The 57,671-nt window shown below is 64.5% G+C and carries 47 protein-coding genes (1 of these 47 running past the window's edge); 21 read left to right on the top strand and 26 right to left on the bottom strand.

The annotated features are described in order from the left end of the window. Together hpnH and ispH are read right to left on the bottom strand one after the other, a co-directional pair. Positions 1 to 1,038, bottom strand: partial view of an adenosyl-hopene transferase HpnH gene (gene hpnH, locus MTR72_RS03415; RefSeq protein WP_280965022.1) — the 5' portion only. The gene continues 123 nt to the left of window position 1, outside the view; only the first 1,038 of its 1,161 coding nucleotides appear in the window; its start codon is at positions 1,036 to 1,038; its stop codon lies off the left edge, out of view. A 35-nt stretch (positions 1,039 to 1,073) separates the two neighbouring features. Then, positions 1,074 to 2,000 (bottom strand): 4-hydroxy-3-methylbut-2-enyl diphosphate reductase, encoded by a 927-nt coding sequence (ispH, locus tag MTR72_RS03410; protein ID WP_280971032.1) that lies wholly within the window; start codon positions 1,998 to 2,000, stop codon positions 1,074 to 1,076. 461 nt (positions 2,001 to 2,461) lie between these two features. Between ispH and MTR72_RS03405 the strand changes: the two genes are divergently transcribed. Further along, entirely contained in the window at positions 2,462 to 5,050 is a 2,589-nt protein-coding gene (locus MTR72_RS03405; protein WP_280965021.1) for a hopanoid transporter HpnN, read from the top strand. Here MTR72_RS03405 and MTR72_RS03400 read toward each other — a convergent pair. Continuing rightward, positions 5,018 to 5,638, bottom strand: a complete 621-nt coding sequence (locus MTR72_RS03400; RefSeq protein WP_280965020.1) for a DUF2147 domain-containing protein — start codon at positions 5,636 to 5,638, stop codon at positions 5,018 to 5,020. The genes MTR72_RS03405 and MTR72_RS03400 overlap by 33 nt on opposite strands. 141 nt (positions 5,639 to 5,779) lie before the next feature. On the opposite strand from MTR72_RS03400, the gene hpnO reads away from it, so the two are divergent. Continuing rightward, a complete protein-coding gene (hpnO, locus tag MTR72_RS03395; protein WP_280965019.1) occupies positions 5,780 to 7,171 on the top strand; it encodes an aminobacteriohopanetriol synthase HpnO in 1,392 nt (463 codons plus the stop codon). Between the two features lie 121 nt (positions 7,172 to 7,292). Next, positions 7,293 to 7,697, top strand: a complete 405-nt coding sequence (locus MTR72_RS03390; RefSeq protein ID WP_280965018.1) for a GFA family protein — start codon at positions 7,293 to 7,295, stop codon at positions 7,695 to 7,697. Between the two features lie 23 nt (positions 7,698 to 7,720). Here the strand turns inward: MTR72_RS03390 and MTR72_RS03385 are convergent, their stop codons facing one another. The 4 genes from MTR72_RS03385 to MTR72_RS03370 all read right to left on the bottom strand — a co-directional run bounded on the left by MTR72_RS03385 (position 7,721) and on the right by MTR72_RS03370 (position 10,457). After that, positions 7,721 to 8,485, bottom strand: a complete 765-nt coding sequence (locus MTR72_RS03385; protein WP_280965017.1) for an anti-sigma factor family protein — start codon at positions 8,483 to 8,485, stop codon at positions 7,721 to 7,723. Beyond that, positions 8,482 to 9,030, bottom strand: coding sequence for a sigma-70 family RNA polymerase sigma factor (locus tag MTR72_RS03380; RefSeq protein WP_280965016.1), 549 nt, complete (start codon positions 9,028 to 9,030; stop codon positions 8,482 to 8,484). The genes MTR72_RS03385 and MTR72_RS03380 overlap by 4 nt, the downstream gene beginning before the upstream one ends. A 151-nt stretch (positions 9,031 to 9,181) precedes the next feature. Continuing rightward, complete coding sequence (locus tag MTR72_RS03375) at positions 9,182 to 9,505, bottom strand: cupredoxin domain-containing protein (protein WP_341510104.1); 324 nt, start codon at positions 9,503 to 9,505, stop codon at positions 9,182 to 9,184. Positions 9,506 to 9,518: 13 nt separating this feature from the next. Then, positions 9,519 to 10,457, bottom strand: coding sequence for a metallophosphoesterase family protein (locus tag MTR72_RS03370; RefSeq protein ID WP_341510103.1), 939 nt, complete (start codon positions 10,455 to 10,457; stop codon positions 9,519 to 9,521). A 365-nt stretch (positions 10,458 to 10,822) separates the two neighbouring features. Between MTR72_RS03370 and MTR72_RS03365 the strand changes: the two genes are divergently transcribed. The 4 genes from MTR72_RS03365 (at position 10,823) to MTR72_RS03350 (ending at position 14,445) form a co-directional block, all read left to right on the top strand. Next, positions 10,823 to 11,137, top strand: a complete 315-nt coding sequence (locus MTR72_RS03365; RefSeq protein WP_280965013.1) for a hypothetical protein — start codon at positions 10,823 to 10,825, stop codon at positions 11,135 to 11,137. Between the two features lie 211 nt (positions 11,138 to 11,348). Further along, positions 11,349 to 12,497 carry an efflux RND transporter periplasmic adaptor subunit gene (locus tag MTR72_RS03360; RefSeq protein ID WP_341510102.1) on the top strand — a complete coding sequence of 383 codons (1,149 nt, stop codon included), beginning with the start codon at positions 11,349 to 11,351 and terminating at the stop codon, positions 12,495 to 12,497. Continuing rightward, entirely contained in the window at positions 12,494 to 13,213 is a 720-nt protein-coding gene (locus tag MTR72_RS03355) for an ABC transporter ATP-binding protein (protein ID WP_280965011.1), read from the top strand. The genes MTR72_RS03360 and MTR72_RS03355 overlap by 4 nt, the downstream gene beginning before the upstream one ends. Further along, complete coding sequence (locus MTR72_RS03350; RefSeq protein ID WP_280965010.1) at positions 13,213 to 14,445, top strand: ABC transporter permease; 1,233 nt, start codon at positions 13,213 to 13,215, stop codon at positions 14,443 to 14,445. Before MTR72_RS03355 ends, MTR72_RS03350 begins: the two co-directional genes overlap by 1 nt. Before the next feature lie 83 nt (positions 14,446 to 14,528). On the opposite strand, the gene MTR72_RS03345 is transcribed toward MTR72_RS03350, so the two are convergent. Then, complete coding sequence (locus MTR72_RS03345) at positions 14,529 to 16,148, bottom strand: GMC family oxidoreductase (RefSeq protein ID WP_341510101.1); 1,620 nt, start codon at positions 16,146 to 16,148, stop codon at positions 14,529 to 14,531. Positions 16,149 to 16,349: 201 nt separating this feature from the next. Between MTR72_RS03345 and MTR72_RS03340 the strand changes: the two genes are divergently transcribed. Beyond that, a complete protein-coding gene (locus MTR72_RS03340; RefSeq protein ID WP_280965008.1) occupies positions 16,350 to 17,522 on the top strand; it encodes a M20 aminoacylase family protein in 1,173 nt (390 codons plus the stop codon). 77 nt (positions 17,523 to 17,599) lie between these two features. On the opposite strand, the gene MTR72_RS03335 is transcribed toward MTR72_RS03340, so the two are convergent. Both MTR72_RS03335 and MTR72_RS03330 read right to left on the bottom strand, forming a co-directional pair. Next, positions 17,600 to 19,222: an inorganic phosphate transporter gene (locus MTR72_RS03335; protein WP_280965007.1), complete on the bottom strand. Its 1,623-nt coding sequence runs from the start codon at positions 19,220 to 19,222 to the stop codon at positions 17,600 to 17,602. A 107-nt stretch (positions 19,223 to 19,329) separates the two neighbouring features. Further along, positions 19,330 to 20,727, bottom strand: coding sequence for a UdgX family uracil-DNA binding protein (locus tag MTR72_RS03330; RefSeq protein ID WP_280965006.1), 1,398 nt, complete (start codon positions 20,725 to 20,727; stop codon positions 19,330 to 19,332). A 166-nt stretch (positions 20,728 to 20,893) separates the two neighbouring features. Between MTR72_RS03330 and MTR72_RS03325 the strand changes: the two genes are divergently transcribed. Genes MTR72_RS03325 through MTR72_RS03315 form a run of 3 tightly spaced genes read left to right on the top strand, consistent with a single transcriptional unit; the run spans position 20,894 to position 26,671 of the window. Then, complete coding sequence (locus MTR72_RS03325) at positions 20,894 to 21,700, top strand: ImuA family protein (protein ID WP_280965005.1); 807 nt, start codon at positions 20,894 to 20,896, stop codon at positions 21,698 to 21,700. Continuing rightward, positions 21,597 to 23,189 (top strand): Y-family DNA polymerase, encoded by a 1,593-nt coding sequence (locus tag MTR72_RS03320; RefSeq protein ID WP_280965004.1) that lies wholly within the window; start codon positions 21,597 to 21,599, stop codon positions 23,187 to 23,189. The genes MTR72_RS03325 and MTR72_RS03320 overlap by 104 nt, the downstream gene beginning before the upstream one ends. Continuing rightward, complete coding sequence (locus MTR72_RS03315) at positions 23,186 to 26,671, top strand: error-prone DNA polymerase (protein WP_341510100.1); 3,486 nt, start codon at positions 23,186 to 23,188, stop codon at positions 26,669 to 26,671. The genes MTR72_RS03320 and MTR72_RS03315 overlap by 4 nt, the downstream gene beginning before the upstream one ends. 254 nt (positions 26,672 to 26,925) lie before the next feature. Here the strand turns inward: MTR72_RS03315 and MTR72_RS03310 are convergent, their stop codons facing one another. Both MTR72_RS03310 and MTR72_RS03305 read right to left on the bottom strand, forming a co-directional pair. Next, positions 26,926 to 27,696: an SDR family NAD(P)-dependent oxidoreductase gene (locus tag MTR72_RS03310; protein WP_280965002.1), complete on the bottom strand. Its 771-nt coding sequence runs from the start codon at positions 27,694 to 27,696 to the stop codon at positions 26,926 to 26,928. Positions 27,697 to 27,926: 230 nt separating this feature from the next. Then, complete coding sequence (locus tag MTR72_RS03305) at positions 27,927 to 28,214, bottom strand: hypothetical protein (RefSeq protein ID WP_280965001.1); 288 nt, start codon at positions 28,212 to 28,214, stop codon at positions 27,927 to 27,929. Between the two features lie 57 nt (positions 28,215 to 28,271). On the opposite strand from MTR72_RS03305, the gene MTR72_RS03300 reads away from it, so the two are divergent. From MTR72_RS03300 to MTR72_RS03290, 3 genes are all read left to right on the top strand, one after another. Beyond that, positions 28,272 to 29,684, top strand: coding sequence for a CoA transferase (locus MTR72_RS03300; RefSeq protein ID WP_280965000.1), 1,413 nt, complete (start codon positions 28,272 to 28,274; stop codon positions 29,682 to 29,684). 154 nt (positions 29,685 to 29,838) lie between these two features. Then, complete coding sequence (locus MTR72_RS03295; RefSeq protein WP_280964999.1) at positions 29,839 to 31,083, top strand: efflux RND transporter periplasmic adaptor subunit; 1,245 nt, start codon at positions 29,839 to 29,841, stop codon at positions 31,081 to 31,083. A 29-nt stretch (positions 31,084 to 31,112) separates the two neighbouring features. Beyond that, complete coding sequence (locus MTR72_RS03290) at positions 31,113 to 34,229, top strand: efflux RND transporter permease subunit (protein WP_280964998.1); 3,117 nt, start codon at positions 31,113 to 31,115, stop codon at positions 34,227 to 34,229. Between the two features lie 5 nt (positions 34,230 to 34,234). Here the strand turns inward: MTR72_RS03290 and MTR72_RS03285 are convergent, their stop codons facing one another. Both MTR72_RS03285 and MTR72_RS03280 read right to left on the bottom strand, forming a co-directional pair. Next, positions 34,235 to 35,197, bottom strand: coding sequence for an amidohydrolase family protein (locus tag MTR72_RS03285; RefSeq protein ID WP_280964997.1), 963 nt, complete (start codon positions 35,195 to 35,197; stop codon positions 34,235 to 34,237). A gap of 163 nt (positions 35,198 to 35,360) precedes the next feature. Next, positions 35,361 to 36,704, bottom strand: coding sequence for a TolC family outer membrane protein (locus tag MTR72_RS03280; RefSeq protein WP_280964996.1), 1,344 nt, complete (start codon positions 36,702 to 36,704; stop codon positions 35,361 to 35,363). A gap of 315 nt (positions 36,705 to 37,019) precedes the next feature. Here MTR72_RS03280 and MTR72_RS03275 point away from each other — a divergent pair, with 315 nt between their 5' ends. Continuing rightward, on the top strand, positions 37,020 to 38,879 hold the full coding sequence (locus MTR72_RS03275) for an acetyl-CoA hydrolase/transferase C-terminal domain-containing protein (protein WP_280971031.1): 1,860 nt from the start codon (positions 37,020 to 37,022) through the stop codon (positions 38,877 to 38,879). Positions 38,880 to 39,121: 242 nt separating this feature from the next. On the opposite strand, the gene MTR72_RS03270 is transcribed toward MTR72_RS03275, so the two are convergent. After that, positions 39,122 to 39,901, bottom strand: coding sequence for an enoyl-CoA hydratase (locus tag MTR72_RS03270; protein WP_341510099.1), 780 nt, complete (start codon positions 39,899 to 39,901; stop codon positions 39,122 to 39,124). A 107-nt stretch (positions 39,902 to 40,008) separates the two neighbouring features. After that, a complete protein-coding gene (locus tag MTR72_RS03265; protein WP_341510098.1) occupies positions 40,009 to 40,671 on the bottom strand; it encodes a hypothetical protein in 663 nt (220 codons plus the stop codon). 298 nt (positions 40,672 to 40,969) lie between these two features. Here MTR72_RS03265 and MTR72_RS03260 point away from each other — a divergent pair, with 298 nt between their 5' ends. Continuing rightward, positions 40,970 to 41,515 carry a sigma-70 family RNA polymerase sigma factor gene (locus MTR72_RS03260; protein ID WP_280964993.1) on the top strand — a complete coding sequence of 182 codons (546 nt, stop codon included), beginning with the start codon at positions 40,970 to 40,972 and terminating at the stop codon, positions 41,513 to 41,515. A gap of 2 nt (positions 41,516 to 41,517) precedes the next feature. Then, positions 41,518 to 42,156, top strand: coding sequence for a DUF1109 domain-containing protein (locus MTR72_RS03255; RefSeq protein WP_280964992.1), 639 nt, complete (start codon positions 41,518 to 41,520; stop codon positions 42,154 to 42,156). A 9-nt stretch (positions 42,157 to 42,165) separates the two neighbouring features. Here MTR72_RS03255 and MTR72_RS03250 read toward each other — a convergent pair whose 3' ends face one another. Further along, the gene (locus tag MTR72_RS03250; RefSeq protein ID WP_280964991.1) at positions 42,166 to 43,269 is read right to left on the bottom strand and encodes a DUF2336 domain-containing protein; all 1,104 of its coding nucleotides are present in this window, start codon (positions 43,267 to 43,269) and stop codon (positions 42,166 to 42,168) included. A gap of 63 nt (positions 43,270 to 43,332) precedes the next feature. Next, entirely contained in the window at positions 43,333 to 44,490 is a 1,158-nt protein-coding gene (locus MTR72_RS03245; RefSeq protein ID WP_280964990.1) for a GGDEF domain-containing protein, read from the bottom strand. Between the two features lie 436 nt (positions 44,491 to 44,926). Between MTR72_RS03245 and MTR72_RS03240 the strand changes: the two genes are divergently transcribed. The 4 genes from MTR72_RS03240 to MTR72_RS03225 all read left to right on the top strand — a co-directional run bounded on the left by MTR72_RS03240 (position 44,927) and on the right by MTR72_RS03225 (position 48,914). Next, positions 44,927 to 45,496 carry a sigma-70 family RNA polymerase sigma factor gene (locus MTR72_RS03240; RefSeq protein WP_280964989.1) on the top strand — a complete coding sequence of 190 codons (570 nt, stop codon included), beginning with the start codon at positions 44,927 to 44,929 and terminating at the stop codon, positions 45,494 to 45,496. Further along, complete coding sequence (locus MTR72_RS03235) at positions 45,493 to 46,194, top strand: hypothetical protein (RefSeq protein ID WP_280964988.1); 702 nt, start codon at positions 45,493 to 45,495, stop codon at positions 46,192 to 46,194. Before MTR72_RS03240 ends, MTR72_RS03235 begins: the two co-directional genes overlap by 4 nt. A 15-nt stretch (positions 46,195 to 46,209) precedes the next feature. Next, complete coding sequence (locus MTR72_RS03230; RefSeq protein ID WP_280964987.1) at positions 46,210 to 47,886, top strand: S8 family serine peptidase; 1,677 nt, start codon at positions 46,210 to 46,212, stop codon at positions 47,884 to 47,886. A 497-nt stretch (positions 47,887 to 48,383) separates the two neighbouring features. Next, on the top strand, positions 48,384 to 48,914 hold the full coding sequence (locus tag MTR72_RS03225) for a TIGR03809 family protein (RefSeq protein ID WP_280971030.1): 531 nt from the start codon (positions 48,384 to 48,386) through the stop codon (positions 48,912 to 48,914). Positions 48,915 to 49,223: 309 nt separating this feature from the next. Here MTR72_RS03225 and MTR72_RS03220 read toward each other — a convergent pair whose 3' ends face one another. The 8 genes from MTR72_RS03220 to MTR72_RS03185 all read right to left on the bottom strand — a co-directional run. Then, on the bottom strand, positions 49,224 to 50,594 hold the full coding sequence (locus MTR72_RS03220) for a TIGR03808 family TAT-translocated repetitive protein (RefSeq protein ID WP_280964986.1): 1,371 nt from the start codon (positions 50,592 to 50,594) through the stop codon (positions 49,224 to 49,226). A 226-nt stretch (positions 50,595 to 50,820) separates the two neighbouring features. Then, positions 50,821 to 51,468 carry a pyroglutamyl-peptidase I gene (locus MTR72_RS03215; protein WP_341510097.1) on the bottom strand — a complete coding sequence of 216 codons (648 nt, stop codon included), beginning with the start codon at positions 51,466 to 51,468 and terminating at the stop codon, positions 50,821 to 50,823. Next, positions 51,465 to 52,454: a methylmalonyl Co-A mutase-associated GTPase MeaB gene (meaB, locus tag MTR72_RS03210; RefSeq protein WP_280964984.1), complete on the bottom strand. Its 990-nt coding sequence runs from the start codon at positions 52,452 to 52,454 to the stop codon at positions 51,465 to 51,467. The genes MTR72_RS03215 and meaB overlap by 4 nt, the downstream gene beginning before the upstream one ends. 51 nt (positions 52,455 to 52,505) lie before the next feature. Beyond that, positions 52,506 to 54,020 carry a tripartite tricarboxylate transporter permease gene (locus MTR72_RS03205; RefSeq protein ID WP_280964983.1) on the bottom strand — a complete coding sequence of 505 codons (1,515 nt, stop codon included), beginning with the start codon at positions 54,018 to 54,020 and terminating at the stop codon, positions 52,506 to 52,508. A 3-nt stretch (positions 54,021 to 54,023) separates the two neighbouring features. Next, positions 54,024 to 54,518, bottom strand: a complete 495-nt coding sequence (locus tag MTR72_RS03200; protein WP_280964982.1) for a tripartite tricarboxylate transporter TctB family protein — start codon at positions 54,516 to 54,518, stop codon at positions 54,024 to 54,026. Positions 54,519 to 54,731: 213 nt separating this feature from the next. Further along, complete coding sequence (locus tag MTR72_RS03195; RefSeq protein WP_280964981.1) at positions 54,732 to 55,724, bottom strand: tripartite tricarboxylate transporter substrate binding protein; 993 nt, start codon at positions 55,722 to 55,724, stop codon at positions 54,732 to 54,734. Between the two features lie 131 nt (positions 55,725 to 55,855). After that, the gene (locus MTR72_RS03190) at positions 55,856 to 56,590 is read right to left on the bottom strand and encodes an RsiV family protein (protein ID WP_341510229.1); all 735 of its coding nucleotides are present in this window, start codon (positions 56,588 to 56,590) and stop codon (positions 55,856 to 55,858) included. 255 nt (positions 56,591 to 56,845) lie between these two features. Next, positions 56,846 to 57,671, bottom strand: an 826-nt coding sequence (locus tag MTR72_RS03185) for a methylmalonyl-CoA mutase family protein (RefSeq protein ID WP_341510096.1), incomplete at its 5' end; no start/stop codon positions are given.

The following is a 57,671-nucleotide window of genomic DNA, read 5'->3' as shown; positions in this document are numbered from 1 at the left end:
GGACATGTCGATCTCCGGCGCCATCGGCCCCGAGGTCTTGATGCCGCGCAGCGACACCCACATCGCCTTCAGCGGGTTGTTGAGAGCCGCAGTGGCCGCGGTCGGCTCGTAGCCGCAATGCGCCATGCAGTCGGCGCACTTTTCGTAGCGGCCGGTGCCGTAGGAATCCCAGTCGGTGGTCTCCATCAGCTCCTTGAAGGTCTTGGCGTAGCCTTCACCCAGCAGGTAGCAGGGCTTCTGCCAGCCAAAGATGTTGCGCGCGGGCATGCCCCACGGGGTGCACTCATATTCCTGGTTGCCTGCGAGGAAATCCAGGAAGAGGCCGGAATGCATGAAGTTCCACTTCTTGCCCTTGCCTAGCGCGAAGACGTCGCGGAACAGCTTCTTGGTCTTGGTGCGGTTGAGGAAGTGCTCCTGGTCGGGCGCACGCTCATAGGCATAGCCCGGCGACATCGACACGCCGACGCCGAGCTCGGCGCAGAAGTCGAGGTACTTCGCGATCTCTTCGGCCGGATGGCCGTCGAAGATCGTGGCGTTGACGTTGACGGTGAAGCCGCGCGCCTTCGCCGCCTTGATCGCGGACACGGCGCGATCGAACACGCCCTTCTGCGAAACGGCCTTGTCGTGGTGGTCACGCAGGCCGTCGAGATGCACCGAGAAGAACAGGTAAGGGGAGGGTTCGAACAGATCGAGCTTCTTCTCGAGCAGCAGCGCGTTGGTGCAGAGCGAGACGAACTTCTTGCGCGCGACGAGGCCACGCACGATCTCGCCGATCTCCTTGTGGATCAGCGGCTCGCCGCCGGGAATGGCGACCATCGGCGCGCCGCACTCGTCAGCCGCGTCCCAGCACTCCTGTGCGGACATGCGGCGGTTGAGGATCGCATCCGGGTAATCGATCTTGCCGCAGCCGGCGCAGGCGAGGTTGCAGCGAAACAGCGGCTCCAGCATCAACACGAGCGGATAGCGCTTGCGGCCAAGCAGTTTCTGCTTGAGCAAATAGCCGCCGATACGCATTTCCTTGAAGAAGGGTATTGCCATCACACGTTTCTTTCTGGGCTTGGAATTCGGGTAGGTCAGCTTGCAGCCAGTTCGGCCGGAAGCCGGAATTCGATGTCTTCCTCGCGGCCGGGCAGCACGGAGACCGTCACCGGTCCGATCCGCCGCAGCGCTTCGATCACGTCATCCACGAGCACCTCAGGCGCCGAAGCGCCAGCCGTGATGCCGACGGTCCTTGCACCTTTCAACCATTGCGGATTGAGCTCGCGGCCATCGGCGATCAGATAACTCGCGACGCCGGCCTCAGTGCCGATTTCGCGGAGCCGGTTCGAGTTCGAGCTGTTGGCGGCGCCCACCACCAAAATCACGTCGACCAGCTTGCTCAAGTTCCTTACCGCAGATTGGCGGTTCTGTGTCGCATAGCAGATATCCCGGATATCCGGGCCTTGAATATCTGTAAATCGGGCCTGGAGGGCCGCAATGATGTCCTTGGTATCATCGACCGAGAGCGTGGTTTGGGTGATGTAGGCCACTGGCGCATCTGCCGGCAGCGTCAAGGCGTTAACCTCTTCAACGCTTTGCACGAGCAGCACAGGGCCCGGAACCTGGCCCATCGTACCCTCAACTTCGGGATGACCCGCATGTCCGATCAGGATCAGGGTGCGGCCCTTGGTGATGTAGCGCTTCCCCTGATTGTGAACTTTCGTGACCAGGGGACAGGTGGCGTTCAGCACCGGAAGGTCGCGCGCGGCGGCCTCTTCCTCGACGCTGCGGGCGACGCCATGGGCGCTGAACACGGTCACCGCCTTGGCTGGAACTTCGGACAGTTCCTCGACGAAGATCGCGCCCTTGCTCTTCAGGCTTTCGACGACGTGTTTGTTGTGCACGATCTCATGGCGCACGTAGACGGGCGGGCCGTACTTCTCCAGGGCCCGTTCCACGATCTCGATCGCACGCACCACGCCCGCGCAAAAGCCGCGTGGCTGCGCTAGAAAAACTTCCATTGGACGTCCATCACGCAAATCGCACCAATCCGCTCAATTGTGGCCGGCAGCGCCCCGTTCCCGACCAATGATGAGTTGCAATATCCGCACCATTGGTTTCGCGCATGCGCGGTAACGACACACCCGTCCGGGTTCCAGGCGCATGGAGGCGCAGCACTTTGTGTCAAAAAATCGGCCCCGAGGAAAGGCGGAATGCGCCTCGAGTTCCATCTCCGATAGCCTTGACGGTATTATGGTAGGAACGATCAAAGACGAAGGGAGCGGCATTTGTCCTCACTCCATCGTCACTTTCCCGCCTCAACTCGCCGGCTATACCGACCGTCCCGCATGATTTTGCCATTGGTCTCCCGTCGTTTGCTTCGAACCTTCCTCCGACGAGAACCACTCAAAACAGCAATAGGTTTCGCCAGGGAACTCCGATAAACAGCGGGCGTTTCCGGTTAACACCAGAAAGAATAGATGTGCTGCAGAGCGTAGTCGTCGCCGTCGTCAGGGCCTGTACCCGGTTTGCTTCCCTCGTTGTCGTCCTCGGGCTCCTTTTGGCGGTCGCGGGGGGCTATTACGCTGCGCGTCATTTCGCCATCAACACCGACATCAATTCCCTTATCTCGCAAAATCTCGATTGGCGGCAGCGCGACCAGCAGTTCGACCGCGCCTTCGACCGCGACGCGACGATTTTGGCGGTCGTGGAGGCGAAGACGCCGGAGATGGCGACTGCCGCGGCGGACGCGCTCTATACCAAGCTCAAGGACGACAAGACCAACTTCCAGTCGATGCAGCAGCTCGGCTCCGGCGAGTTCTTCGAGAGAAACGGCTTTCTGTTCCTTCCGACCGAAGAGGTCGCCAAGGCCACCGGCCAGTTCGAATCCGCGGCCCCGCTGATCGAGATCATGGCGGGCGATCCCTCGATTCGCGGCCTGACCGGCGCGCTCGAGACCGGGCTTGCCGGCGTCAAGCGGGGGCAGGTGAAGCTCGACAGCACTGAGCGGCCGTTCAATATGATCGCGCAGACCGTCGAGACCGTGCTCAACAAGGGCAATGCGACCTTCTCCTGGCGTGAGCTCGTCAGCGACGAGCCGCTGTCGGATTCGGATAAGCGCGCCTTCATCGAGTTCAAGCCGATCCTCGACTACAACGCGCTGGAGCCGGGCAAGGGCGCGACCGACGCGATCCGGAAAGCGGCGGCGGACCTCGATTTTCCGGCCAAGTACCAGGCGCAGGTTCGGCTGACAGGTCCGGTCCCGATCGCCAACGAGGAATACGCCACCGTCCAGGAAGGCGCCGTCGTGAACGGTATCGGCACCGTTGTGGTCGTGCTGTTCATTCTCTGGCTTGCGCTGCATTCGGCGAAGATCATCTTCGCGGTGTTCGTCAACCTGTTCATTGGCCTCGCGGTGACCACCGCCGCCGGCCTGATGATGGTCGGTTCGCTCAATCTGCTGTCGATCGCGTTCGCCGTGCTGTTCGTGGGTCTCGGCGTCGATTTCGGTATCCAGTACAGCGTCCGTTACCGCTCGGAGCGCTTCAAGCACGGCGATCTCTCGGGCGCGCTGGTGCTGGCCGCAAAGCGCTCCGCGGTGCCGCTGTCGCTCGCGGCGATGGCGACCGCCGCCGGCTTCCTCTGCTTCATGCCGACCGACTATAAGGGCATCTCCGAGCTCGGCCAGATCGCCGGCGTCGGCATGCTGGTGGCGTTCCTTTCCAGCATCACGGTGCTGCCCGCGCTTCTGAAGCTTCTGAACCCGCCCGGCGAGAAGGAGCCGGTCGGCTATGCCTTCCTGGCGCCGCTCGATCACTTCCTGGAGAAGCACCGCGTGGTGATCGTGGGCGGCACGCTGCTGCTCGCGCTCGGCGGTCTGCCGCTGCTCTACTTCATGAAGTTCGACTTCAACCCGATGAACCTGCGCAACCCGAACGCCGAATCGATCGCGACCTTCCTCGACCTGCGCAAGGATCCGAACACCGGCGCCAACGCCATCAACGTGATGACCACGTCCGAGGAGCAGGCGAGGCAGGTCGAGGCCAGGCTGGAGAAGGTGCCCGAAGTGCTGCGGGTGATGTCGCTCGACAGCTTCGTGCCGCAGGACCAGCAACCGAAGCTGAAGCTGATCGCGCAGGGCGCCAAGGTGCTGAACCCCGCGCTCAATCCGGACCAGATCGATGCGGCGCCGTCGGACCAGGAGAACGTCGAGTCGCTGAAATCCTCGGTCGACAATTTGCGCAGGACGGCAGGCGATGCGAAGGGCCCGGGTGCGGTCGCCTCACGCCGGCTCGCGGACGCGCTCGAGAAGCTCGCCAATGCGGATGAAGCCACGCGCAACAAGGCGCAGGACGTCTTCGTCACGCCGATGAAGATCGTGTTCAATCAGCTCAGGAACGCGCTGCAGGCCGAACCCGTCACCCTGAAGTCGCTGCCTGCCGATCTCGTCAACGCCTGGAAGAGCAAGGACGGGATCATCCGTGTCGAGGCGCTGCCCAAGGGCGACCCCAACGACAACGACACCCTGCGCAAATTCGCGGCCGCCGTGCTCGCGGCCGAGCCGACCGCGATCGGCGGACCGGTCTCCATCCTCAAATCCGGCGATACCGTGGTGAAGGCGTTCATCCACGCCGGCATTTACGCGCTGCTAGTGATCGGCCTGTTGCTGTGGATCACGCTGCGCCGGTTCGTCGACGTGTTGATGACGCTGGTGCCGCTGCTGGTCGCCGGTGCCGTGACGCTCGAGATCTGCGTGCTGATCGGCCTGCCGCTCAACTTCGCCAATATCGTCGCGTTCCCGCTGCTGCTCGGCGTCGGCGTCGCCTTCAAGATCTACTATGTCGTCGCCTGGCGCTCCGGCAGAACGAATCTGCTGCAGACCAGTCTGACACGCGCGATCTTCTTCAGCGCGCTGACGACAGCGACCGCGTTCGGCAGCCTGTGGCTGTCGAGCCATCCCGGCACATCCAGCATGGGAAAGCTGCTGGCGCTGTCGCTGGTGACGACGCTTGCCGCCGTGCTGCTGTTCCAGCCAGCCCTAATGGGTAAACCCCGCAATCTCAGGGAGTAGGCAGATGTCGCCGACAGGGTCGGCGGCACTCTTCTGACCGGGCTTGGACGCGCCAGCGCTCTTTGCAGTTCCGGGCGCAGGCGCGGTCGCACCTGTCGTGGCTCCGGCTTTTGGCGCAGCGCCGGTCGACTTCGGCGCACCCTTGATCATGGCGGGGCTGGCGGGAATCGGCGGGCTGACCCGGGTCCAGGTCTCGCCGCCGCACAGGAAGCCCAGCACGCAGCCTTTGATCTCGAGCTGGTCGGTGCCGACGGGGGTGATGGTCGCGCTGTAGAGCTGGCCGTCCTTGGCGTTATAGACCTGACCTTCCCACTGCTCGGCGCCGGACTTTTTCTTCATGTCGATCAGGGTCGGCATGCCCAGCGTCGGCCTGTTCTTTTTTGAGACATCCGGGTTGTTTTCGTCGCGGCCGCCGGGCTGCTTTTCCCAGGAAACTGCGCCCCACATGCTGCCATTGCATTGCGCGACGCGGATGTTGGCGACGCCGTCGGCGACCCGCCAGTCGCCAGTGGGATCGGCCGCGCGCGCCGTGGTCAAACAGGTGAAACCGCCAGCCAGTAATATTCCGGTGTAAATGGCCAAACGCATGATATTCCCTCGGCAGTGCAACATGGTCTAAAGCTGTGCTTGCGAAGATGGTCCGAAAAAGGGCAAAAGGCCGCACAGACCGTAATCTGCTGCGGTCCGTTTTCTGTTGACGAAGCGACCCTCAACCGAAGTATGTAGCGGATGCACAGTCCAAATCCAGACATGTCCAAGCTGTTCGCGGACCGTCAGGCCCAGCGCAGCGCCCTGCATAATCGGTATCTGAACGAGCAGTTCGTTCGGGTTCTCAAGACCATCGGTTACGATGTCGGCTTCCAGAAAGGGCAGGGACAGTACCTCTACGATCGCGATGGCGCTCGCTATCTCGACCTTCTGTCCGGATTTGGCGTGTTCGCGATCGGGCGCAATCATCCGGTGATGCGCGAGGCGCTCAAGAGCGTGCTCGATGCCGATCTGCCCAACCTCGTCCAATTCGACGTCTCCACGCTCGCCGGCGTGCTCGCCGAACGGCTTTTGAAATACGTTCCCTATCTCGACAAGGCGTTCTTTGCCAATTCCGGCGCGGAATGCGTCGAGGCGGCGATCAAGTTCGCGCGCGGCGCTACAGGGCGGCCAGGCATCGTCTATTGCGCCCACGGCTATCACGGCCTGACCTATGGCGCGCTGTCGCTGACTGGCGATCCGAACTTCCGCAGCGGTTTCGAGCCGCTGCTGCCGGGCTGCACCCCTGTTCCGTTCAATGATCTTGCCGCACTCGAGAAGGCACTGTCGTCCCGCGAGGTCGCGGCCTTCATCGTCGAACCGATTCAGGGCAAGGGCGTGAACATGCCCGCGGACGAGTTCCTGCCGGGCGCCGCCGCGCTCTGCAAGAAGTATGGCACGTTGTTCGTCGCCGACGAGATCCAGACCGGCATGGGCCGCACCGGCCGCTTCCTCGCGGTCGAGCACTGGGACGTCGAGCCCGATATGGTGCTCCTGTCGAAATCGCTGTCGGGCGGCCACGTGCCGGTCGGCGCCGTGCTGACGCGCAAGAACATCTTCGACAAGATCTTCAACCAGATGGACCGTGCGGTCGTGCACGGCTCGACCTTCTCCAAGAATGACCTCGCCATGGCCGCCGGCATCGCCACGCTTGACGTGATGGAATCGGAGAAGCTGATCGAGGCGGCCGCCAAGCGCGGCGCCGAGCTGCGGCTGGCGCTGACGCGCATGGTGCCCGGCTACGAGCTGATGAAAGAGGTGCGCGGCAAGGGGCTGATGATCGGCATCGAGTTCGGCCCGCCGAAGTCGCTGCGCCTGCGGGCGTCCTGGAACGTGCTGGAGACCGCCAACAAAGGCCTGTTCTGCCAGCTCATCACCGTGCCGCTGTTCAAGGATCACAAGATTCTGACCCAGGTCGCCGGCCACGGCAGCCACACCATCAAGCTGCTGCCGCCGCTTACCATCACCGAAGAAGACTGTAACTGGATCGAGCGCGCCTTCGACGACGTCATCGCCGGCAGCCACAAGGTCCCCGGCGCGATCTGGTCGCTCGGCAAGACGCTGGTGGACAACGCGGTACGGCGCTCGGCGTAGGATCTAGGCCCGGTCGCCGCCTAGTGTCGCAACGTGCGACCTGCTGAAGCACTCAGCCGACGGAACCTTCAAAGCAGCACTTACTTTCCCTGCGTTGACCTGACCGGGAGAGGAGTGGGCGATGCGAGTGACTGGCGGCTGTCATTGCGGTGCGATCCGCTATGAGGTGAACGGCGACATGATGGTGCACGCGCTCTGCCATTGCGCGGACTGCCGTCGCCATTCCGGGGCGCCGATGGTCGGTTGGGCGATGTATCCGCTCGAGGCGGTCAAAGTGGTGCGCGGCCAGCCGAAGATCTATCAATCATCCGAGCATGGACGACGGCACTTCTGCGCCGATTGCGGTACGGGACTCTTCTACATCAACGAAAACATGATGCCCGGCGTCATCGACATACAGAGCGGCACCTATGATGACCCCGATGCCGTTCCAGCCATGATGCACATCCAGGTCGCCGAGCGGATTCGCTGGATGGAGCGGGCTCACGAACTGCCGATCTTCGAACGGTTTCCTCCGCTCGAATAACGGCGTGCGCAGGCGCCGCACAATTATCCTTCCACATTCGCCTTCATTGCCGCCTCGAACTTGTCGACGAATTCGGCGAGCTCGTCGGCGCCGATGTCGCTGACGGCCCAGAAGTTCAGGCCGCGATTGCCCCAGCGGCGGCAGTTGAAGCCCTGCATGGTCTCGGTCTTCGGCGCGCGATACTCGGTGTTGGAGGTCTGCGACACGAACAGGTTGATGATGTGCTGCCGGCGCCGGTAGACCACCGCGCCGATCGCGCGGGCGTCGATATAGTCGAGCCGGCCGCCGACGAGCGTGAAACCTTGCGCGGTGAGATCGATCACCGGCGGGGCGACGTCGAGCTTGCCGTTGAACCACGGCTTGACCGTGTGCTGGTCGGTCGAAATCACGTCGGTGAGGTGGCCGGCCTGAAGCGAGCGAAGATGCGCGGAAACGACTTCCGAGAGGATGCGCTGCTGATCGTCCTGGCGCAGCACCACGGCAACGACCCCGCTGGCGGCGAGCGCGGAAACCGCCGAGCCCATCGCGAAGCCGCGCAGTACAGAGCGTCGGCTGGGTTGGCGTTGCGGTTTCGGCAGCGACGCCTCGATGCGCGCGCGCAAGCTCTCGGGCGCGGTGTAGCGCAGGTTGGCGTCGGCGAGCACGCGCTTCATTTCGCGTTGTGCCGCCAGTTCGGCGGCGCAAGCCGGGCAGCCTGCGATATGCGCCTCGATCTCGCGCACATGGCCGGCATCGAGCTCGTTGTCGAGCAGCGCGTGAAGCAGGACTTTTGCTTCGTCGCAGGTCATCTCGAATGCTCCTCTTCCGCCACCCAGGCTGCGCGCAGCATGGCGCGGGCTCGCGCGAGGCGGGACATGACGGTGCCGACGGGCGCACCGACGGCCTCGGCGATTTCGCGATAGGACAGGTTGTTGATCTCCCGCAGCACGAATGTTTCCTTGAACGGTTCGGCGAGCGCATCGATCAGCCTGCGGATGGCGCCGGCATCGCGGCTGCGCAGCACTTCGGTCTCCGGGCTCGTTTCGGTTTCTTGCCACATCGGCGTTTGCTCGGCGGCCCCGGGCGTATCCTCGATCGCGGCATGCGAATGCGCGCGCCGTGCATATTCGGCGTTGCAGACGTTGCGCAGGATGGCGAACAGCCAGGGCTTCATCGCCGGTCCGCGATAGCTGTCAAAGTGCTTCAGCGCACGCAGATAGCACTCCTGCACCGCATCCTCGGCGTCGGAGGCATCGCGCAGCAGATAGCGCGCGAGGGTGTAGACGTCGTCGAGATAGGGCAGCGCCGCCTCGCGGAAGCGCTGCGCCTTCTGAAAATCGTCGGTAACGGGCATCGCCTCTCGCTTTGCCTCTTGTCTTGCTTGTTGCTTCGGTTCGCGCTTCGTCTCTTGCTTCGTTTCTTCCCTGGGCCTGACGGTAGACGCGTGAGCCCGGCCGGCGTGGGACCACCGGCCGGGCAGGACGGAGATGCCGTGGTTCGAGATGTTACTCAACCTTGATCATCCCCGTCATGTGCGGGTGCAACGAACAAAAATATTTGTAGTCGCCCGCATTCGTGAAGGTGAACGAGAATTTGTCGTCGGTGTCCAAGGTCTTGGACCTGAACTTTCCGGCCGATACGACGGTGTGGGGGATGTCGTCGCGGTTGGTCCAGGTCACTGTCGTGCCGACTTTGATCTTCAGCTCGGCCGGTTGAAAGACGAAATTGTCGATATGCACCTCCATGTCGTCGGCACGGGCGGTTGTGGCAGGCAGCAGGATGGCCGCGGCCACGGCGACACCGAAGTCGCGGCGGTTAAGCGTCTTCATGACCTTGTTTCCGTCAGCTCTGCAGCGGAGTGTCGATGATGGCGAGGCGCTGATCGCCCTGCTTGAAGTTGATGCTGGCGACGCCGAGCATGGAACGCAGCCTGGCGTCCTCGACCTTCATCGGTCCGGGCGAGGAGGCGGCGCCCGGCGCCGGTTGCGGGAAGGCGGTCGACCGTGCGGTGTGGAAGGTGACGTTGCCCTCGACCTTCTGCATCACCTGGTGGATGTGGCCATTGAGCACGGTGACGGAGCCGAAGCCCTTGACGTATTCCAGCGCGCGGCCGCCATCCTCGGTGCCCCAGCCCCATTCCGGATAGACGGTCCAGAGCGGGATATGGGCGAACAGCACGATCGGCGTCGATTTCGATTTGCCGCGCAGATCGTCCTGGAGCCAGGCGAGCTGCTCGGCGCCGAGATTGCCGAGTCCGCCGGCCTTGAGGTCGACGACGTTGACGAGGCCGATGAAGTGCACGCCGCCGGCATCGAAGGAGTACCAGCCTTGGCCCTTGGTGCCGCGGCCGTAGCGTTCGCGATAGAACTTCACCTCCTCGTCGAGGAAGTCATGCTCGCCGGGTACGTAGTGCACATCGAGCTTGGTTTGCGAGATGATTCGCTCGGCATTGTCGAACTCGGCGGCCTTGGACAAGTGGGTGATGTCGCCGGTGTGGATCATGAAGGACGGCTTGTCCGGCATCGCGCTGATCTTGTTGACGGCTTCCTCCAGCGTACCAAGCGCGTTGGGATTGGCCGGCTTGTCGAAGCCGATATGGCTGTCGCTGATCTGCAAGAAGGTCATGCCGGGGTTGGTCGCGGCCTCTGCGGAATCGATGATGCCGAGCGAGCGCGGCACGCCGCCGGTGATGGTCCAGAGCACTCCGGTGCCGGCCCAGGTCATGCATTCCAGCACCTTGCGGCGGCTGACGCCGTCTTCCCCATGGTCGTGTCCGCTCATCGCGCATCTCCTCTCGCCCTGAATTGGGCTTCGGGGAGGTGATCGGGGGAGGAGCGGGTTTATTCCCCGGTGGGATGACGATTTCGTGAGGAATGTTTCGTGCCCGGACGCGGTGTGACACCGAGCGGGGGCCGGAAAGAATCATCACCGAGCAATGCTCCGCGATCCCTGTGGTTGATGCCGTCGTCCCTTCAACGATCCGCGATTCTGACCTGTGTGTCAGAAACCAACCCATTCGTCATGGAGACATTGAGCTTCATTGCGGGAAAATTAGGAACTGCCCGAGATCGACTGCATTCAAGCGTTGCCGAGGCGTAGCTAGCGATTGGTGGTCTTGGCATCCGCAAATCACAGAGGAGTCAACGATGAGGAAACTTGCGATCCTTGCGGCAGGCGCATCACTGCTTGCAGGAGCCTGCCCGAGCTATGCAGCAGACCATCTATTCACCGCCGTGGCTGCGGGCGGACTGTCAACCACCACGAGTCAACCATTCCTGAACGGCATGAATAATCCGGGGCGGCCGGGCGACGAAGTCCCAGGTCAAGGCAGCGTGTTTCAGGGCGAGGACCATACCGTCCCGGCAACGGACACGACGACCGGGGTGAAGATGCTCAAGACACCTCCGCCGGCGCTGGCCGGGACAAAGACCGTGCCCACGGGCAGCCCTTCGGTGCCCTAATCCAGCCGACTGCGATCACTTCGCATCGCGCCATAAGCGGCGCGTTCACTCTCAGTTCACCTGGTCTGATCGCGCCGCCTGCGGAATTCCCAGGGCGACAACGTTCAGCGCGGAGCGCCACAAAAGCCAATGCAGGGAGATTATCATTCGCACGGATAATCAACTGACGTCGCCCCGAAGCCTTCTGATGCGCGCAGCCTTGGGAGGCTGTGTGGTTGCAGTTGCCTATCCGTTGTGGGCTCCGGACAGCTCGCTCCCTGCTGCCGGCGGCGACCATGATGATCTGCGCTATGTCAGCATTGCCCGCGACAACATCATTCAGAACGTCACCGCTGCCGGAACGCTCGAAGCCGTTGATACCGTCGAGGTCAGCTCGCAGCTTTCGGGGCAGGTCGGCAAGCTGATGGCAGACCACAATTCCATCGTTCGGGCCGGCGAGCCCCTTGCTGCACTCGACAGCGCCACTTTCGAAGTCTCGGTCAAGGAAGCAGAAGCCGCGCTCACCGTCGCGCTCGCGCAACATGAGGAGGCCAAGGCGGCCGTCGATGGTGCGCAGGCGCACTACGATGACGCCTTGCGCGATCTTCAGGTCAAGAGCTCACTCAGCAAGAACGGCAGCGTTTCCCAACGCGACGCCGAGCGAGCGCAGACGACGGCTCGCTCTCTCGCCGCGGAATTATCCGCGGCGCAGGCGCGCGAGCAGGTGCGCGCGGCCGGTGTGATGGTTGCGCGTGCCTCGCTCGAACGGGCTCGACTTGATCTCGAACGAAGCACCGTCAAGTCGCCGATCGATGGAATAGTCATCCGGCGCAGCGTCGAGCTTGGCCAGACAGTGGCTGCAAGCCTCCAGGCCCCGACTCTCTTCACCATTGCACGGGATCTGTCGGACATGCGTGTCAATGCGTCCGTCAGCGAAGCCGACATTGGCGCGGTGCGAACTGGCCAGCGCGCACTGTTCAGCGTCGATTCCTATCCGGGCCGGACATTCGAGGGCCGCGTACTCGAGATCCGAAAGGCAGCGCGGATGGTGCAAAACGTGGTGACCTACACCGTGATGATTTCAGCCCCCAATCCAGAAGATTTGCTGCTTCCCGGGATGACGGCTGATGTTCGCATCGTGGTTCAGGAGCAACACGATGTGATGGTTGTTCCAAATGCCGCACTCAGCTTTCGGCCGGTGCGCGAGGGCACAACCGACCGCGCTCCCGGACAGGGGGTGATCTGGGTCCGTACCAAGTCCGGCCATCTGGACCACGCCACGGTTTCACTGGGCGCCACCAGCGACTCCCTGACCCAGATCGTCTCGCCGGACGTCCAAATAGGCCAGCGGGTCGCCATTGGTTACCGTAGCAAGCCATGACATCGCTCGTCGCCCTGGAGCATATCCGCAAGCAACACCGGCTCGGCAGCCAAAGCGTTCACGCGCTGTCGGACATAACCATGCAAATCGATCCGGGCGAGTTCGTTGCCGTCGTGGGCCCGTCGGGGTCAGGAAAATCCACCTTGCTTTCGATCATAGGCTGCCTCGATCGACCCTCGTCCGGAAGCTACTTTCTTCACGGTCACGATGTACTTGTGCAGTCAAGGAGCCGCTTGAGCGAGCTGCGAAACCGGCGCTTCGGCTTTGTGTTTCAGAACTTCAATCTGTTGCCGCGCCTGACCGCACTTGAGAATGTGGGGTTGCCGTTATTCTATCGGCGTGACGGGTTGCGCAATCCGATCGCAAGGGCGCGCGCTGCGCTCGATCGGGTCGGTCTCGGCAGCAGGATGCAGCACCTGCCTAGCCAGCTCTCGGGCGGTGAGCAGCAGCGTGTCGCCGTTGCGCGTGCGATTGTCAACGAACCCGACCTCCTCTTGGCCGACGAGCCGACCGGGGCACTCGATACGAGCACACGCGACACCATCCTCTCGATACTCGCCGAACTCCGGCGTGACGGCCTCACGGTCATGCTTGTAACCCACGACGCCGAGGTCGCAGGGCGCGCGCAGCGCACGATCAGGCTCCGGGACGGCGCGGTTGTCGACGACTCGAAATCCCCCGGCGCCTCCTCAACTTTGACCGTCGCGGGGTTCTGATGCGATCGCTCGGCTACGTCTATCTGGCGTTTCAGTCGATACGCGCGCACATGTTGCGCTCTGTTCTCGCCGTAACGGGCATTGTCATCGGCATTGCCGCCGTGCTGATCGTGGTCGCCGTGGCGGAGGGGGCGCGTGCCGAGATTTCGAGACAGATCAATTCCCTTGGATCGAATCTATTGCTGGTGCAGCCAGGTGCGCAAAACGCGCAAGGCGTGCGACTGCAGGCGGGCACGGTCCTGTCACTCACGACGACCGATGCGCTCGCGGTTGCTCGCGAGGTGCCCGACGTCGTCATTGCCGCGCCATTCGTCGGCGGGCAAGAGACGGTCATCGCGAGAGACTTGAACTGGTCGACCCTCGTTGCAGGCGTGACGCCGGAGTTTTTTGATGCCCGTGACTGGCGGATAGGGGAGGGGCAACTATTCAATCAGGATCAGGTTGCATCAGTCGCAAAGGTCGCGGTGATCGGACATACCATTGCCCGCGAACTGTTCCGCGGAAGTGACCCGCTCGGCCGTTTCGTCCGCATCGACCGCACGTCTTATGTCGTGATCGGAGTGCTTGCCGAGAAGGGGCAGGACTTCACCGGCCGCGACCAGGACGACGTCATCTTCATTCCTTTGTCGTCCGCAAGAATCTTCGCCACCGGACGGAGTCAGGCCAATCCGGATGCCGTGCATACAATTCTGGTGAAGACCGATTCCGCCCAGTCAATGACAACGATGGGAGGTGCGATTGCCCGCGTCCTGCGGCAGCGTCACAGGATCATGGGGCACAAGGCCGACGATTTCCGAATTCAGAATCTCATTCAGGTCGCCCAGACGCGTGACCGAGCCTATCGCCAGTTCACGTTGCTGGTGTCCACGCTTGCAGGAATCTCGCTGCTGGTCGGCGGCATCGGAGTGATGAACATCATGCTGGTATCCGTGGCCGAACGGATCAATGAAATAGGCATTCGACTGGCATTTGGTGCCCGACCGCAGGACATCCGTCGACAGTTCCTGTTGGAAGCGGTGCTCCTGTGCACGATCGGCGGTTTGTTGGGACTCATCGTTGGCTACGCAAGCGCGCGCGTCGTCCCCTCTGCGCTCGGGTGGCCCGTCGAGTTCAACGATGCGATGGCACTGATCGCGATCGCCTGCTCCAGCCTCGTCGGGACCGTCTTCGGTCTGCTGCCCGCTGAGCGGGCCGCGCGTTTGGATCCGGCCGTCGTATTGAGATCTGCATAGGAAGCCGGAGGGAGCGCAGCGAAACCGGAATTAAGCGTGCGACGGGTCCCCGGATTGCGCTGCGCTCCATCCGGGCTACGTCTCTACTTCGCGTCCTCCAAAATCATCGTCGCACCCTTCTCGGCTATCATCGCGGTCGGCGTGTTGGTGTTGCCCGAGGTGATGGTCGGCATGATCGAGGCATCGACGACGCGCAGATTGCCGAGACCGTGGAAGCGCAGGCGCTCGTCGACGACGGCCATGGGATCGTTGGCAGTGCCCATCTTCGCGGTACCGACGGGATGGAAGATGGTGGTGCCGATGTCGCCGGCGGCCTTGGCGAGCGAGGCATCGTCGTCGCCGACGGAGGGGCCGGGCAGGTACTCGCTCGGGCGATATTTGGCGAGCGCCTTCTGCTGCATCAGGCGGCGCGTGGTGCGAATCGCGTCGGCGGCGACCTGGCGGTCGTCGTCGGTCGAAAGATAATTCGGTGCGATCATCGGCTTCTCGTCTGGCGTCGCCGAGCGCAGGCGCACGGTGCCGCGCGAGGTCGGCTGCAGGTTGCAGGCGCTGACCGTGATCGCGGGGAAGCGGTGCAGGGGATCGCCGAACTTGTCGAGCGACAGCGGCTGCACGTGGAACTGGATGTTGGCGCGTGCGCGCGTCGCATCGGAGCGGGTGAAGATGCCAAGCTGCGATGGCGCCATGGTCAGTGGACCGCGGCGGCGGAAGGCGTAGTCGAGCCCCATCAGCCCGCGGCGGAATAGATTGTAATAGGTCTCGTTCAGGGTGCGCACGCCCTCGACCTTGTAGATCGCGCGCTGCTGGAGGTGGTCCTGCAAGTTGCGGCCGACACCGGGCTGGTCCATCACCACATCGATGCCGAGCGGCGAGAGCCAGTCGGCAGGGCCGATGCCGGAGCGATGCAGCACCTGGACCGAGCCGATCGCACCGGCGGAGAGGATCACCTCGCGCTTGGCGCGCGCCTCGATGATCTCGCCGTTCTGGATGAAGCGCACACCGACCGCGCGGCCCTGCTCGATGATCAGGCGATCGACCAGCACATGCTTCTCGAGCCGCAGGTTGGGACGGTTCAATGCGGGCTTGAGGAAGCCGCGGGCCGACGACCAGCGCCGGCCGCGTTTCTGGTTGACGTGGAAATAGCTCGTGCCTTCGTTGTCGCCGGTGTTGAAATCCGGAATGCGCTTGATGCCCATCTCCTCGGCCGCGTCGCCAACGGCATCGAGGACTGCCCATGACAGCCGCGGCGCCTCGATGCGCCAGCCACCGCCGACACCGTGATGCTCGCTCGCGCCGAGAAAGTGGTCCTCCAGCCGCTTGAACAGCGGCAAGACGTCGTCGTAGCCCCAGCCGGTCATGCCGAGCTGGCGCCAATGATCGTAGTCGGCAGCCTGACCGCGCATCGAGATCATGGCGTTGATTGCCGAGCAGCCGCCGATGACCTTGCCGCGCGGATAGGCCAGCAAACGGCCATTGAGGCCCGGCTCGGCCTCGGTCTTGAACATCCAGTCCGAGCGCGGATTGCCGATTGCGAAGAGATAGCCGACCGGGATGTGGAACCAGATCCAGTTGTCGTCGCCGCCGGCCTCCAGGATCAGCACGCGGTTTCCGGGGGCGGCCGAGAGCCGGTTGGCGACGATGCAGCCCGCCGTGCCGGCCCCGACGACAATGTAGTCAAACTCACCTTCGAGCCGTCTTGGCATTCTGCTTCTACCCAAACAGGCGTCATGCCGGGGCTTGTCCCGGGCATCCACGCGCCTTCCGTCCTAATAATCGGACGAAGCCGACCGGGACAAGCCCGGCCATGCCGGGCGGGCAGGGCCACCCGGCCCGCGGCAGTTGGGTGGAGCGGCGCTTGCATGGTAGACAGTCCTGTATTCCCAATTAAGAGCTTGAGATCCTCCATGCCCATCGTGAACCGTGTCGCCGACCTCCAGCCGGATATCCAGGCCTGGAGGCGGGACATCCACCAGCACCCCGAACTGCTGTATGACGTCCACCGCACTGCCGCATTCGTCGCGGACCGGCTGCGCGAGTTCGGCTGCGATGAGGTCGTGACCGGCCTCGGTCAGACCGGCGTGGTCGGTGTGATCAAGGGCAAGAGGCCGGCCGGCGAGGGGCTCAAGGCGATCGGCCTGCGCGCCGACATGGACGCCCTGCCTGTCGAGGAGCAGACCGACCTGCCTTACGCCTCCAAGAACCCCGGCAAGATGCATGCCTGCGGCCATGACGGCCACACCGCGATGCTGCTCGGTGCGGCGCGCTACCTCGCCGAGACCCGGAACTTCGCCGGCGATGCGGTGGTGATCTTCCAGCCGGCCGAGGAGGGCGGCGCCGGCGGTGCGGCCATGGTCAAGGACGGGCTGATGGAGCGGTTCGGCATCGACCAGGTCTACGGCATGCATAATGGCCCTGGTATTCCGATCGGCTCGTTCGCGATCCGGCCGGGCCCGATCATGGCGGCGACCGACGAGGTCGACATCAAGATCGAGGGCCTCGGCGGCCATGCCGCGCGCCCGCACAAATGCGTTGATTCCGTTCTGGTCGGCGCGCAACTCATCACGGCATTGCAGTCGATCGTCGCGCGCAGCGTCGATCCCCTGGAATCGGCCGTGATCTCGATCTGCGAATTCCACGCCGGCAACGCCCGCAACGTCATTCCGCAGACCGCGGAGCTGCGGGGCACCATCCGCACGCTCACCCCGGAGGTGCGCAAGCTCGTCGAGAAGCGCGTGCACGAAGTGGTGGCGGGCGTGACGCAGATCACGGGCGCCAAGATCGACCTGCACTACAAGCGCAACTATCCCGTGGTGAACAATCACGTCGCGCAGACCGAGGTGGCGACGCGTATCGCGAAGCAGGTGGCGGGCGAAGCCAACGTTCTCGAGATGCCGCCGCTGATGGGCGGCGAGGATTTTGCCTATATGCTGGAAGCGCGTCCCGGCGCCTTCATCTTCTGCGGCAATGGCGACAGCGCGGGCCTGCATCACCCCGCCTACAATTTCAACGACGAGGCGATCGTCTACGGCACGTCCTACTGGATCAAGCTGGTCGAGGAGTCGCTGCCGGCGTCGTGATCTTTTGACGACGAGTGCATCGGAAAAGGGTCCGTGCATCAACACGGGCCCTTTTGCTTTCGAGTTTATCTGATCGCTCAGAACATGCGCGAGAAGACGTAGTACAGCACGCCCGAGATGATCATCGCGGCCGGCAGGGTCAGTACCCAGGCCATGGCGATGTTGCGGATCGTGGCCCATTGCAGGCCCGAGCCGTTGGCGGCCATGGTGCCGGCGATGCCGGACGACAGCACGTGGGTGGTCGAGACCGGCAGGCCGTAAACGTCGGCAGCGGCGATGGTGGCAGCCGCCGTGATCTCGGCGCAGGCGCCTTGCGCATAGGTAAGGTGTGTCTTGCCGATCTTCTCGCCGACTGTGACCACGATGCGCTTCCAGCCGACCATGGTGCCGAGGCCGAGCGCGATGGCGACCGCGATCTTCACCCAGCCGGGGATGAACTTCGTGGCGCTGTCGAGCGAGCCCTTGTAGGCATTAAGCACAGCGACATCGTCGGCGCTAAGCTCGGCTTCCTTGTCCTTCATCAGGAAGCGCAGCGCTTCCGAGGCGAGGTACATGTCGTTGCGGGTGTTGCCGACGGCTTCCGCCGGCACTTTGGCGAGCGAGCCGTAGGTGGTGACCTGCTTTGCGATATCGCGAACCAGCACGGCGAGCGAGGGGAACGTGCCGCCGTTGATCTCGTGCGCGGCCACGTAGTTGGTCACCGCGGGCCGCGGGTTGCCGATCACGTTGTAGCCGGCAGCCTTGGATTCGATCACCTTGCTCGCTGCTTCCGAGTTCTTGCTGAACTGCTCGATCTGGTTCGCCGGCAGCGCGCGGTTGAGCGCGTAGGCGGTCGGCACGGTGCCGATCAGGATCAGCATGATCAAGCCCATGCCCTTCTGGCCGTCGTTGGAGCCATGGAAGAAGCTCACCAGCGTGCAGGTGAGGATCAAGATGCCACGGATCCACCACGGCGGCGGCTGGTCGCCCTTCGGCTCGCCGAACAAAGCGGGCGTGGCGCGCAGCAGCACGGTACGGAGGATCAGGAGAAGGCCGGCGGCGAGCGCGAAGCCGAACAGCGGCGACAGCAGCAGTGCCTTGCCGATGTTGGTAGCCTGCGTCCAGTCGACGCCCGAGGTGCCACTGCGGCCATGCAGGACCGCGTTCATGATGCCCACGCCCATGATCGAGCCGATCAGTGTGTGCGAGCTCGAGGCCGGCAGGCCGAAATACCAGGTCCCGGCGTTCCAGATGATGGCCGCGATCAGAAGCGCGAACACCATGGCGAAGCCGGCGCTGGAGCCGACCTGGAGGATCAGCTCGACCGGCAGCAGCGACACGATGCCGAATGCGACCGCGCCGGACGAGAGCAGCACGCCGAACAGGTTGAACATGCCGGACCACACGACGGCGACGTGGGCGGGCAGCGAGCGCGTGTAGATCACGGTCGCGACCGCGTTGGCGGTGTCGTGGAAGCCGTTGACGAACTCAAAGCCGAGCGCGATCAGAAGCGCGACGAAGAGCAGGAGGAAGGGCGCGATGGTCTTGACCTGCGTGCCGGTCGCATCAACGTCGACCCAAATGCTGTAGGCGACGAAGAGCAGTGCAGCGGCGATCACCCCCATGTAGATCACGCCGGTGAGGGGATGGAATCCGCGGTCAAGGTCGGGTCCCCTCCGCAAGGCTGGCTCGATGGAGCCGGGCAAAGCAACGTCACTCATTTCAAATTCTCCTGTCACAAGGCCGCGATTTTGCGCGCGGCATGTGACAGGCAGTTGAAATGACGGTGCTTCACTACCGAATCTGTTGCGATGCGGCGTGCGCTACGTCACGCTGCCCTTGCTGATTTTTCCCGGAAGCCGGCCGCGAGCCTGAGATCGCCGACGAAGCGGCGATACTCCTGTTCCTTGGCTTCGGGGTCAGGCAGCCGTAGCAGATAGGACGGATGCACCGTCACCAGCGCCTTGCGCCCATCAGGCAGCTCGATCAGCCGACCGCGGTTTTTGCCGATCGGGGTGATCTTGCCGAACACGCTCTGTGCGGCGGTCGCTCCCATCGCGACGACGAGACTGGGCTGAAGGGCTGCCAGTTCCCGCTCGTACCATTGCCGGCAGGCGCGGATCTCCGGCGTGTTCGGCTTCTGGTGCAGGCGGATTTTTCCGCGGGGCACGAATTTGAAATGTTTGACCGCGTTGGTGACATAGACCTTCTTGCGGTCGACGCCGGCCTCTTCCAGCGCGCGGTCGAGTATCTGGCCGGCAGGTCCGACGAAGGGATGGCCGGCGAGGTCTTCCTTGTCGCCGGGCTGCTCGCCGACCAGCATGATGGTGGCACTCTTTGGACCTTCGCCGAATACAGTCTGCGTCGCATCCTTGTAGAGATGGCAGGCGCGGCAATGGGCGGCTTCGTCGCGCAGCGTTTCGAGATCGTCAGCGGCGGATTTGCGTTTCATGGACGGCTCCGAGGGCGGGGTGATCCTTCCGCCGGTCCAGCGTTCGGCATCAGAGAGCAGAGGTTCAAGTATCGAAGCTTCCGACAAGTTCCTGCGGCGCTTCTTCGGCGCCTCCGGTGCGATCGGTTGGTCCGATCGGAAGTGACGGCGCCAGGTTTCCTCCAGCCGGTTTGGGGCGGGCATCTCCGTCTGGCTGATCCCTGGCGTGAACGAGATCGCGTGGCCGTCCCAGTGGGCGCAAATGTCGGGCGTGAGGATCGACCAGGGCATGTCGGCATAGCGGCGCGCAAAGAAGGGGGCTGCGAATTCGACGATGTGATGCTCCGGCACGAACCAAGCGGCGAAGTGCGTCTTGTGCTCGCGTCCGATCTCGCGGAACCGGACGACGTCGCGCATCCGCTGTACGTCGCGATGCACGCTGCCAGCCATCGCTGTTGCTATCGCGACATCGGGATCTGTCCTGGTCTCGAGCAGGTCGTGATCGCTCCGCAATCGCCACAGCAGGCGATAGAGCAGCGCAAAGCGCTCACTGTTGTGATGCAGGATCGCGACGCGTGCGAGCTCGATGAAATTGGCCGGCACGCTGAAGGTGCTGTCGGTTTCGATCGGTGGAAGGCCTGGCGCTTCGCACAGGCCGGGTGGCATCTCGTCTTTCGTGCGGCCCTGTACGCTCCACGTCACCTCAGCCGGCGCGACATGATGCAGTGCGAGCGCGCGAGCGGTTTTGCGCCAGCCGTCGAAATCGGTCTCGCTGTCGAGGGTGATGAGGTACATGGCACTTGAATCCTCTTGATTCCGCTCATGAATTTGCTGGCGCGCCAATTCGATTGACTCCAGGGGCGCCGTTAGCTTTATATTAGAACATATCATGAACAAATGAGCCAGCCGTTGGTTTTCTTTTTGAGAGCCACGGCCACCCATCAGCTAAGGAGCGGCGAGCATGAGCGGCGCACGTAGAAGCGCGCTTGCGACCTTGCGCGGCCAGATCGAACGCATCGAGACGGCAGTGGCCGCGCATCATCGCGATTGCGTGGCGCTGGGCCACAGCGAGGCCGATAGCGCCTTGCAGGGCGGACTCGCCCGCGCGGCAATCCACGAGGTGTTTTGCGAGGGGCGCCAGGGCACGGCCGCGACGGGTTTCGTCACCGGGCTTGCGGGCCGCGTGACCGCGCGCCGGCCGCTGTTGTGGGTGCGGCAGGATTTTTCGGACATGGAGGCGGGCGCGCTGTCGATGAGCGGGCTCGCCGAGCTCGGCCTCGATCCGCGTCGCGTAGTGATAGTGCGCGCCGCCGATGTCGAGACCGCATTGCGCATGTCAGCCGACGCGCTCGCCTGCGATGCGCTCGGCGCCGTCGTGCTCGAGCTCTGGGGCGAGACGCGACAGTTCGATCTCGTGGCGAGCCGCAAGCTGACGCTCACTGCAAAAGCCTCGGGCGTGACCGGGTTCTTGCTGCGGATGGCGGCGCAGCCACTGCCCTCGACCGCGGAGACGCGATGGATGCTGCGCGCGGCGCCTTCGCCGCCGGGGCCGGCTTCAATGCCTGCGGCGCCTTGGAGTGCCTGGGGCGCGCCGCGCTTCGATGCCGAGCTCTTGCGCAATCGTCATGGCCCGTGTGGCCGGTGGATCATGGAATGGAAATGTGATGAGTGCCTGTTCAGTGAACCGTCGGCGTATTCTCAGCCTGTGGCTGCCGCGCCTGCCCATCGACCGGATCAAGCGGTTCTTCGGCAACGTCGGGCTGGATAAAAACAATGAGCCCAGCATCGTCGTTGCCAAGGACAATAACGCGCTGGTGATCCACGCGCTCGATGAGGCCGCCGAGCGCCTCGGCCTGCACATCGGCCTGCCCTTGGCGAATGCGCGGGCGATGTGTCCGGACCTGAAAGTGTTCGACGCGGATATCGCGGCCGATGCAAAGACGCTCAGCGATATCGCCGACTGGTGCGACCGCTTCACGCCGCTGGTGGCGCTCGATCCGCCGCATGGGCTGTTCCTGGACATCACCGGCTGCGCGCATTTGTTCGGCGGCGAGGCTGCACTGCTGCAGACGCTGGTCCGTGCGCTCGCGCGGCAGGGCTTTGCCGTCAGCGCGGCGATCGCCGGCACCTCGGTCTGCGCGCGCACGCTGACGCGGCAGGCATCTGGTACCATCGTCGCCGATGGCGGAGAGGCGGAGGCGGTCAGTCGGCTTCCGGTGTCTGCGCTTGGTGCGGTTGATGCCATCACCGTCGGTCTGCGCCGCGCGGGACTGAAGACCATCGGCGATGTCGCCTCGCGCGAGCCGCACGAGATCACCGCGCGGTTCGGCGCCCGGTTCTCCATGCTGCTCGCGCATGCGGTGGGACAGGGCGATGCGCCGATCAGTCCGCGCAAGCCGCTCCCCGATTACATCGTGGAGAAACGTTTTGCCGAGCCGATCGCGACCGACACCATGATCGCGATGACGCTGTCGCGGCTCGCAGACACGCTCGTGGCCTCCATGGAGAAGCAGGGCAAGGGCGCGCGGCGGCTAGAGGCCGCCTTCTTCCGCACCGACGGTGTGGTGCGCACGATCATGGTCGAGACCGGGCGGCCGGTGACGCGAGGCGCCATCATCGATCGGCTGTTTCGCGAGCGGCTCGATGCGCTCGCCGATCCCCTCGATCCCGGTTTCGGCTTCGACATGGTGCGGCTGTCGGCGAGCCGCACCGAGATCGTGGTGCAGGAGCAGCGCGATCTCGACGCCCATGTTCACGACAATGACGAGCTCGCCGCGCTGATCGACCGCATCGCCGCGCGCATCGGGGGAAAACGCGTCGTCGTGCACCTGCCGCAAGACACCCATATCCCCGAGCGCGCGGTGCTGGCTGCGCCCGCGCAGCACCATCTCGCCGCGGCCATGCAGGCCGAATGGCCGGCGCGCATCGAGAGCGAGCCGCCGCTGCGTCCGCTCAGGCTGTTCGACAAGCCGGAGCCGATCAAGGTGCCGTTCGCAACCGTGCCCGACGGCGCGCCACATCAATTCACCTGGCGGCGCGCGTTGCATGCGGTGGTGCGGGTGGAAGGGCCCGAGCGCATCGCCATGGAATGGTGGCGGCAGGACGGCAAGCAGCTCACGCGGGACTATTTTCGCGTGGAAGATGCCGAAGGCCTGCGCTTCTGGATCTTTCGCGACGGTCTCTACGACAGCGAGCTCATGGACGAGGAGGGTAAGCCCGTTCCCGCCAACTGGTATGTGCACGGGCTCTTCGCATGAACACGTCAGCCTATGCCGAGATCGGCATCACCACCAATTTCTCCTTCCTGCGCGGCGGCTCGGATCCGCGCGCCTATGTGCATCAGGCCAGCATCTTAGGTATTCCCGTGATCGGCCTTGCCGATCACAACACGCTCGCCGGTGTGGTGCGGGCCTATAAGGAGCTCGACAATGCCGAGGTGCTGCACAAGCCGAAACTCCTGATCGGTGCGCGTATCGTCTTCATCGATGGTACGCCGGACATCCTGGTCTATCCGCGTGACCGCGCGGCCTATGGCCGGCTGTGCCAGCTCCTCACCAGGGGTAAGCGCGGCGATGAGGTCACGCGGATCGAGAAAGGCGAGTGCCATCTCTTCTTCGATGATCTTCTGGAATATGCCGAAGGCCAGCTCCTGGTCCTGGCACTGCCGCATCGCTTCGAGCCGGGACAAGCGCTGGACGTTCTCGCCAAGCTCAAGGCGAGCCGCGCCGAAGACGTGTGGCTGGCGGCGAGCCTGCTCTATCGCGGCGACGACCGGCGACGCCTCGCGCGGCTCGATGATCTCGCAGCGAAAGCCAACGTGCCGCTGCTCGCGACCAACGAGGTGCTCTATCACCATCCCGCGCGCCGTCCCCTGCAGGACGTGCTGACCTGCATCCGGGAAAAGACCACGATCGAGGCGGTCGGGAGGAAGCTGGAGGCCAATGCCGAGCGGTTTCTGAAGACGCCCAGAGAAATGGCACGGCTGTTCCGCGACTTCCCCGATGCTCTCGCAGAGACCATGCGCTTTGCGAACAAAATCGACTTCTCGCTCGACCAGCTCAAATACCAGTATCCGGACGAACCGGTGCCGCCGGGCAAGACCGCGCAAGAGCATCTGGAGGACCTGACCTGGGCGGGCGTGCAGAAATATTTCGGTGGCAACATTGATGACAAGCTGCGCGCCACGCTGAAGAAAGAGCTCGCACTGATCGCCGAGCTGAAATACGCGCATTATTTCCTCACCGTGCACGACATCGTGCACTACGCGCGCAGCCAGAACATTTTATGCCAAGGGCGCGGCTCGGCGGCGAATTCGGCCGTGTGCTACGTGCTCGGAATCACCTCGGTCGACCCGACCAAGGTTGATCTCTTGTTCGAGCGCTTCATCTCCAAGGAGCGGCTGGAGCCGCCGGACATCGACGTCGATTTCGAACATTCGCGGCGTGAGGAGGTGATGCAATATGTCTATCGCCGCTATGGTCGCCACCGCGCCGCGATCATCGCCACCGTCATCCATTATCGTCCGCGCAGCGCCATTCGCGACGTCGGCAAGGCGCTGGGTCTGACCGAGGACGTCACCGCCGCGCTTGCCGACACCGTCTGGGGAAGCTGGGGCAAGGGCCTCAACGATATGCAGGTCAAGCAGGCCGGTCTCGATCCCAACAATCCCATGATCAGCCTCGCGGTCGAGCTTGCGACCGAGCTGATCGAATTCCCGCGCCATCTCTCCCAGCATGTCGGCGGCTATGTACTGACGCAAGACCGGCTCGACACCTATGTGCCGATCGGCAATGCCGCGATGGACGACCGCACCTTCATCGAATGGGACAAGGACGACGTCGATGCGCTCAACATGATGAAGGTCGATGTGCTGGCGCTGGGCATGCTGACCTGCATCCGCAAATGCTTTGACCTGATCGACAAGCACAAGGGCGAGCGCTGGGTTCTGGCGAGCGTCCCGCAGGACGATAAAAATGTCTACGACATGCTATGTCGTGGAGAATCTCTCGGCGTATTCCAGGTCGAAAGCCGCGCGCAGATGAACATGCTGCCGCGTCTGAAGCCGCGCGAATTCTACGATCTCGTCATCGAAGTCGCGATCGTGCGCCCGGGGCCGATTCAGGGCGACATGGTGCATCCTTACTTGCGGCGGCGGAACGGTCAGGAGAAGGTGACCTATCCTTCCCCATCGCCCGAGCATGGTCCCGCGGACGAACTTTACAAGGTGCTGCACAAGACGAAGGGCGTCCCCTTGTTCCAGGAGCAGGCGATGCGCATCGCAATCGAGGCAGCGAAATTCACGTCCGAGGAAGCCAACGGCTTGCGCCGTTCGATGGCGACCTTCCGCAATGTCGGCACCATCGGCAAATACGAGGATAAGCTGATCGGCAACATGGTCGCGCGCGGCTACGATCCCGACTTTGCCAGGAGTTGTTTTGACCAGATCAAGGGTTTTGGCTCCTACGGCTTCCCGGAAAGCCATGCCGCAAGCTTCGCGCAGCTCGTCTACATTTCCTCCTGGCTGAAGCATTATCACCCCGACGCATTCTGCTGCGGCTTGTTGAACTCGCAGCCGATGGGCTTCTATGCGCCGGCACAGATCGTCGGTGACGCCCGCAAGAACGGCGTCGAGGTACGTGACATCGACGTCTCCTACAGCTTCGCGCAGAACACGCTGGAGAACACGGACGACAAATACTGCGCCGTGCGCCTGGGCTTCCGCCAGATCGATGGGTTTCATTGGCTGGATGAAGATGAGGAGAGGCTGAAGCATTCTCAGATGTCATTCCGGGGCGCGCCACTTGGCGCGAGCCCGGAATCCATCGAGCAGCATATTCCTGGCGGAATGGATTCCGGGTTCGTCGCTGACGCGACGCCCCCATTGCGCACTTGCGCAATGTGGAATGACAATGTAGAGCGGGCGATAGACTGGGCCGACCGCATCGTCGCCGCCCGCAACCGCCGTCCCTTCACTTCGCTCGAAGACTTCGCCCGCGACACCGGCCTCCCCAAGCGCGCGCTGATCCTGCTCGCCGATGCCGATGCGTTCCGCTCGCTCGGGCTCGACCGTCGCGAGGCGCTGTGGCAGGTGCGGCGCCTGCCTGACGATGTGCCGCTGCCGTTGTTCGAGGCGGCTACCGCGCGCGAGCAGGCGGACGAAGGCGCAAGACCGCTGCCGGTGATGCCGCGCGCCGAGCAGGTGGTTGCGGACTACCAGACCATCCGCCTGTCGCTGAAGGGCCACCCGATGGAATTTTTGCGCGAGATGTTCACGCGCGAGCGCGTAGTGGCCTGCAAGGACGTCAGTCATGAGAACGAGCGGCGCCGCGTCCGCTGCGCCGGTGTGGTGCTGGTCCGGCAGCGGCCGGGCAGTGCCAGCGGCGTCGTCTTCATGACGCTGGAGGACGAAACCGGCATCGCCAATGTCGTGGTGTGGCCCAAGATCATGGAGCGATACCGGAAGGAGGTGATGGGTGCGCGCCTCATCCTGGTCGAGGGTTATATCCAGAGCAGCCCCGAAAAGGTGACGCATCTCATCGCGCAGCGCATGATCGACCGCTCGCGCGATCTGATCGGGCTTGCGAATGACGTGTTAAGCCGCAAGCATCCGGTGCCGGCCGGCGCCGCCCTGATCGAGCCCCTCAACGACGACCGCCGCGATCACGCCGATAGCCCGGCGCAAAAAATCCGTCACCCCCGCGACGTCCGCATCCTGCCGCCGTCGCGGGATTTTCATTGAGGCTGTCACGCAGAATGTTGCCACACCGTCATTGCGAGCGCAGCGAGCAATCCAGAATCTTTCCGTGGAGATAGTCTGGATTGCTTCGCTGCGCTCGCAATGACGAGATTGTTGAGGCGATTGCGGGCCACATTCTCAGTCGTCATACCCCGCGAAAGCGGGGTATCCAGTACGCCGCGGTATCTCTGCGAAGCTACAGCCGCCTCTGGAATACTGGATCGTCCGATCAAGTCGGACGATGACGGAGTGCCTTCCTAAAAATTCACCCGGTTCGAGATCCCGCCATCGACGACAAGATTGGAGCCCGTGGTGAACGACGACACCGGACTTGCCAGAAACACCGCCGCGCTCGCGATTTCCTGCGGCGTCGCCATGCGTCCCGTTGGATTGCGGGACAGCGCATCTTCGTAGCGCGTGGGCATGTTCTGCTCGACCATGTTCCAGACGCCGCCCTTGAAATAGACGGTGCCCGGCGACACCACATTGACGCGGATCTTCTTCTTTGCGTATTGCCGCGCCAGTCCCTTGGCCATGTGGATCAGCGCCGCCTTGACCGGGCCGTAGGAGCTTGCCTGGTCGGCCTGCGCCGCCGAGATCGAAGAGATGATGACGAAAGCGGCATCGCCGCTCTTTTCGCCGCTTGCCTCGAGGAACGGCCGCGCGGCGTCGAACGCATGCACGGCGCCGAGCACGTCGAGCCGGAAATTCTGCTCCCATGACGCGGCATCCGCTCCTTGCGCCATCGCGCCGGCATTGGAGAACAGCATGTCGATGCCGCCGAGTTCTTTTGCGACGCCCTCGATCCAGGATTTCAGCGCCGCGCCATCGGTGACGTCGACCGGGCTGCCGGTCGCGCGAATCCCGCTCGCCTTCAACTCGGCGACGGTGGTGGCAACCTGATCCGCATTGCGCGCGCACACCGCGACATCAGCACCTTCACCGGCAAGCGTCGCCGCAATCGCCCGCCCGATGCCGCGCGTGCCACCCAGCACGACGGCGGTTTTTCCTTTGAGACCGAGATCCATTGTTGGTTTTCCTTCTTGTTGTTGGCCGCGAGCAATCTAACCGCGATGAAACGCGGAGCCTCGCCAATGTCGTCCTGGCGAAAGCCAGGACCCATTACCATGAACGCGCGTTGTTGCGTGATGCTGTGGCCAGGGCGCGTCTAACAACGTTCGACCGGGGTAATGGGTCCTGGCTTTCGCCAGGACGACATCGCGTCTGCGGTTGATTGCGTCGCTCACATCGAACGCCCTCACTCCGGCGCGGCGCCCACCGGCGGGCCGCCGGGTGGGCGGTGCAGGAAGGTCAGCGATACGTAGGCGCCGACCCATGAGCCGATCGCTGCGAAACCGACATAGAAGGCATTTTCGGTGTAGCTGATCACCGCGTAAGACGAGAGCAGGTACCAGACCGCGCTCCAGGTCGCGGCGGGCACGCGCTTGCGCGCGACGACGGCGGAGGTGAACATCACATACACCGCGTCGGTTGCTGCCGTCGCGACCAACACGGCACCCGCAGTGAGGGGATCGATGGCGACCATTGCAGTCCTTTCCGTGCTAATGGGATGGTCGGCAAAACTAAAGGGAGAGCAACGGCCATGCAAAGCCCCGCCGGTATCCTCAGGGACATCTGGACCTCCGTCGGCGGCGAGGTGTCCGCGCTCGAACGCGTGCGCCTGACAGGCGAGGAGCCGCAAATCCCGTCCTCGTTTCGTGTCGCGGCCGCAGGCCAGGCCAGCGTTGCGGCCGCGGGTCTTGCCGCGGCGGAAATCTGGCGACTGCGCAGCGGCGAGGCACAGGACGTTTGCGTCGACATGCGCCACGCCGTCGTCGAATGCCGTTCCGAGCGCTACTTGCGCGTCGACGACAAGCCACCGCCGCCCGCCTGGGACGCGATCGCCGGAGTCTACAAGACCGGCGACAACCGCTTCGTCCGCTGCCACACCAACTTCCCGCATCACCGTGAGGCCGTCTGCAAGGTGCTGGCCTGCGAGCCTCAGCGCGAGAAGGTGCAGTCCGCGCTGGTGCAGTGGAAGGGCGAGGATTTCGAGACCGCGACGTACGCTGCCGGCGGGGTCGTCGCCTTGATGCGATCCTACGAAGAATGGTCGGCGCTGCCGCAGGCGCGCGCGCTCGCCGAACTGCCGCTGGTCTCGATCGAGAAGATCGGTGACGCGCCGCCAAAACCCTGGCCCAAGGGGTTATCGAAGAGCGACCGCCCACTGTCCGGCCTTCGCGTGCTCGATCTTTCCCGCGTGATCGCGGGCCCTGTCGCAGGCCGCACGCTCGCGGCACACGGTGCAGACGTGCTCCTGATCTCGGGACCCGAACTGCCGGCGATCCCCTGGCTCACCATCGATACCGGGCGCGGCAAGCTCACCACGTTCGTCGAACTGAAGAGTGAGACGGGGCGGGCGCAATTGCGCGAGCTTCTGAAAGACGCCGACATCTTCTCGCAAGGCTATCGCCCGCGCGCGCTCGCCGCGCTCGGCTTTTCACCGCAGGACGCAGCCAAGATCAATCCCGGCATCGTCTATGTGACGCTGTCGGCTTACGGCCATGCCGGCCCGTGGGCCGAGCGGCGCGGCTTCGACTCGTTGGTGCAGACCACGACCGGCTTCAACCATGCCGAGGGCCAGGCGGCCGGCATTGACGGGCCGAAGGAATTACCGGCGCAGATGCTCGATCATGCCACCGGCTACCTGATGGCGTTCGGCGCGATGATGGCCAAGGTCCGCCAGGCGCGCGAAGGCGGAAGCTGGCACGTTAGCGTATCGTTGGCGCAAACCGGACGCTGGCTGTGGAATCTCGGACGGCTCGAAGGTGGGCTAAACACCCCGGAGATTCCGGGGGATGCCGTACATCTGGCGTTCATCGAAACCATGCCATCTGGCTTCGGCACACTGCAGGCGGTGCGCCATTCGGCGCTGCTGTCGAAAACGCCGGCACAATGGAGTCGTCCGGCGATGCCGCTCGGCAGCCATCCGGCACTGTGGCCGGCTCGTAGCTGACACCAAGCTGACGTAAGCGCTCACGTGGCAGAATTTTAACGCAAACCGAAAGGCGACCTGCGTTTTTTGGTTGTTTGAAATCCCAATTCGGCACTATTAGCGCAACCGATGACGCGGTCATTTGCCGATATCATCGCAGACATGACCGGGCCCCATGGTAGTTGAAAATACCAAGCGATTGCAGGTGCTTACAAAGCAACGGGTGATCACATCCGTAGTTTTACTGTTACTTGCCGGAGCCGGCGTCTATGGCTTCGTCTTTGTAGGGGCCAAGGAGAAGAATCACTCCGAAATCTCCAGCCAGTCGCGCAGGAACGCCCAGAATTTCACGCCGACCCCGTCCGAATGGGCGACGCTTACAATGGAGCCGGTCAAGGCCAAGACCTTCCGCGCCGAATATGTCACCGAAGGCAAGGTCGCAGTCGACGAGGATCGCTCGACGCCGGTGTTCTCGCCCTATGCGGGCCGCGTAACCAAGCTGCTGGTGAAGCCCGGCGAGAGCGTCAAGCAAGGTCAACCGCTGTTCACGATCGAGGCCGCCGACACCGTGCAGGCCCAGAACGATTTCATCTCGGCGATGACCTCGCAGAACAAGGCGAAGTCGGCGCTCGAGCTCGCCGACATCCAGTACAAGCGCGCCAAGGATCTGTACGAAGGACACGCCGTTCCGCTGAAAGATTACCAGCAGGCCGAGACCAACCAGATCCAGGCGCAGAACGACATGCGCTCGTCGGTGACGGCGCTGGAAGCCGCACGGAACAAGCTGCACATCCTCGGCTTCAGCGATGAGGCGATCAAGGCGTTCCAGGACAAGGGCAGCATCAATCCGGAGATCACGATCTATTCGCCGCTGTCAGGCACGGTCGTGCAGCGAAAAATCGGTCCCGGCCAGTATGTCAACTCCGGCGCCAGCGATCCGGTCTTCGTGATCGGCGACCTTTCCACGGTCTGGCTCACCGCCTTCGTGCGCGAGAGCGATGCGGCCTCCGTCTGCATCGGGCAGGACATCAGCGTCAACGTGATGGCGCTGCCGGGCCGCCCGCTGACCGCCAAGATCAACTACGTCGCCGCGGCGATCGATCCCAGCACCCGCCGCCTGCTGGTGCGCGCCACCATCGAGAACAAGGACGGCCTGCTCAAGCCCGAGATGTTCGCCAACGTCACGATCTATTCGGCAGGCGACCGCGCCGCGCCCGCGGTGCCGAAGCAGGCGCTGATCTATGAGGGCGACCAGGTGCGCATCTGGGTCGCGCGCGACGACAAGTCGGTCGAGCTGCGCCACATCAAGATCGGTCTCGTCAATGGCGACCTCGTCGAGGTCACCAGCAACCTCAAGCCCGGCGAGCAGATCATCACCAAGGGCAGCCTGTTCATCGACCGCGCGGCGTCCGGTAGCTGATCGACGACCCCAGCATAACGAAGACCTGAATGGATCGCCTCGTCGCCTTTGCCGTCAACCGGCGCTTCCTGATGGTCGGCATGTTCGTCGCCGTGCTGATCGGCGGCCTGATTGCGTTCAACCAGCTCAACATCGAGGCCTATCCCGATCCGACCCCGCCGATGGTCGATGTGGTGACCCAGAGCCCGGGCCTGTCGGCAGAGGAGATCGAGCGCTACATCACGATTCCGATCGAGACCCAGGTGGCGGGTCTGAAAAATCTCACGACCATCCGCACCATTTCGCTCTATGGCCTGTCCGACATCAAGCTGCAGTTCTCCTTCGCCTACACCTATGACGAGGCGCTGCAGCAGGTCCTGAACCGGTTGGCGCAGCTCGCGCCCTTGCCCGGCAACGTGCAGCCGCAGATCTCGCCCTTGAGCCCGATCGGCGAAATCTTCCGCTATCGCCTTGTCGGTCCGCCGAACTACAGCGTGCTCGATCTCAAGACCATCCAGGACTGGATCCTGCAGCGCCGCTTCCGCGCCGTGCCGGGCGTGATCGACGTGACGGGGTGGGGCGGCAAGACCAAGACCTACGAAATGCAGGTCGACTTCAACAAGCTGATCGCCAATGGGCTCACGCTACCGCAGGTGCTCCAGGCGGTGAGCAACTCCAACGTCAATGTTGGCGGCAATACCGTCAACATCGGTTCGCAGTCGGCCGTGGTGCGAGGCGTCGGCCTGATCCGTTCCATCGACGATCTCGCCAACACCATGATCGCGCAGACCGCGGGCAATCCGGTGCTGGTCAAGGACGTCGCGACCGTGACCGTCGGCGAGAAGCCGCGGCTCGGCATCGCCGGGCTCGACGATGCAGACGACATCGTACAAGGCATCGTCTTGATGCGCCGCGGCGAGCAAAGCACACCGACCATCAAGCGCGTCGAACAGCTCGTTCAACAGATCAACAACTCCTCCATCCTGCCGCCCGGCGTGCACATCGAGCGCATCTACGACCGCAAGGACCTGATCGACCTCACCACTCATACCGTGCTGCACAACATGGTGGTCGGCATTTTGCTGATCGTGCTGCTGCAGTGGATATTCTTAGGCGATCTGCGCAGCGCGCTGATCGTCGGCGCCACCATTCCGTTCGCGCTGTTCTTCGCCGTGATCATCCTGGTGCTGCGCGGGGAATCGGCGAACCTGCTATCGGTCGGCGCGATCGACTTCGGCCTGATCGTGGACGCCACCGTCATCATGGTGGAGGCGATCTTCCGCCGCCTGACTCAGACCACGCCGCTCACCGAGTTCGAGCAGGTCTCGAACGAGACGCTGTTCGGCATGAAGAGCCATGCGATCCTCAGCGCCGCGGCCGACGTGTCGCGCTCGATCTTCTTTGCCGCTGCCATCATCATCGCGGCCTTCCTGCCGCTGTTCACGCTCTCCGGCGTCGAGGGCAACATCTTCGGGCCGATGGCGCGCACCTATGCCTATGCTCTCGCCGGCGGGCTGCTCGCGACCTTCACGGTGACGCCGGCGCTATCCGCAATCATTCTGCCGGCGCATGTCGAGGAAACCGAAACCAAGGTCATGCTGATCCTGCACCGGATCTATTCGCCGGTGCTGCATTGGGCGGTCGCCAATCGTAACATCGTGCTCGGCGGTGCAGTCGGCATCGTCGTGATGACGCTGGCGCTCAGCCGGCTGCTCGGCCTCGAATTCCTGCCGAAGCTGGAGGAGGGCAATCTCTGGATCCGAGCCACGCTGCCGCCGACCATCTCGCTCCAGGAAGGCAACACCTACGTCAACGAGATGCGCAAGCTGATCCGCAGCCGGCCTGAGGTCGAGTCCGTGGTGTCGCAGCACGGCCGCCCCGATGACGGTACCGACGCGGCCGGCTTCTTCAACGCCGAGTTCTTCGCGCCGCTCAAGCCCGCGAGCGAATGGCCGGGCACGCATGACAAGGAAGAGCTGACCGCGCAATTGCTCAAGCAGCTCGACGATCGCTTCCCCGGCGTCGAGTTCAATTTCTCGCAATATCTCCAGGACAACGTTTCCGAGGCCGTCTCCGGCGTGAAGGGCGAGAACTCGATCAAGCTGTTCGGCAGCGATCTCCAGGCGCTGACAGACACCGCCAACAAGATCAAATCGGTGCTGGCGACCGTGCAGGGCGTCACCGACCTTGCGGTGTTCACCTCGCTCGGACAGCCGACCATTCAGATCGACATCAACCGTGCCAAGGCCGCACGCTACGGCCTTGCGCCCGGCGACATCAATGCGACCATCAAGGTCGCGATCGGCGGCGATACCGCGGGCGATCTCTACGAGCCCGGCTCGGACCGCCACTTCCCGATCATCGTCCGCCTCGCGCCGGAATACCGCAAGAGCGCCGAGGCGATCCAGAATTTGCGCATCGGCGCGCCCGGGCCGAACGGCACCATCACGCAGATCCCCCTGAGCGAGGTCGCGACCATCAGCCTCGTCTCCGGCGCCGCTTACATCTATCGCGAGCAGCAGGAGCGTTACCTGCCGATCAAGTTCTCGGTGCGTGAGCGCGACCTCGGCAGCGCGATCCGAGAAGCGCAGCAGAAGATCGCCGACCAGGTGCAGTTGCCGCCGGGCTCGCACATGGAGTGGGTCGGTGAGTACGGCAACCTCCAGGACGCGATCCGGCGGCTGTCCATCGTGGTGCCGATTTCGCTGGCGCTAATCGCCATCCTGCTCTGGTTCAATTTCGGCTCGATGACAGAAACACTGCTCGCCATGAGCGTGATCCCGATGGCGATTTTCGGCGGCGTGCTCGGCCTCGTCATCACCGGCACTCCCTTCAGCGTCTCCGCGGCGATCGGCTTCATCGCGCTGTTCGGCATCGCCGTGATGGACGGCATCATCATCATCTCGCAGTTCAACCAGCTCATCGAGGAGGGAATCGACCGGATGACCGCGGTGATCCGGACCGGCGAATTGCAGCTCCGCCCCGTGCTGATGACCTGCGTGGTTGCAGGCGTCGGGCTGTTGCCCGCGGCGCTCTCGCAAGGCATCGGTTCGCAGGTGCAGAAGCCGCTGGCGGTCGTCGTCGTCACCGGCATGATGCTGGCGCCGGTCGTCATCCTGGTGACGTTGCCGGTCCTGATCTCCTTCTTCTCGCGTCGCGCGCGCTGAGAGCCTCAGAACCCGTAGAGCCGCGCCGGATTGTCGACCAGGATTTTCTTGCGCACATCGGCATCCGGCGCCCAGACCGGAAGCTGGTTGAGCAAGCGGCCGTCGTCGATCTGGTAGAGCGGCGCGATGTCGGTGGCCTTGCGCCCCTCGACATGGCTCGAATCCGGATGCGGCCAGTCGGTGCCCCAGACGATGCGGTCCGGATTGGCCGCGATCAGCGCGCGCGCATAGGGCACCATGTCCTGATAGTCGGGCGCGAGCTTTGACGAACGATAGGCTCCGGAAATCTTCACATAGGCCTTGCCGGATTTGACGAGCGCGATCAGGTCGGCAAATCCCGGCTGCTCCAGCCCGAGCGAGGCCTCAAGGCCGCCGAAATGGTCGAACACGGCCGGCACGGGTGCCGCAAGCACGAGATCCTTGATCGCCGAGATCATCGGCAGCGTCGTGTAGAGCTGCACGTGCCAGCCGCGCGCCTTCATGCGCTCGACCGCCGCGGTGAAGCGGGTACGTCCGACATTGGGATCGCTGATGCCGCCGGTGGCGAGATTGATGCGGATGCCGCGGAAGCCGTCCTGCTGCATCGTATCGAGCTGGGCCTCCGTCGTCTTGTCGTCGATCACCGCGACCCCGCGCGCGGTCGCGCCGCGCGCCTTCATGCCGAACAGGGTGGAGGAGTTGTCGGTGCCGTAGACGCTCGGCGTCACGATCACCACGCGCTCGATATGCAGCGCCTTGTGCAGCGCCGCCATCTCCTCCGGAGAGGCCGGCTCCGGCGTATAGACGCGCCCTGCAAAGAACGGAAACTTCTCGGGATCGCCGTGGATATGGGTGTGGCAGTCGCACGCGTGGGCCGGGACATCGAAATTGACCGGCGTCGCGGGCTGCGCTGCCTTGGCGTGGGCTTTGCTGGTCATGGCTACTCCTGCGGCAAGGGAGGCAAGCAGGACGCTGCGTCGGTTGAGCATGGTTTCTCTCCCCGCTTATTGTTCTGATCGAGGGAGAATATCACGTCCGCCGGCGGCGCCTTCGTCCAGCGGCCGCATGGCTGGTGAGCGTTGCAGGGAGTTTCTTCAGGGCTGGCCGGCGGGATTGGGGGCCGGACGCCGGAGGCGGATATGTCGCGAGCGATCACTGCCCCGACGGCGTGCGCAGGCCGTGCCAGGCGTCGCGGACCTGGTGATAGTGCACTTCGGGCAGATAGTCCGGCGTGTTCAGGTTCAACGTCTTGACGTCGAGATGCCCGATGGCGCTGAGCAGCGTGTAGGACGCGATGACGCGGTCGCGCAGCGCGCCGATCAGGCGTGCCTTGGCCTGGATCAGGTCGGCCTGCGAGTTCAGCACGTCCACCGTCGTGCGCTGTCCGCCGGCCGCCTCGCGCTGCACGCCTTGCAGGGCGACCGTGGCTGCCTTCACTTCGGACTCGGAAGCAGAGACTGCGATCTTGGCGCCCTCATTGGCAACCCAGGCGCTGACCGCGGCGGTGCGCGCCTGGTTGCGGACTTGGTCGAGCACGAGCCGGCTCTGCGCCGTGACTTCCTTGGCCTGCCGGGTTTGCGAGGCGGCCTGGCCGCCGTCGTAGATCGGGGCGGTGACGTTGGCGACGATCGAGGCCTGGTCGGTGCCGAAGGTGCCGAGCGTCGGGTCGCTGTCGCGGCTGCGGCTGACGCTGCCCTGGACGCTGGCGCTGGGCAGCAGCGCGCCTTCGGCCACGCGGATGTTGGTCGAGGCGACGTCGACGTCGAAACCGGCGGCCATCACCGCCGGATGCTCGCGGATCGCCATCGCCATCGAATCCTCCCGGCTCTTCGGCAGATAGCGATCGACGACCTCGGCGGGGCGAAGCTGCGCGGGCGGATTGCCGATCACCTGCGCATAGGTCGCCTGGCTCACCGCAAGCGCGACTTCGGCGGCGTTGAGATCGGCGAGCCCGCGGTTGAGGCGGGCCTCCGCCTGCGCGGTGTCGGTCGGGGTGACGTCTCCGGCGTTGAGGCGTCGCTGGGTGACAGCGAGCGTCTCGCGCAGGAAGGCGACGTTGGAGCGTTGGGCTTCGACCAACGACTGGTTGGCAAGCACGTTGGTGTAGGCCGTGACCGCGTCGAGCAGCACGCCCTGTCCGACATTGCGCAGTGCCTCGCGGCCAGACTGCACCTGGAGCTCGGCGACCCGCACGCTGTTGGCGGTCCGGAAGCCGTTGAACAGGGTCTGCGTCACGGTGACGCCGATGGTCCAGGGCTTCAGCGTCGCGGTCTGGATGGTGTTGTTGGGCAGCAGGTCTCGTACCGCTTGCAGGCCGGCGCTCAGGCTCGCCACGATCTGCGGCCGGTAGCCGACGAGCGCCTGCGGCACATTCTCGTCAGTCGCGCGCTGCCGCGCGCGCTCGGCATTGAGCTGCGGATTGGTCTGGTAGGCCTTGGCCAGGGCCTCGGGCAGGGCTTCGGCCCGCACAGGGGCCGGCAGGGCGCACGTCAGCATCAGCGCAGACCATGCGACAAGAGCAGGGCCCGCGCCCGGTCGACGCCGCATCCACTCGCGGCCAGTACTGGCGGTCCGCCCGTTCATATGATCCCGCAAAACCCCGGCTGTCCGCCCCCGCCGACGGCGGCCCTCTTAACTGTTTAACCAGCGGAGGTCTCGCAGGCAAACTGCCGCGGATGAAACCCCCATGAAATCCGTGCTTGTTGCAGGTGCGTCACACACGAATCCCATCCCCAAATGCGCTATAGGAGAGCACAGACGCCTCTCGATCCCGGAAGGCGCCTTTGCCTTGCGGTCCGGACCTCGCGGATGATGCCGAAACTGTTCTCCGACGCCGACGCTCTCGCCGAGGAGATCATTCGCGACGTCGGGACCGATCTTGTGGTCGGGCTGCCGCTCGGCCTCGGCAAGGCCAATCATGTGGTCAATGCTCTCTATGCGCGGGCTTGCGCCGATCCTGACATCAAGCTGACACTGCTCTCGGCGCTGACACTGGAAAAGCCGAAGCCGGCGAGCCTGATCGAGCGCCGCTTCATCACGCCCGTCATCGACCGCCTGTTCGGCGGCTATCCCGATCTCGCCTATGCCGGCGCGCTGCGCGAGGGCAGGTTGCCGCCCAATGTCAGTGTCTTCGAATTCTTCTTTCTTGCAGGGCGCTGGCTGCATGTGCCTGCAGCGCAGCAGAACTACATCTCGGCCAACTACACCCACGCCGCGGACTATCTCCTCGCATGCGGGCTCAACGTGGTGACGCAGCTTGTCGCCAAGCGCATCGTCAATGGCGTGCCGCGCTACAGCCTGTCCTGCAATACGGACACGACGCTGGACGTGCTGCGCGAGCGCCGCGCCGGACGCGCATCGTTCAAGCTGATCGCGCAGGTGAATTCCGAACTGCCGTTCATGCCCGGCGCGGGCGATCTTCCGGCCGATGAGTTCAGCGCGGTTCTGGAGAGTGCTGCGACCGACTTTCCGCTGTTCGCGCCGCCGTCGGAGCCGATCTCCGATACCAAATATGCCATCGGGCTGAATGCGGCATCGCTGGTGCCCGATGGCGGCTCGCTTCAGATCGGCATCGGGCAGATCGGCGACGCACTGGCGCAGGGCCTGATCCTGCGCCATCGCGACAGTGCAGCCTTTCACGACATCATGACCCGGCTGTCGCCGGCGCGGCCGGCGGTCGCTCAGGAGACCAGTTCGTTCGACTTAGGCCTCTACGGCGTCAGCGAGATGCTGACGGAGGCGTTCATCGGGCTGATCGATGCCGGCATTCTCAAGCGCGCAGTCGACGGCGTCGTGCTGCACGGCGCTTTCTTTCTCGGTCCAAAGTCCTTCTATCGCGCGCTGCGCGAGATGCCGCCCGACCAGATCGCGCGCATCCAGATGATGCCGGTGTCGTTCACCAACGCGCTGTATGGCGAGGAGGAGCAGAAGCGCCGCGCCCGCGTCGATGCGCGCTTCGTCAACAACACGATGATGGCGACTCTCATGGGAGCCGCCGTCTCCGACGGCCTCGACGATGGGCAGGTGGTGAGCGGCGTCGGCGGGCAGTACAATTTCGTGGCGCAAGCCTTTGCGCTGAAGGGAGCACGATCGGTGCTGACGCTCGAGGCGACGCGGCAGGCCGGCGGTAAGCTCCGATCAAACGTCCTCTGGCGATACGGGCATGAGACCATCCCGCGGCATCTGCGCGATGTCTTCGTCACCGAATATGGCGTTGCCGATCTCAGGGGAAAGTCGGACGCCGACGTGATCGCCGCAATGCTTGCGATCGCCGACTCGCGCTTCCAGGACGAGCTGATGCGGGTTGCGCAGGAGGCCGGCAAACTGCCCCGCGGCTACGAGCTCCGGGCGGTCCATCGCGAGAACCACCCCGAGCGGATTGCGAAGGCGCTCAAAGGCGCGCGCGAAGCCGGGCTGCTGCCGTCGTTTCCGTTCGGCTCTGATTTCACCGAGGTCGAGCAACGTCTCATCCCTGCGCTGCAGATCCTGCAAGGTGCGCAGCGCTCGCCACGCGTGCTCGCGGGCCTGCTATGGCAGGGAGTGACACGCATTCCCGACGCGGCCGACGAGGCCTGCCTCGCACGCCTTGGCCTTGATCGTCCCAAGACCTGGCCGGAACACGGCTATCGCGCGCTGGTGAGTGCAGCCTTGGCGCGGAGCCGTAGCAACTAACTCGGCCGTCGCCGGGACGACTGCGAATGTTTAATCACCGTCGTCCCGGCGAAGGCCTGGCGAAGGCCGGGACCCATAAACCCAGGGAGAAGTTGTCGCGCGAACCGGTAACCGCGAGTCTTCGCCAAACCACTTCCTCTGGCTATCGCGACGAGCGCAAAGCGCTCGCGCGGGGGTCCCCGATCTGCGCTCCGCTTCGCTGCGCTTGTCCGGCACGACGGCGAATTTTAATTAGCGGACCCCTACCGGTTCTTGTTCACCGGCTTGCGCTTCTCGATGAACGCGGCCATGCCCTCGGAGCGGTCTTCCAGCGCGAAGGTCGAGTGGAACAGGTTGCGTTCGACGCTCATGCCCTCGGCGAGCGTGGTCTCGAACGCGCGGTTCACCGCCTCCTTGGCCATCGCGGCCGCGGGCCGCGACATCGAAGCGATCTTCTCGGCGGCCGCCAGCGCCTCGTCGATCAGCTTGTCGGCCGGAACGATGCGGCTGACGAGGCCGCTGCGTTCGGCTTCCGCCGCATCCATCATGCGGCCGGTGAGGCAAAGGTCCATGGCCTTGGACTTGCCGATCGCGCGCGTCAGGCGCTGCGTGCCGCCGATGCCGGGAATGGTGCCGAGCGTGATCTCGGGCTGGCCGAACTTCGCGGTGTCGGCGGCGATGATGATGTCGCACATCATGGCGAGCTCGCAGCCGCCGCCGAGCGCATAGCCCGCGACCGCCGCAATCGTAGGCTTGCGGCAGCGTGCCACGCGATCGCCGCCGATCGCGGCAAAATCCTCGGAGAACATGTCGATGAAGGCCTTCGGCTGCATCTCCTTGATGTCGGCGCCGGCGGCGAAGGCCTTCTCGCTGCCGGTCAGGACGATGCAGCCGATGGCGTCATCGGCCTCGAGATCGGCGACGGCCGCGGCGATCTCGCGGAAGACGCCGAAAGACAGCGCATTGAGCATCTTCGGCCGGTTCAGCTTGATGATGCCGACCGCGCCTTTGCTTTCGACGATGATGTGTTCGAACGTGCTCATGCTCCACCCACGCTTTTGATTGAGCGGGCAATTTGCCCGCTGGCGCGGTGGGCTTCAAGGGGCCAAAAGCCACCGGGACGCGCGTGCCGCGCGCCCCGGAACAGGCGTCAGGCCATGAACATGCGCGCGGCGGATGCCAGCGTCAGAAGTGCGCCGGCACCGATGAAGATCTTGCCGATCAGCGAGCTCTGGTCCCAGGCCGAGCTCTGCTGGCTGCTTGCGGCCATCACCGGCGCCGGACGCGGCTGCGCGTCGGTTGCTGCGGCCACCGCCTTCTGCGCGGGCGGGTTGTCCTGTTGCAGGGCGCGGTCGACCTCGTTGAGCTGGTCGGACGCGACCACCTGGTTCTCGGCGCCGGAGGCGGCGGCATTGTCGGCGGCCGCCTGCACGTTGTCGTTGGCCCGATTGGTCATTGCAGTGGCCGCAGCCGCAGTCGGTGTGTCGGCGGCAGCAAGCTGCGCATTGGCGTTGGCGACTGTCGGCGGCATCTGACTGGAGGCCGGCGTGTCGTTGTTGGCCTTTGCGTCGGCTGCCTTTGCCGCGTCCTTCTTGCCGGCCTGGTCGTCGGAGGATTTTTCCGCCGTCTTGCTGCTACTGCTGCGGCGGTGCGAGGTGTGGCGCCGGTGCTTGCTGGGCTTGACCTCGTCGGCCTGTTTGCTCGCGCTGTCCGTTTTGGTGGCAGCATCCGGCGCCGCCTGTGCCGCGCCCCCGCACAGCAAGAAAAGTCCGGCCAGAAGAATCAAGGCCGCGCGTCCACTGGTTTTCATCATGTTGACGATCTCCCCAATCCGCCCGTCCCGGGGGCGAAGAGAGACGCCGGGGCGTGACCACAGCGGGGCAGAAAATGGGAATCTTCGGGCTACACCGGGCAAAAACGGGGCAAACCAGCACCTCCTGATCCGCTCTCTGACCCGCCCTCGGATGCGAGCGGGACTGATCGGTGTTATGAGCCTCCCCGGGCTTCGCGGCCGGGACTTGGGAGGCTGACCATTGATCACGAATTTGTGATCTTGTGGGATCGGCGTAACAAATTGAAAGAGCGGCCGAATTGCATGGTGAGGGGCGCGCGTGCGCGGACGTGAGGACGAGTGGACCGGCCTGATGCGGTCGGCCATGGCGGGCGATGGTGCGGCGTATCATCGCCTGTTGAAGGCGATCACGCCGGTGCTGCGGGCTGCCGCAAGGCGCGGTCTGGCGCGGGCTGGGCAGCCTGCCGATCAAGCCGAGGATATCGTGCAGGACATTCTGTTGGCGGTGCATCTGAAGCGGCACACTTGGGATAGCCAAGCCCCCTTCGCCCCGTGGCTGTTCGCGATCGCCCGCAACAAGCTGATCGATGCGCTGAGACGCCGCGGCAGGCGTGTCTTCGTCAACATCGACGATTTCGCCGAGACGCTGCCGGGCGAGACGCCGCAGGACACGGCCTCGGCGAGCGAGGTCGCGACCCAGCTCAACACCCTGCCACAACGCCAGCGCGAGGTGTTGCAGTCGATCGCCGTCGATAGCGCCTCGATCAGGGACACGGCGGCAAAGTTCTCGATGAGCGAAGGTGCGGTGCGCGTCGCGCTGCATCGAGGTCTTGCCGCGCTCACAGCCAAACTGCGGGACCACTAGTCATGGATACCGATCAACTCATTCGCACGCTCGCGGCCGACAACGCCCATCGTGCGCCGCGCGTCGGCGCGGTGCTGACCATGGCGCTGCTGGTGGCGGCGCCCTTGTCGATCCTGATCTTCGCGACCTTCCTCGGCGTTCGGCCGGACGTCATGAGCGCGATGCACAACCCGTTCTTCGACATGAAGTTCGCGGTGACGCTGTCGCTGGCGATCCCTGCGATCATCATCAGCCTGCACCTGTCGCGCCCCGAAGCCTTGATGCGCGGCTGGGGCTGGCTGCTGCTGCTCCCCGCGGGACTGCTCGCGGTCGCGATCGGCGGCGAGATGATGATGGCGCCGGCCATGCCGATGACGATGCGGATGGTCGGCAAGAATTCCAGGGTATGCCTGTCGGCAATCCCGGCGATGTCGCTGCCACTGCTTGCGGGCGCGCTGTTTGGCCTGCGTCACGGCGCGCCGTCGCGGCCCGCGCTCGCCGGCGCGCTGGCCGGCTTGCTGTCGGCCGGGCTCGCCGCGACGCTCTATGCCTCGCACTGCACCGACGACTCTCCCCTGTTCGTCGCGACCTGGTACACGATCGCGACCGCGCTGGTGACGGCGATCGGTGCGCTCGTCGGGTCGAAGGTTTTGCGCTACTAGCGCGCCGGTTCAGGCTGCCGGCGTCGTGCTCTGTTGCATGCGGTGGAAGCGCAGCACCTGCTGCGCTGTGGAGCTGCGCAGCGCCTCATAGGTATCCCGCAGCGTCAGCATGTCGGTCTGCGAGCCGCCGGACAGCTTTTCGCGCATGGCGATGATCGCGCGCACGCTCGACCACGACATGTTTGCGACTTTGGCGAGGATCATCACACCCTCGGTGCGGCTTTCGATCATCATGTTTTCGGCGATCTCGATCGAGACGCCGGCGAGGGCCGCAAGCCCGGCATTGGTCTCGTCGAACTTGCCTTGCTCGGCGAAGGTCCCGACCTGGTATTCGTTGAGGCGGCCGTCCTCGTGCAGCGACTTCACCAGCGCACGCGCCATCTTGGTTTGCCTGGTCATGGCGGCCGCGCGGATGCGCTGGGTCGCTTCCTGGACGACGCTGGACACTTCGCCGGCGAGCTCCGGATTGGCGGCTTCGAGCTTCCGGCGCACGCTCAGCGATGCCTTCGCGACCAGCTTCAGATAGTGGTGGCGCGGCAGGTCGGGCCGTAGGCCTATGCAGGTGGCGAGGTCGTCGTCGCGCTCGGCGCGGGTGACGAGGTCCACGAGGCTTTCTTCGGAGAAATGGGCGCCCGGATTGCTGACGGTTGACTGCACCACCTCGTCGTTGCCGCGCGCCACCAGCACGTCAGTGAGCGCGTCCGAGAGCACGCGGCGCAGCGAGATCGCCTTGAGATGGGCCTGGCTCTTGCTGCGCGCGATCTCGAGCAGGGTTGCCTCGTCCAGCCGTTCCGACTTCGACAGCACGGGGCCGGCGACGTCGATGACGTCATCGAGTGCCAGCGTGCGGATGATTTTGGGGGGCGCGGCGCCGGCCGGCGCGAGACGGTCGGCGAGCAACGCCTTGGCCGAGGTTTCGATCTGCTCAACCAGGCACTGGAAGACGTCGTCGAACAGGCGGATGTGCTCATCCGAATAATCCACCGCGTTGTTGATGAAGAGATCGGTGACGCGGCGCAGGGTCTCCACCCGGCGCGCCACCGTGCCGTGCGAGAGCGCGGCCTGCAATTCGTCGAGCAGGTTTTCGGAAGGTTTGGCGGATTTGGATCTCATGGCCCTGTCCTGGAGCGTTCGGTCCGGCGGCGGCTTCTGCGCGACCGGCGGCAAATGGGATAGTCAGCTCGTTGCAATGCGGTTGCGCCCTTGCGCTTTGGCGGAATAAAGCGCGCCGTCGGCGCGCGCGAGAAATGTGTCGGCAGTATCGTTGTCGCGCAGCGAGGCGACCCCGGCGGAAATCGTCACGTTCATGCCGGGAGAAAATGCGTTCCAGTCGAGATCGGCGACGATCCCGCGCAGACGCTCGAGCATCCGCGCAGCGGCGTCGGCTTGCGTATGCGGCAGCAGGAGCAGAAATTCCTCGCCGCCGTAGCGGCCGAAGCGGTCGTCCGGGCCGATATTGGCGAAGATGGTGATTGCGAAGGTGCGCAGAACCTCGTCACCGACGGGATGGCCGTGGACGTCGTTGATACGCTTGAACCAGTCGAGGTCGATCAGCGCGATCGCGCAGGATCCTGCCGTCCCGCGCGAGCGCTCGATTTCGGCGTCCAGCAGCCGCATGATGCAGCGGCGGTTGTAGGAGCCGGTGAGCTCGTCGAGCTCGGCGAGCTCCTCGATGCGCTGGTAGGCAGTCTTCAGCTCGATGCTGCGCCGATACAGAATCTTGCGCAGCGTGCTGCCGAACAAGCCGAGGAAGGCGCATTGGCCGATCACGAGCACGAAGCACAGCATCGACGCGGTCCGCTCGAGCCGTGTTGCGACCGGCAGTCCGATCGGCAGGTTCGAGACCAGGAAGACGAATGCGAGCCCGACGGTTGCCAGACCCCAGGTGATCATCGCCTGGCCCGAGGTCATGCGCAGCGTGCCGAACGCGAAGATCAGGAACAGCACGCTGATGAAGGCGACCCCGACCGTTGGGACCGCGAGCAGGAATACCATCTGCAGCGCCATATGCGCCGAGATCTGGAAGACGGTGAGGTAGTGGTCCTCGAACTGGTCGCCGAAGCCGGATTCCGAGAGCACGGTGAACGTGCCGATGATCATCAGGCCGCCGAGCCAGAACAGCGATGGCACGGCCATCGAGACCGCGCCATCGTAGGCGTAGAGCAGCAGAACCGACGCGCCGAGCGAGTAGCTCACGGCCTGGCCGACATACATCTGGCGCCGCTGTCGCATCCGGCGCGCGCGCACCTCCGGCGCCGTCGCGTCGGGCGTCAACGCGAGCTCCGCGGCTTCTGCGGCATTCCGGTCCGGGAAGGACGTGGCGGCCGTGCTCATGCTCTTGCCGTTGCTGGATGTCAGTCCAAAAATCTACGTGGCAAGCCTTTAGGTTTGGTATCCTCGCCTCGCGAATCCGGGCTTGCGCAGGGCAAATGGCCTTGATCCGACGCGGAAATTAGTGCGCGATGAGGGATCGTCGGTGATCGGTCGAGCCAAGGCAGGGGTTCGTGAGACATACGTCGTGCAGGGCCGCCGCCATTGACCGAGTTTTGGTCAGGCCGCCTGCGCTGGGCAGGCATTCCGCAGGAAAGTTTTTCAGTATTATGTTACCGATCTGGATTAGGGCAGCCAGCCGCCACAGGCGGCGAAAGGAAAATGCGGCGATGTGGGGTAGATCACACAGGGCCCCGTACGACTGCGGTAAGTTGAAGAATTTTGCGCCTGCCGTCGAACCGTCCGCCGTTCCGCCCCGACCAACCTTGCGAGACGGGCGTTGAGCGTGACACAGGCGGCTTCGGACGAGGTCCTGATCGCCAGGATCGCCCAAGGCGACCGGCTCGCCATGCAGGTGCTGTACGGGCGGCACCATGTCAGGGTGTATCGCTTCGGGCTCCGGCTCGTGCGCGACGAACAGGTGGCGGAGGACCTCATTAGCGAGGTGTTTCTCGACGTCTGGCGTCAGGCCGGCAAGTTCGAGGGCCGATCCGCTGTCTCCACCTGGCTGCTGGCAATCACCCGATTTAAGGCCCTGTCTGCGCTCCGGCGCAGGAAGGACCTCGAGCTGGACGAAGAAGCTGCCAACGCGATCGAGGATTCGTCGGACGATCCGGAAACGGTGGTGCAGAAGAAGGATACCAGTGAAGCGTTGCGGGGGTGCCTGACGGCGCTTTCGCCGGAACATCGGGAAATCGTCGATCTTGTCTACTACCACGAGAAGTCCGTGGAGGAGGTGGCCGAGATCGTCGGGATACCTGAGAACACGGTAAAAACGCGCCTGTTCTACGCGCGCAAGAAACTGGCCGAACTGCTGAAGGCAGCCGGCGTGGAGCGAGGCTGGCCATGATGGCTTTGAGCAAGAAGATGCTGGAGCAAGAGCCCAGTGAAATTGAAATGCTGCTGCCATGGCATGCCGCCGGCACGCTGAATGCGCGCGACGCCCGCCGTGTCGAGGAAGCGCTCGCGCGTGATCCCGAGCTCGCCCGGCAGTATGCCGCGATCCGCGGCGAGTACGAAGAGACCATCCATCTGAACGAGAGCCTCGGCGCACCGTCGGCGCGCGCGATGCAGAAGCTGTTCGCGGCGATCGACGCCGAGCCCTCGCGCCCAACCGGTGCGCGGCCGCCCTCGGCGCGCATTTCGACCTTCTTCGCGAGTCTGTCACCGCGGACGCTGGCCTGGTCGGCGAGCCTTGGTGCGATCGTGCTGTTGCTGCAAGCCGGCATCATCGGCGCGGTGCTGATGAAGAACCAGACCGCGACCTTCCAGACGGCGTCGCTCTCCACCACCGACGCCCCGATCACGCGTGAGTTCGGTAAATCCGCCGCCGCGCCGGCGCGCGCGTTGGTGCGCTTCACGCCGGAGGCGCGAGTGGCCGACATCACGTCGCTGCTCGACAGCTATCACGCCTCTATCATCGACGGCGCCAAGGGCGGCATGTTCCGCCTCCAATTCGAAAAGCCGATGAGCCAGGACGAGCTCACCGCGCTGCTCGGGCGGATGCAGCGCGAAAAGATCGTCAACCTCGCCGTGGCGGCGCCTTAAGCGCGCCTCGGGCTCATGACGCGCAAGTCCGAGACTGGGGTGAGAGCAGGGGCCTACGCATCATCCGTGGCCGCCGTGCTTCTCCTCGCCACCTCGCTCGGCGTCGAGGTCGCCCACGCGCAGGCGATCATGCGCACGCCCACGATCAGCGTCCCCTCGCGTACACCGACCATCAGTCCGAGCATTGCCGCAAGGGCCGTGAGTGTCGGCCGCGCCCCCCGCGTCGCCACTACGCCCCGGCTGACGCCGCGGCTGGCGATCCCGGTGCAGCCCTATGTGCGCTACTCGCCGAACCTCTATCCGGCCTGCACCGCGCCCTATCGCGACGCCGATGGCGACTGCCTCGCGCAGCCGAAGGGCGACGGCGACGGCGCCGGCAAATCGGGCAAGAAGAGCGCCGGCAATGCGCGCCGCAATAATGCTCAGGCCGCCGCAAACCTGCGCACCTTCGCCAATGAATTCGTCGCCGAGATCGACGGCGCGCTCTCGCTGGCCGAGGCCGACGAGCTGGCCAGGCGACATGGTTTGAGGCGCGTCGCCTCGGAGAACTTTCCGCTGATCGGCGCCACGATCGGCCTGTTTCGCATCACCGACGGCCGGCCCTACGACACTGTGCGGCGCGAGTTCGCCGCCGACGGCAGCGTGCATTCGCTCCAGCCGAACTATCGCTACATGCTCCAGGACCAGAAAGCGGCGCCGACCGAAGGTGATCCGGCGCAATATGCGCTGGCCAAGCTCCGCCTGCCGCAGGCGCACACGCTGGTGCACGGCGCCAATGTCACGGTCGCGGTGATCGATTCCGGAATCGACGTCAAGCATCCCGAGCTCGCCAATTCGATCACCGACAATTTCGACGCGCTCGGCAGCCCCGAAGGCCCGCACGTCCACGGCACCGGCATCGCGGGCGCCATCGTGGCGCATGCGCGGCTCATGGGCAGCGCGCCGGAGGCGCGCATCATTGCCATCCGCGCCTTCGGCGGCACCACGAGGGGTGCCGAGAGCAACTCCTACATCATTCTGCGATCGCTGAATTACGCCGCCGAGCACGGCGCGCAGATCGTCAATATGAGCTTTGCCGGTCCGAAGGACGCGGTGATCGGACGCGCCCTCGCGGCGACCGCCGCCCGCGGCCTTGTGCTGGTCGCGGCCGCCGGCAATGCCGGCGCGAAATCTCCGCCGCTCTATCCCGCCGCCAATCCCAACGTGATTGCGGTCAGCGCGACGGACCAGCAGGACAGGCTGTTCACCGCCTCCAATCGCGGCAACTACATCGCATTGGCGGCGCCCGGCGTCGACATCTTCTTGCCCGCACCGGACGGCAAGTATCAGATGACGTCGGGCACCTCGTTCTCGGCGGCCTATGTCTCCGGCGTCGCGGCCCTGCTTCTGGAGCGCAATTTCGCCCTGAAGCCCGAGGCACTGCGCATGACGCTTGCGAAGACCGCGCGCGACCTCGGCTCGCCTGGGCGTGATGATCTGTTCGGCGATGGCGAGGCCGATGCTTACGCGGCCGTGATGGCCGTTCCCACCGATGGTGCGACGCCGGTTGCCGCGACGTCCGGTACAACAAAACGTGAAGGCGGCGAGGGGCGTCGCGAGGAGCCTGGGATCCGCGCGATCGACCAACCGTCACTGTCGAGCGCGGACGATAAATCCACGGTTTCTCAGACGGATAGGCCGGCGTCACGATAACTGCTGCGACAAAGATGCACGTGGCGAGAAGGTTAAAAATTCGAACGCTGCGTTGAACGTTCAGCCCGCTGCCACGACCAAAATATGTGGGAGCGGTCATCCCTCCCCATCGGTCATATCAGGCGCGAGCGCCCATCCACCCCAAGCGCCCATATGGCTCGACCCGTCCGGTTGTCCCCCCGGACGGGTCTTTTCTTTTTGGGGGGGACTTATTCCTTGAAGGCCTCCTTGCGATATCAGCTTTTGGTTGAGCTCGCGCCTGCGGTCCCTCGTCAGCGATTCGCCCCAAGACCGCTATGCTTGTGTGAGGCTTGACGGCAAATCGGCTGCAAACTCCGTAGACTCGCGGTATCTGATGACGACGGCCGCGTCGCATCTGGACAAGTCAAAACTTTTCCACAAAATATTCATGTCGCGTCTAAATTGATTCGTGAGCGTTGCGTCCTCCGCGTCCGTGTTTTCTCCCAACGGGCTGGTTCATGACACATCGCCAAGGCGTGGCTTGCGGCCGCGACGTTGCAAAGCGCTGGTGCGCGCTCGCCGAGCAGCGGCTGGAACATCTCACGGAAATGTTCGAGACCGGGCGCTGGCGCCGCTATCACTCGGAGCTCGCATTCCTCGAAAACATCCAGGAAGCCAAGCGCGCGCTCCAGACCTGGCGCGCGATCGCGGCCGGCGAGGATGTCTCGGCGGCCGCTGCGAGCGTGACGGGCGCGTTCGGCTGGTCTCCGGCGACCATACCAAGCATGGCTCCGCGCGAGCAGGCCCAGACCGTGCAGCCGAAGGCCGTGCATATCGCGCCTGAAACGGCCGTGCCGATCGCATTCGCCCCCGCGCCGGACGTGCTCGCTGACGTGACCGAAGCCCCGATCGCTCCAATTGCGACGCTCGCTCCGATTGCGGCGTTCCTGCGGACTTTCTCGCCGCCTGCCGCCGACGTCGTCGCGGCCCCCGAGCGTGTCGTCGAACTCACCCTCAGCCTCGACGGTATCGAAGCCAAATACCCGCTGCTGAGGAACGCGTTTTAGGGCCAGGATCTTTCCAGACACTCCGCTGTCGTCGTGGCGAAAGCCAGGATCCGCATCGCGGAATCTCTCCGGAACGCGCGCCCTGTACCACACGCATCACCCAAGACGAGTCCTGCATTGCACGTTGCTTGGCCTGAACGACGAAGTGCATGGAAGCTGTTTCCGCGAAAGGCCGTCATTGCGAGGAGCGGAGCGACGAAGCAATCCAGACTGTCGCTGCGGACAGATTCTGGATTGCTTCGCTTCGCTCGCAATGACGGGTAGTTGAGGCTCGCATCTCGGACAATGGCAGGGGCTCTCTGTCAATCGCTACCGCCGCACGGCATTCCCGCCGACCACCACCTGCGCGAAATGCTGTGCGCCCTCCGCCGACAGATCCGTCGTGACCACGCGTGCGTGGTCGAGACCGACCACGGCGCCGCGCGGTGTCTCGGAGATCATGTTGTTGTTGATAAGCGCGGAGCCCGCGCCCGGCACGACCGAGACGCCGACGCCGGCGAGCGCTTTGCGGATCACGTTGCCCGAGATCACGACGTCGCGCAGATATTTACCCCAGCCGGCGACGATGCCATAGGACGGCGCGTTCTCGATCACATTTCCGGTCACGGACGAATCCGCCTCGACGTAGATGCCGACGCCGGCATCGTCATCCGGCGTGGTGCCGATCGGCCGCTTCGGGATCAGGTTGCGGATGATGTTGCCCTGGACCACGGCGATGCGGCCGCCCTCGTTGAAATTGCAGACGGAGACGCCGACGGCCGCGCCGTCCACCGTGTTGTTGGCGATCACCGCGGCCTCGAACGAGAACTCTGAATAGAGCGCGACTTCGCGCACGTCGCTGACGCTGTTGTCCGTTATGTGGATGTTCGAGGCCGAATTGCCGCGCACCGCGGAATAGTCGCAGTTCCTGATGCGGTTGCCGCGGACGATGACGTTGCCGGCGCGGAAGGCGTTGATGGCGTTGCCGTACTGTCCGGAGCCGCCAGGGCCGGCCTTGATGTCCTCGATGCGGTTGTCGGCAACCAGCGTGCCGTCGTCGCCGATCGCGGTGCGCAGGATCTCGATGCCGTTGTCGTTGGTGCCGATGATCGTGTTGCGCGCGACGCTGAGGCCCTTGGCGTCGAACGAGACCACGGCCGTCGCGGCGATGTTGGTGAAGATGTTGCCGGAGATGTCGCCCGACACCTGCTCGAACCAGATGCCGCTGCCGCCGGCGCCGGTGATCTCGCAATCCGTGATGCGGATGGCGCGACCGCCGAGGCAATGGATCAGGCCGCGCCGCGTCGGCAGCGGCATGTCGCCGCCGTCGAAGGTGATGCCGGCGAGGCCGATCGCATCGGAGCCGTCGCTCTGGACCGCCGAGGCCCCGCCCGTGAAGATAAGCTTGGTGGCGCCACGTACGCCGATCAGTTGCGAGCCGTTTGGCAATCGCAGCAGGCCGGTGCGGTAGACGCCGGGCGGCAGGGCGAGCGGCATCTGCGCCCGCGCGGCCTCGTCGATTGCGCGCTGAAGCGCGCGCGTCTGGTCCTCGCTGCTGCCGGGGCGCACGCCATATTGCGTGGCGTCGCGGCCGAGCTGTGACGTCAGCGGCGCACCGCGCGTGGCACCGGCAGGCATGGCCAGCGCGCCGGCAACGCCTGCGGCGGAGGCTCCGATGAGGTGGCGGCGGTTGAGGTCCATGAGGCGTCCTCCGGCGGAGGCGGGAAGTGTCCGCACGGTCTAGGTAACGCAGAAATGGGAGCGGGGCGGTCGGCGTCGGCCAGATTGTTCGAGGTAGGGTTAAATGTTTACCCCGGTGGTGATGCCGTAAGGGTGGGTTAGCCGAAGACGTAACCCACCGTCTCGAGCACGGAGCCCGTGGAAGTCAAAAGTGGTGGGTTACGCTGCGCTAACCCACCCTACCAAGCTACGATGCACGCGCCTTCCGTGCCAACTGTACCATCTCCATCAGCATCGCTTCCCCGGCATCCACCAGTTCCTCCAGGGTGATGCGCGGAAATCCCTTGCGCCGCATCGCGCCGCTCCGCGCGAGCAGTGGGACATGGATGAACGCCGCGAGCTGCGGTCCGCCGGCCTTCGCGCCTTCGATCGCGCGCCAGCTCAGGTAGTTGCAGAGGTAGGCGCCGGCATCGCGCGAGGACCGCGCGTCGATGCCGGTGAGGCGTGCGGCGCGCAGCAGCCTTGCCGTGTGCGGGCCGAACATCATCGCGTCCGCATTGGCGGCGATGGCGCGCTTGCGCGAGCGCGTGTTGGCGCCATCGGGCCAGAGCATGGTGACCGCGTTGCGCGCGCGGGTCTCGATGCGCAGATACGACGTGCGCGCCGCGAGGCCGAACATCAGAAGTGCATCCGGCTTCACCCTCGCGAGCACCTCCGGTAGTTGCCGGTCGACCGCAGCATAGGTGACCGGGAAGATGTGGCTTGCAATCTCGACATCGTCGAGCGCCGGACGGCGCAGGTGCGCCAATCGCGTGACTAGCGGCTGGGTCGGGTTGTAGGGCGCGCCGGGAAAGGGCCCGAAGCCGGTGAGGAGAATGCGGAGCCGATCGCTCACTGCAACAGCTCCATAATCTGTTCGGCCGCAAGCGAAGGCGTGATGCGTCCGTCAGCGACCTCGTGCTCGATCTTCTTCACCTTGGCGCGGATTGACGCCTCCGTGCGCAGCCGCGCCAGCATGCGCTGCTCCAGCATCGACCACATCCACTTCACCTGTTGCTCGCGTCGCCGCGCGGCGAACTCGCCGGACGCGCTTGTCGCCTTGCGATGGTCGAGGATCTTTTGCCAGAGCTTTGCGATGCCGTTTCCGGTTAGCGCCGAATAGGTCTCGACCGGCGGGTGCCAGTGCTCTGAGCGCGGCGCGAGGATATGCAGCGCGCCGCGATAGTCGGCGGCGGTGATGTTGGCGCGCTTGAGATTGTCGCCGTCGGCCTTGTTGATCGCGATCATGTCGGCGAGCTCGACCAAGCCCTTCTTGATGCCTTGCAGCTCGTCGCCGCCACCCGGCAGCATCAATGCCAAGAAGAAATCCGTCATGTCGCAGACGGCCGTCTCCGACTGGCCGATACCGACGGTCTCGACCAGCACGACGCCAAAGCCCCCCGCCTCGCACAGCAGCATCGCCTCGCGCGTTTTCGCAGCAACGCCGCCGAGCGTTCCGGAAGACGGCGAGGGACGGATGAAGGCGTGGTCGGAGGCCGAAAGCCGCGCCATCCGCGTCTTGTCGCCGAGGATTGAGCCGCCGCTGCGCGCAGAGGACGGATCGACCGCAAGCACCGCGACCTTGTGGCCCTGCTCGATCAGGTAAATGCCGAGCGCGTCGATGGTGGTGGATTTGCCGACGCCGGGCGAGCCGGTGATGCCGACGCGAACAGCCTTGCCGGTGTCGGGCAACAGCATCTGCACGAGCTCGCGCGCCAGGGCCTGATGGTCGCCGCGCCGGCTCTCGATCAGCGTTATGGCGCGCGCCAGTGCGGCGCGGTGACCCGCGCGGAGGTCGCGGGCGAGGGATTTGATGTCCAGCGAGGCCTTCTTCTCAGTCATGCCCTGCTTTACAACGCCCCGGCGAAGCAGGCGAGGGCCGCTCGCCCCAAATCACCGCGATGTTGCTGCCGCCGCCGTCTGCGCCGGTTTCACCTTCCGCCACACCCACACCATCACCGGCCAGAGCAGCGCGCCGATGGCCATGGCGGCGAGGATCGCAGCGACCGGGCGCTCGAAGAACGGCAGAATGCTGCCGTCGGACTTGATCAGCGAGGTGACGAAGGCCTGCTCGACCATGGTGCCCATGACGATGCCGAGCACCATGGCGGCCACGGGATAGCCGTTCGCCTCCATCACGTAGCCGATCACCCCGAAGGCGGCGACGGTGACGACGCCGAACATATTGTTGCCGATCGCGAACGAGCCGACAGCGCAGCAGAGCATGATGATCGGCATCACCGTGGAGCGCGGCGCCAGCAGGATGTAGGCGGCGACCCGGATCATGGCGATGCCGAGCGGGATCATCAGGATGTTCGCGATGATGAACATCAGGTAGATCGCATACATGCTCGACGCCTTCTCCGTGAACAGCGTCGGGCCCGGGTTGAGCCCCTTCATATAGAGCACGCCGATCGCGATCGCAGCGATGGTGTCGCCGGGGATGCCGAACAGCAGCGACGGCACCCAGCCCGAGGCGATGCTGGCATTGTTGCTGGCGCCGGCCTCGACCAGGCCCTCGACATGGCCCGTGCCGAATTTTTCCGGCTCCCTGGAGAAACGTTTTGACATCGCATAGCTCACCCAGGCGGCCATGTCGGCGCCCGCGCCTGGAAGCACGCCGATGATGATGCCGACGATGTTTCCGCGCGTCATCTGCCAGTGGTATTTTTTCGTCAGGTTCCACTGGCCGGCCATGATGCTTCCGAATTTTCGCCGGGGCAGCGGCGGCGGTTCGGGCGTCAGCATCGCGCGCATCACCTGCGCCACCGCGAACACGCCGACGAGCGCTGGGATCGGCTCGATGCCGCCAAACAGATCGGTGATGCCAAAGGTGAAGCGCGGGATGCCGCCGGGATTCTCGATGCCGATACAGGAGACGAGAAGGCCGATGAACATGCCGGCGATCGCCTTCACCGGCGAGGAGCGCGCCACCAGCGTCGCGCACATCAGGCCGAGCAGCGCCAGCCAGAAATATTCGAAGGTCGAGAACGACAGCGCGATCTCGGCGAGGGGCGGCGCCAAAATCATCAGCGACAGCACGCCGGCGATGCCGCCGACCGCCGAGAACCATACACCAGCTCCGAGCGCGAGTTCGGCCTGGCCCTTGCGCGTCATGGCATAGGCCTCGTCGGCATAGGCGGCGGAGGCCGGCGTGCCGGGAATGCGCAAGAGCGCGCCGGGGATGTCGCCGGAGAAGATTGCCATCGAGGACGCCGCGACGATGGTCGCGATCGCCGCGATCGGCGACAGATAGAAGGTGACGGGGACGAGCAGGGCGGTCGCCATCGTCGCCGACAGGCCCGGCAGCGAGCCGATGACGAGCCCGTATACGGAGGCCGCGAACATCGCGATGATGACCTCCCAGGTGGAGATCAGCGAGAATGCGTCAATCAGCGTTTTCAGCATGGATCACCAGGGCGTCGGCAACAGGCCGGCGGGCAGCGGCACGCGCAGCAGCTTGGCGAAGATGAGGTGGATGGCGAACGGCGACAGCGCCGCGAGCGGCAGCGCGAGCTTCCACTTCGCGCCGAGCGCGGTCGAGGTCACGTAGACCATGATCGCCGCGGTGATGATGAAGCCGAGCCGGTCGGCCGCGAAGACGTAGAACAGCAACAGTGCCGGCGGCAGCAAAGCGCGCAGGCTGTAGAGCTTTCCTTGCGGCGGCGGTGCGGTCGCCGCCTGGCCGTCCTCGAGCGGGACCAACTCTTCCTCCTCCTCGAAGGAATGGCCGATGCCAAACACGATTGCGAGCCCGCAAAGTGCAAGGCCGGTGCCGATCACGAGCGGAAACACGTTGGGGCCGACCGGCTGGCCGGGCACCGGCGGCAAGATCCAGCCGCCGTAGGCAGCCGCCGCGCCGAGTGCGACGAGAAACGATCCCGTGACGGAGTCGGGAAGACGCATGGGAGGAGTCCTGTCAGAATTCCGGGAGGTGCGCTCTCTCTCCCCGCGTGCGGGGAGAGAGGTGGGGTGAGGGGGGGGGACTCTCCGCGAGAGCGGTGAGAGTTGGGCTCGAGGAGACCTCCTCACCGAAATCGAGTTGCGCTCGGATTCGACCTCTCCCGCATCCGCCTTCGCTGAAAGCTTCGGCGGACAAGAGCGGGGAGAGGTGAGACGTCAAGCCTTCGTCAGGCCAGCAGCCTTCATCGCTTCGCCCATCTGCGCATCGCCCTTGTCCATGAAGCTGCCGAACTGGCCGCCGTCGCCCCACACCGTGCCGAAGCCGCGGTTGCTCATGAACTCCTTGAACTCGGCGGAGTCGTAGACCTTCTTCAGCGCCGCAGTGAGCTTGGCCGTGATCTCCGGCGGCAGGTTCTTCGGCGCGCCGATGCCGCGCCAAGCGCCGGTGGAGTAGTTTACGCCCATCGATTCCTTCAGCGTCGGCACGTCGGGGAAGATCGGGTTGCGCGCGGGCGCCATGATGGCGAGGCTCTTCGCCTTGCCCGCCTCGATGATGGCGCGCGCTTCGGGCACCGAGCAGGTGGTGAGGTCGAGACCGCCGGCGGCGAGATCCTGCATCGCCGGTGCTGCGCCGTTCGACGGCACCCAGGCCACCTGATTGGCGGGCAGGCCCATCGCCTGCATCCAGCCGACCAGCGCGAGGTGCCAGATGCCGCCCTGGCCGGTGCCGGAGGCCTTGAACTTGCCGGGAGGTGCGGCCTTGATCGCGTCGGCGAGGTCCTTGACCGTCTTGTAGGGTGAGGAGGAGGAGACCTGGATGCCCGGCGGGTCCTCGTTCATCAGCGCGAGCGGGGTGTAGCTCCGCGGCGTCAGGTCGGTCAGGCCCTGCCAGTGCATCATCGAGATTTCGACGGTGAGCATGCCGATGGTGTAGCCGTCGGGCTGGGCGGTCGCGATTGCGGTGTGGCCGACCACGCCGGATCCGCCAGTGCGGTTGACCACGTTGAAGGGCTGGCCAAGATCCTTTTCCAGCAGCGCTGCGACAATGCGCGCAGTCGCATCCGTGCCGCCGCCGGCGCCCCAGGGCACGATCACGGTGACCGGTCGTGCCGGATAGGCTTGCGCGAGCGCGGGTTTGAAACCGAAGACGGCGGATGCTGCGACTGCAGCGGACGAAGCCGCAAACGCGCGGCGGGTGAGCTTGGACATGAATGCCTCCCAGCGGCGCCCGTAACATCGGGCGCTCTTGTCGATGACGGCATTCTAGTCGGCTTTGCGGCGCCGCCGCAAGGTAGCGCTACCAACGCGCTGTGAGCAACGGCGCGGTGCTCAAAGCGTGGTCACTGGCCATCATCCTCATCGCCCTTCTGTCGTGAGCCGCCAAAGATGTGCACGCCTTCCGCTGCAAGGTAGGGTCTCAGCGCCTCCCAGGGCACGAAGGCGACATATTCGCCTTCGGCGTAGGGGCCGACGGCATAAGGCGGGTAGTGGAAGGTGAGGCCGGAGCTCTTGCCGGCTTCGGTCGACGGCGCCAGCGTCACCGCGCCGATCTTGAGCAGGCTCGGCTCGACGCCCTTGAACCATTCGGCGGTCGCGGTCTCGCTGGTGTCACGCTTCTTCTTTTCGATCGTGAGCGAGGCGATCACGGCCTTCACCATCGCCCTCATGGTCGGGCCGTTATCGGCGGTCTCGGTGAAGAATGGGCGGATCGAGATGCGCTTGTTCTCGGCCTTGTCCCACAGGATCGTGTTCACGTCGGAATTGGGATGAGCGCCGTGGGTATCCATGTAGTCGTTGCGCAGGATGCTGACATAGCGGTCGGCGACCACCGAGCGGATCGAATATTTGCGCTCGAAATCCCAGCCGCCGTCCTTGAAGAATTGCGGATCCTGCTTGCGCGAGGCGGCCGCTTCAGCCGCGTTCTTGTCGAGCCATTTTTTGCCCTCGGCGAGGCGATCCGCCGCCAGCGCCGCATCCGCCTTGATCTTGTCATCGAGCAGCACGCGCGCCTCGATGCTCTTGGTCTTGATCACGGCGTCAGGCTTGGGATCGGCGGCGCGGGAGGAGGAGAGCATCGCGACAGCCGAAAGGATCGCGATCGTGTGCAGGAGCAGCCCTGCGCGCGCGGTTGCACGATGGTATGTCACATCAATATCCATGAATTTTCATGCGCCTTCGGGAGGCCGCCAGGGCAGCGGCCAAACTCTGCCACGGCATAAGCATCACAAGATGAACCGGTGCAGAACGCCCGGTGCGTCCACCGGGTCGCGAAGATTGGTCACGGCAACGCGCCTGCCGGTTTGATGCAGAAAGCGTCGAGCGGCGGTGATCTATTCCGCCGCCTCGCTATGCCCGAGCCGGGCATTGAGCTTGCGGATCAGCTCCTCGGCCGCGTCCGCGATCACGGTGCCCGGCGGGAAGATGGCTTCGGCGCCGGCGGCATGGAGCGCATCGTAATCCTGCGGGGGGACCACGCCGCCGACGATGATCATGATGTCGTCGCGGCCCTGCTTCTTCAGTGCCGCCTTCAATTCCGGCACCGCAGTGAGGTGCGCGGCCGCGAGCGAAGAGACGCCGAGGATGTGGACGTCATTCTCCACTGCCTGTCGCGCCGCTTCGTCGGCGGTGGCAAATAGCGGCCCGATGTCGACGTCGAAGCCGATGTCGGCGAACGCCGAGGCAATCACCTTCTGACCGCGGTCGTGGCCGTCCTGGCCGATTTTGGCGACGAGGATGCGCGGCCGGCGGCCTTCCGCCTCCTCGAACGCGTCGATCAGCGCCTGCACCTTCTCGACTTGATTACCCATGCTGGACGCCTCCCGCTTGTAGACGCCGGTGATGGACTTGATCTCGGCGCGGTGCCGGCCGAACACCTTCTCCATCGCGTCCGAGATCTCGCCGACGGTCGCCTTCACGCGCGCCGCGTCGATGGCTAGCGCGAGCAGATTACCGTTGCCTTCGCCGGCCGAACGCGTCAGCGCCGCGAGCGCGGCATCGACGTCCTTCTGGTTGCGCTCGGATTTCAGCCGCGTCAGCTTGTCGATCTGGAGTCGGCGAACGTTGGTGTTGTCGACTTTCAGAATCTCGATCGGCGTCTCGTCGGTCGGCTTGTACTTGTTGACGCCGATCACGGCCTGCTTGCCGGCATCGATGCGG

The sequence above is a fragment of the Bradyrhizobium sp. ISRA442 genome, from assembly GCF_038085055.1.
In the GTDB taxonomy this organism is placed as follows: Bacteria; Pseudomonadota; Alphaproteobacteria; order Rhizobiales; family Xanthobacteraceae; genus Bradyrhizobium.
Note: the sequence above shows the minus strand (reverse complement) of the source record. Positions and strands in the feature narration are given on the sequence as shown.

Excerpts from the sequence above, each read along its gene's own strand:
- ispH (WP_280971032.1), bottom strand. The coding sequence starts at position 2,000 with ATGGAAGTTTTTCTAGCGCAGCCACGCGGCTTTTGCGCGGGCGTGGTG.
- MTR72_RS03400 (WP_280965020.1), bottom strand. The coding sequence starts at position 5,638 with ATGCGTTTGGCCATTTACACCGGAATATTACTGGCTGGCGGTTTCACC.
- hpnO (WP_280965019.1), top strand. The coding sequence starts at position 5,780 with ATGCACAGTCCAAATCCAGACATGTCCAAGCTGTTCGCGGACCGTCAG.
- MTR72_RS03390 (WP_280965018.1), top strand. The coding sequence starts at position 7,293 with ATGCGAGTGACTGGCGGCTGTCATTGCGGTGCGATCCGCTATGAGGTG.
- MTR72_RS03385 (WP_280965017.1), bottom strand. The coding sequence starts at position 8,485 with ATGACCTGCGACGAAGCAAAAGTCCTGCTTCACGCGCTGCTCGACAAC.
- MTR72_RS03380 (WP_280965016.1), bottom strand. The coding sequence starts at position 9,030 with ATGCCCGTTACCGACGATTTTCAGAAGGCGCAGCGCTTCCGCGAGGCG.
- MTR72_RS03375 (WP_341510104.1), bottom strand. The coding sequence starts at position 9,505 with ATGAAGACGCTTAACCGCCGCGACTTCGGTGTCGCCGTGGCCGCGGCC.
- MTR72_RS03370 (WP_341510103.1), bottom strand. The coding sequence starts at position 10,457 with ATGAGCGGACACGACCATGGGGAAGACGGCGTCAGCCGCCGCAAGGTG.
- MTR72_RS03365 (WP_280965013.1), top strand. The coding sequence starts at position 10,823 with ATGAGGAAACTTGCGATCCTTGCGGCAGGCGCATCACTGCTTGCAGGA.
- MTR72_RS03355 (WP_280965011.1), top strand. The coding sequence starts at position 12,494 with ATGACATCGCTCGTCGCCCTGGAGCATATCCGCAAGCAACACCGGCTC.
- MTR72_RS03350 (WP_280965010.1), top strand. The coding sequence starts at position 13,213 with ATGCGATCGCTCGGCTACGTCTATCTGGCGTTTCAGTCGATACGCGCG.
- MTR72_RS03345 (WP_341510101.1), bottom strand. The coding sequence starts at position 16,148 with ATGCCAAGACGGCTCGAAGGTGAGTTTGACTACATTGTCGTCGGGGCC.
- MTR72_RS03340 (WP_280965008.1), top strand. The coding sequence starts at position 16,350 with ATGCCCATCGTGAACCGTGTCGCCGACCTCCAGCCGGATATCCAGGCC.
- MTR72_RS03335 (WP_280965007.1), bottom strand. The coding sequence starts at position 19,222 with ATGAGTGACGTTGCTTTGCCCGGCTCCATCGAGCCAGCCTTGCGGAGG.
- MTR72_RS03330 (WP_280965006.1), bottom strand. The coding sequence starts at position 20,727 with ATGTACCTCATCACCCTCGACAGCGAGACCGATTTCGACGGCTGGCGC.
- MTR72_RS03325 (WP_280965005.1), top strand. The coding sequence starts at position 20,894 with ATGAGCGGCGCACGTAGAAGCGCGCTTGCGACCTTGCGCGGCCAGATC.
- MTR72_RS03320 (WP_280965004.1), top strand. The coding sequence starts at position 21,597 with ATGAGTGCCTGTTCAGTGAACCGTCGGCGTATTCTCAGCCTGTGGCTG.
- MTR72_RS03315 (WP_341510100.1), top strand. The coding sequence starts at position 23,186 with ATGAACACGTCAGCCTATGCCGAGATCGGCATCACCACCAATTTCTCC.
- MTR72_RS03310 (WP_280965002.1), bottom strand. The coding sequence starts at position 27,696 with ATGGATCTCGGTCTCAAAGGAAAAACCGCCGTCGTGCTGGGTGGCACG.
- MTR72_RS03305 (WP_280965001.1), bottom strand. The coding sequence starts at position 28,214 with ATGGTCGCCATCGATCCCCTCACTGCGGGTGCCGTGTTGGTCGCGACG.
- MTR72_RS03300 (WP_280965000.1), top strand. The coding sequence starts at position 28,272 with ATGCAAAGCCCCGCCGGTATCCTCAGGGACATCTGGACCTCCGTCGGC.
- MTR72_RS03295 (WP_280964999.1), top strand. The coding sequence starts at position 29,839 with ATGGTAGTTGAAAATACCAAGCGATTGCAGGTGCTTACAAAGCAACGG.
- MTR72_RS03290 (WP_280964998.1), top strand. The coding sequence starts at position 31,113 with ATGGATCGCCTCGTCGCCTTTGCCGTCAACCGGCGCTTCCTGATGGTC.
- MTR72_RS03285 (WP_280964997.1), bottom strand. The coding sequence starts at position 35,197 with ATGCTCAACCGACGCAGCGTCCTGCTTGCCTCCCTTGCCGCAGGAGTA.
- MTR72_RS03280 (WP_280964996.1), bottom strand. The coding sequence starts at position 36,704 with ATGCTGACGTGCGCCCTGCCGGCCCCTGTGCGGGCCGAAGCCCTGCCC.
- MTR72_RS03275 (WP_280971031.1), top strand. The coding sequence starts at position 37,020 with ATGCCGAAACTGTTCTCCGACGCCGACGCTCTCGCCGAGGAGATCATT.
- MTR72_RS03270 (WP_341510099.1), bottom strand. The coding sequence starts at position 39,901 with ATGAGCACGTTCGAACACATCATCGTCGAAAGCAAAGGCGCGGTCGGC.
- MTR72_RS03265 (WP_341510098.1), bottom strand. The coding sequence starts at position 40,671 with ATGATGAAAACCAGTGGACGCGCGGCCTTGATTCTTCTGGCCGGACTT.
- MTR72_RS03255 (WP_280964992.1), top strand. The coding sequence starts at position 41,518 with ATGGATACCGATCAACTCATTCGCACGCTCGCGGCCGACAACGCCCAT.
- MTR72_RS03250 (WP_280964991.1), bottom strand. The coding sequence starts at position 43,269 with ATGAGATCCAAATCCGCCAAACCTTCCGAAAACCTGCTCGACGAATTG.
- MTR72_RS03245 (WP_280964990.1), bottom strand. The coding sequence starts at position 44,490 with ATGAGCACGGCCGCCACGTCCTTCCCGGACCGGAATGCCGCAGAAGCC.
- MTR72_RS03235 (WP_280964988.1), top strand. The coding sequence starts at position 45,493 with ATGATGGCTTTGAGCAAGAAGATGCTGGAGCAAGAGCCCAGTGAAATT.
- MTR72_RS03230 (WP_280964987.1), top strand. The coding sequence starts at position 46,210 with ATGACGCGCAAGTCCGAGACTGGGGTGAGAGCAGGGGCCTACGCATCA.
- MTR72_RS03220 (WP_280964986.1), bottom strand. The coding sequence starts at position 50,594 with ATGGACCTCAACCGCCGCCACCTCATCGGAGCCTCCGCCGCAGGCGTT.
- meaB (WP_280964984.1), bottom strand. The coding sequence starts at position 52,454 with ATGACTGAGAAGAAGGCCTCGCTGGACATCAAATCCCTCGCCCGCGAC.
- MTR72_RS03205 (WP_280964983.1), bottom strand. The coding sequence starts at position 54,020 with ATGCTGAAAACGCTGATTGACGCATTCTCGCTGATCTCCACCTGGGAG.
- MTR72_RS03200 (WP_280964982.1), bottom strand. The coding sequence starts at position 54,518 with ATGCGTCTTCCCGACTCCGTCACGGGATCGTTTCTCGTCGCACTCGGC.
- MTR72_RS03195 (WP_280964981.1), bottom strand. The coding sequence starts at position 55,724 with ATGTCCAAGCTCACCCGCCGCGCGTTTGCGGCTTCGTCCGCTGCAGTC.
- MTR72_RS03190 (WP_341510229.1), bottom strand. The coding sequence starts at position 56,590 with ATGCTCTCCTCCTCCCGCGCCGCCGATCCCAAGCCTGACGCCGTGATC.